At 35.1% G+C, this 57,671-nt stretch carries 66 protein-coding genes, 1 tRNA gene and 4 pseudogenes (2 of these 71 running past the window's edge); 13 read left to right on the plus strand and 58 right to left on the minus strand.

From position 1 onward, the window contains the following. The 7 genes in view from OM961_RS03675 to rpsB are tightly spaced (at most 16 nt apart) and all read right to left on the minus strand, a layout consistent with a single transcriptional unit that may run on beyond the window. Positions 1-13: the start of a phosphatidate cytidylyltransferase gene (locus OM961_RS03675; RefSeq protein ID WP_015589049.1), read on the minus strand. It extends 614 nt beyond the left edge of the window; 13 of the gene's 627 nt are visible here — the first part of the coding sequence; the start codon lies at positions 11-13; the stop codon falls past the left edge of the window. Further along, positions 3-698, minus strand: a complete 696-nt coding sequence (gene uppS / locus OM961_RS03680; protein WP_182309382.1) for a polyprenyl diphosphate synthase — start codon at positions 696-698, stop codon at positions 3-5. The genes OM961_RS03675 and uppS overlap by 11 nt, the downstream gene beginning before the upstream one ends. 6 nt (positions 699-704) lie before the next feature. Then, positions 705-968, minus strand: a complete 264-nt coding sequence (locus tag OM961_RS07455) for a hypothetical protein (protein ID WP_039964055.1) — start codon at positions 966-968, stop codon at positions 705-707. Positions 969-973: 5 nt separating this feature from the next. Further along, positions 974-1,531: a ribosome recycling factor gene (gene frr / locus OM961_RS03690; protein WP_155968563.1), complete on the minus strand. Its 558-nt coding sequence runs from the start codon at positions 1,529-1,531 to the stop codon at positions 974-976. A 7-nt stretch (positions 1,532-1,538) separates the two neighbouring features. Then, positions 1,539-2,276 carry a UMP kinase gene (gene pyrH, locus OM961_RS03695; protein ID WP_405196809.1) on the minus strand — a complete coding sequence of 246 codons (738 nt, stop codon included), beginning with the start codon at positions 2,274-2,276 and terminating at the stop codon, positions 1,539-1,541. Positions 2,277-2,292: 16 nt separating this feature from the next. Further along, positions 2,293-3,153: a translation elongation factor Ts gene (gene tsf, locus OM961_RS03700; RefSeq protein WP_264339432.1), complete on the minus strand. Its 861-nt coding sequence runs from the start codon at positions 3,151-3,153 to the stop codon at positions 2,293-2,295. Then, positions 3,134-3,982, minus strand: coding sequence for a 30S ribosomal protein S2 (gene rpsB, locus OM961_RS03705; protein WP_264339433.1), 849 nt, complete (start codon positions 3,980-3,982; stop codon positions 3,134-3,136). Before rpsB ends, tsf begins: the two co-directional genes overlap by 20 nt. 191 nt (positions 3,983-4,173) lie before the next feature. Here rpsB and OM961_RS03710 point away from each other — a divergent pair. From OM961_RS03710 to OM961_RS03725, 4 genes are all read left to right on the plus strand, one after another. Next, a tRNA-Asp gene (locus OM961_RS03710) sits at positions 4,174-4,250 on the plus strand. A 137-nt stretch (positions 4,251-4,387) separates the two neighbouring features. Continuing rightward, entirely contained in the window at positions 4,388-4,759 is a 372-nt protein-coding gene (gene yajC, locus OM961_RS03715; protein WP_015589055.1) for a preprotein translocase subunit YajC, read from the plus strand. A gap of 80 nt (positions 4,760-4,839) precedes the next feature. Then, positions 4,840-6,651 (plus strand): glutamine--fructose-6-phosphate transaminase (isomerizing), encoded by a 1,812-nt coding sequence (gene glmS, locus OM961_RS03720; RefSeq protein ID WP_182309421.1) that lies wholly within the window; start codon positions 4,840-4,842, stop codon positions 6,649-6,651. Between the two features lie 306 nt (positions 6,652-6,957). Beyond that, complete coding sequence (locus OM961_RS03725; protein WP_264339434.1) at positions 6,958-7,902, plus strand: Rpn family recombination-promoting nuclease/putative transposase; 945 nt, start codon at positions 6,958-6,960, stop codon at positions 7,900-7,902. A gap of 114 nt (positions 7,903-8,016) precedes the next feature. Here OM961_RS03725 and OM961_RS03730 read toward each other — a convergent pair whose 3' ends face one another. From OM961_RS03730 to hemC, 3 genes are all read right to left on the minus strand, one after another. Further along, complete coding sequence (locus tag OM961_RS03730) at positions 8,017-8,208, minus strand: hypothetical protein (RefSeq protein ID WP_070356842.1); 192 nt, start codon at positions 8,206-8,208, stop codon at positions 8,017-8,019. A gap of 96 nt (positions 8,209-8,304) precedes the next feature. Beyond that, the gene (gene murB / locus OM961_RS03735; protein WP_174516061.1) at positions 8,305-9,192 is read right to left on the minus strand and encodes a UDP-N-acetylmuramate dehydrogenase; all 888 of its coding nucleotides are present in this window, start codon (positions 9,190-9,192) and stop codon (positions 8,305-8,307) included. Continuing rightward, a complete protein-coding gene (gene hemC / locus OM961_RS03740) occupies positions 9,183-10,061 on the minus strand; it encodes a hydroxymethylbilane synthase (RefSeq protein WP_264339435.1) in 879 nt (292 codons plus the stop codon). Before hemC ends, murB begins: the two co-directional genes overlap by 10 nt. Positions 10,062-11,466: 1,405 nt before the next feature. On the opposite strand from hemC, the gene odhB reads away from it, so the two are divergent. Continuing rightward, a complete protein-coding gene (gene odhB / locus OM961_RS03745) occupies positions 11,467-12,639 on the plus strand; it encodes a 2-oxoglutarate dehydrogenase complex dihydrolipoyllysine-residue succinyltransferase (protein WP_264339436.1) in 1,173 nt (390 codons plus the stop codon). A 40-nt stretch (positions 12,640-12,679) separates the two neighbouring features. Here odhB and OM961_RS03750 read toward each other — a convergent pair whose 3' ends face one another. Together OM961_RS03750 and OM961_RS03755 are read right to left on the minus strand one after the other, a co-directional pair. After that, positions 12,680-15,781 carry a tetratricopeptide repeat protein gene (locus OM961_RS03750; RefSeq protein ID WP_264339437.1) on the minus strand — a complete coding sequence of 1,034 codons (3,102 nt, stop codon included), beginning with the start codon at positions 15,779-15,781 and terminating at the stop codon, positions 12,680-12,682. After that, positions 15,730-16,077 carry a hypothetical protein gene (locus OM961_RS03755; protein WP_264339438.1) on the minus strand — a complete coding sequence of 116 codons (348 nt, stop codon included), beginning with the start codon at positions 16,075-16,077 and terminating at the stop codon, positions 15,730-15,732. Before OM961_RS03755 ends, OM961_RS03750 begins: the two co-directional genes overlap by 52 nt. Positions 16,078-16,314: 237 nt before the next feature. Here OM961_RS03755 and secA point away from each other — a divergent pair, with 237 nt between their 5' ends. Then, positions 16,315-18,975 carry a preprotein translocase subunit SecA gene (gene secA / locus OM961_RS03760; RefSeq protein WP_155968456.1) on the plus strand — a complete coding sequence of 887 codons (2,661 nt, stop codon included), beginning with the start codon at positions 16,315-16,317 and terminating at the stop codon, positions 18,973-18,975. Between the two features lie 3 nt (positions 18,976-18,978). Here the strand turns inward: secA and OM961_RS03765 are convergent, their stop codons facing one another. The 3 genes from OM961_RS03765 to OM961_RS03775 form a co-directional block, all read right to left on the minus strand. Then, positions 18,979-19,908 carry an ankyrin repeat domain-containing protein gene (locus OM961_RS03765; protein ID WP_174516903.1) on the minus strand — a complete coding sequence of 310 codons (930 nt, stop codon included), beginning with the start codon at positions 19,906-19,908 and terminating at the stop codon, positions 18,979-18,981. 336 nt (positions 19,909-20,244) lie between these two features. Next, positions 20,245-20,886: a fructose-6-phosphate aldolase gene (gene fsa, locus OM961_RS03770; protein WP_007552982.1), complete on the minus strand. Its 642-nt coding sequence runs from the start codon at positions 20,884-20,886 to the stop codon at positions 20,245-20,247. A gap of 39 nt (positions 20,887-20,925) precedes the next feature. Beyond that, complete coding sequence (locus OM961_RS03775) at positions 20,926-21,267, minus strand: hypothetical protein (protein WP_041573517.1); 342 nt, start codon at positions 21,265-21,267, stop codon at positions 20,926-20,928. Between the two features lie 270 nt (positions 21,268-21,537). Here OM961_RS03775 and OM961_RS07645 point away from each other — a divergent pair. After that, positions 21,538-22,624 (plus strand): annotated as a pseudogene (locus OM961_RS07645) (IS3 family transposase). 480 nt (positions 22,625-23,104) lie between these two features. Here the strand turns inward: OM961_RS07645 and folD are convergent. From folD to OM961_RS03810, 5 genes are all read right to left on the minus strand, one after another. Then, a complete protein-coding gene (folD, locus tag OM961_RS03790) occupies positions 23,105-23,983 on the minus strand; it encodes a bifunctional methylenetetrahydrofolate dehydrogenase/methenyltetrahydrofolate cyclohydrolase FolD (RefSeq protein WP_155968464.1) in 879 nt (292 codons plus the stop codon). Then, a complete protein-coding gene (locus OM961_RS03795; RefSeq protein ID WP_006280027.1) occupies positions 23,967-24,542 on the minus strand; it encodes a UbiX family flavin prenyltransferase in 576 nt (191 codons plus the stop codon). Before OM961_RS03795 ends, folD begins: the two co-directional genes overlap by 17 nt. Next, entirely contained in the window at positions 24,535-24,801 is a 267-nt protein-coding gene (locus tag OM961_RS03800) for a DUF2312 domain-containing protein (protein WP_010082293.1), read from the minus strand. The genes OM961_RS03795 and OM961_RS03800 overlap by 8 nt, the downstream gene beginning before the upstream one ends. A 13-nt stretch (positions 24,802-24,814) precedes the next feature. After that, positions 24,815-26,098 carry an HlyC/CorC family transporter gene (locus tag OM961_RS03805; protein WP_264339439.1) on the minus strand — a complete coding sequence of 428 codons (1,284 nt, stop codon included), beginning with the start codon at positions 26,096-26,098 and terminating at the stop codon, positions 24,815-24,817. Between the two features lie 88 nt (positions 26,099-26,186). Further along, on the minus strand, positions 26,187-27,365 hold the full coding sequence (locus OM961_RS03810; RefSeq protein WP_264339440.1) for an aspartate aminotransferase family protein: 1,179 nt from the start codon (positions 27,363-27,365) through the stop codon (positions 26,187-26,189). A 275-nt stretch (positions 27,366-27,640) separates the two neighbouring features. Between OM961_RS03810 and OM961_RS03815 the strand changes: the two genes are divergently transcribed. Further along, positions 27,641-28,813, plus strand: coding sequence for an NADH-quinone oxidoreductase subunit D (locus tag OM961_RS03815; protein WP_264339441.1), 1,173 nt, complete (start codon positions 27,641-27,643; stop codon positions 28,811-28,813). A gap of 27 nt (positions 28,814-28,840) precedes the next feature. On the opposite strand, the gene OM961_RS03820 is transcribed toward OM961_RS03815, so the two are convergent. Continuing rightward, the gene (locus OM961_RS03820) at positions 28,841-28,984 is read right to left on the minus strand and encodes a hypothetical protein (RefSeq protein WP_153296793.1); all 144 of its coding nucleotides are present in this window, start codon (positions 28,982-28,984) and stop codon (positions 28,841-28,843) included. Between the two features lie 589 nt (positions 28,985-29,573). Further along, positions 29,574-29,768: pseudogene (locus OM961_RS03825) on the minus strand (IS256 family transposase); the annotation flags it as partial. 167 nt (positions 29,769-29,935) lie between these two features. Between OM961_RS03825 and OM961_RS03830 the strand changes: the two are divergent. Both OM961_RS03830 and OM961_RS03835 read left to right on the plus strand, forming a co-directional pair. Then, on the plus strand, positions 29,936-31,264 hold the full coding sequence (locus tag OM961_RS03830) for an IS4-like element ISWosp9 family transposase (protein WP_155969615.1): 1,329 nt from the start codon (positions 29,936-29,938) through the stop codon (positions 31,262-31,264). A gap of 402 nt (positions 31,265-31,666) precedes the next feature. Then, positions 31,667-32,224, plus strand: coding sequence for a hypothetical protein (locus OM961_RS03835; protein ID WP_405196805.1), 558 nt, complete (start codon positions 31,667-31,669; stop codon positions 32,222-32,224). 298 nt (positions 32,225-32,522) lie between these two features. Here the strand turns inward: OM961_RS03835 and OM961_RS07650 are convergent. Continuing rightward, positions 32,523-32,884 (minus strand): annotated as a pseudogene (locus tag OM961_RS07650) (transposase); the annotation flags it as partial. A gap of 105 nt (positions 32,885-32,989) precedes the next feature. Here OM961_RS07650 and OM961_RS03850 point away from each other — a divergent pair. Continuing rightward, positions 32,990-34,456, plus strand: coding sequence for an IS4 family transposase (locus OM961_RS03850; protein WP_264339584.1), 1,467 nt, complete (start codon positions 32,990-32,992; stop codon positions 34,454-34,456). 17 nt (positions 34,457-34,473) lie between these two features. Here the strand turns inward: OM961_RS03850 and OM961_RS07655 are convergent. Continuing rightward, positions 34,474-35,190, minus strand: a pseudogene (locus OM961_RS07655) (IS3 family transposase); the annotation flags it as partial. Positions 35,191-35,332: 142 nt separating this feature from the next. Then, a complete protein-coding gene (locus OM961_RS03865; protein ID WP_174516815.1) occupies positions 35,333-36,853 on the minus strand; it encodes an HlyD family type I secretion periplasmic adaptor subunit in 1,521 nt (506 codons plus the stop codon). Positions 36,854-37,119: 266 nt separating this feature from the next. Between OM961_RS03865 and fabG the strand changes: the two genes are divergently transcribed. Both fabG and OM961_RS03875 read left to right on the plus strand, forming a co-directional pair. Next, positions 37,120-37,854 (plus strand): 3-oxoacyl-[acyl-carrier-protein] reductase, encoded by a 735-nt coding sequence (gene fabG / locus OM961_RS03870; protein WP_264339443.1) that lies wholly within the window; start codon positions 37,120-37,122, stop codon positions 37,852-37,854. Between the two features lie 94 nt (positions 37,855-37,948). Further along, positions 37,949-38,278: a TrbC/VirB2 family protein gene (locus OM961_RS03875; RefSeq protein ID WP_264339444.1), complete on the plus strand. Its 330-nt coding sequence runs from the start codon at positions 37,949-37,951 to the stop codon at positions 38,276-38,278. Between the two features lie 27 nt (positions 38,279-38,305). Here OM961_RS03875 and OM961_RS03880 read toward each other — a convergent pair whose 3' ends face one another. From OM961_RS03880 to tuf, 33 genes are all read right to left on the minus strand, one after another. Next, positions 38,306-39,586: a M48 family metalloprotease gene (locus tag OM961_RS03880; protein WP_264339445.1), complete on the minus strand. Its 1,281-nt coding sequence runs from the start codon at positions 39,584-39,586 to the stop codon at positions 38,306-38,308. A gap of 71 nt (positions 39,587-39,657) precedes the next feature. Then, on the minus strand, positions 39,658-40,302 hold the full coding sequence (gene ribB, locus OM961_RS03885) for a 3,4-dihydroxy-2-butanone-4-phosphate synthase (protein ID WP_007549343.1): 645 nt from the start codon (positions 40,300-40,302) through the stop codon (positions 39,658-39,660). Between the two features lie 6 nt (positions 40,303-40,308). Continuing rightward, on the minus strand, positions 40,309-40,803 hold the full coding sequence (gene greA, locus OM961_RS03890; RefSeq protein WP_007549342.1) for a transcription elongation factor GreA: 495 nt from the start codon (positions 40,801-40,803) through the stop codon (positions 40,309-40,311). A 9-nt stretch (positions 40,804-40,812) separates the two neighbouring features. Next, positions 40,813-42,354, minus strand: a complete 1,542-nt coding sequence (gene atpA / locus OM961_RS03895; RefSeq protein WP_012673176.1) for a F0F1 ATP synthase subunit alpha — start codon at positions 42,352-42,354, stop codon at positions 40,813-40,815. Beyond that, entirely contained in the window at positions 42,351-42,911 is a 561-nt protein-coding gene (gene atpH / locus OM961_RS03900; RefSeq protein ID WP_010962742.1) for an ATP synthase F1 subunit delta, read from the minus strand. The genes atpA and atpH overlap by 4 nt, the downstream gene beginning before the upstream one ends. Before the next feature lie 41 nt (positions 42,912-42,952). Next, entirely contained in the window at positions 42,953-43,303 is a 351-nt protein-coding gene (locus OM961_RS03905) for a YraN family protein (protein ID WP_264339446.1), read from the minus strand. Positions 43,304-43,326: 23 nt separating this feature from the next. Then, complete coding sequence (gene rplQ, locus OM961_RS03910; protein WP_264339447.1) at positions 43,327-43,755, minus strand: 50S ribosomal protein L17; 429 nt, start codon at positions 43,753-43,755, stop codon at positions 43,327-43,329. 7 nt (positions 43,756-43,762) lie between these two features. Continuing rightward, entirely contained in the window at positions 43,763-44,830 is a 1,068-nt protein-coding gene (locus OM961_RS03915) for a DNA-directed RNA polymerase subunit alpha (RefSeq protein WP_077188176.1), read from the minus strand. A 21-nt stretch (positions 44,831-44,851) separates the two neighbouring features. Next, the gene (gene rpsK / locus OM961_RS03920; RefSeq protein WP_264339448.1) at positions 44,852-45,238 is read right to left on the minus strand and encodes a 30S ribosomal protein S11; all 387 of its coding nucleotides are present in this window, start codon (positions 45,236-45,238) and stop codon (positions 44,852-44,854) included. A 24-nt stretch (positions 45,239-45,262) separates the two neighbouring features. Continuing rightward, positions 45,263-45,631 carry a 30S ribosomal protein S13 gene (rpsM, locus tag OM961_RS03925; RefSeq protein ID WP_007550179.1) on the minus strand — a complete coding sequence of 123 codons (369 nt, stop codon included), beginning with the start codon at positions 45,629-45,631 and terminating at the stop codon, positions 45,263-45,265. Between the two features lie 59 nt (positions 45,632-45,690). Further along, a complete protein-coding gene (locus tag OM961_RS03930; RefSeq protein ID WP_264339449.1) occupies positions 45,691-46,332 on the minus strand; it encodes an adenylate kinase family protein in 642 nt (213 codons plus the stop codon). Further along, positions 46,329-47,657: a preprotein translocase subunit SecY gene (secY, locus tag OM961_RS03935; RefSeq protein WP_264339450.1), complete on the minus strand. Its 1,329-nt coding sequence runs from the start codon at positions 47,655-47,657 to the stop codon at positions 46,329-46,331. Before secY ends, OM961_RS03930 begins: the two co-directional genes overlap by 4 nt. Positions 47,658-47,660: 3 nt before the next feature. After that, positions 47,661-48,131: a 50S ribosomal protein L15 gene (rplO, locus tag OM961_RS03940; RefSeq protein ID WP_006279863.1), complete on the minus strand. Its 471-nt coding sequence runs from the start codon at positions 48,129-48,131 to the stop codon at positions 47,661-47,663. A gap of 3 nt (positions 48,132-48,134) precedes the next feature. After that, positions 48,135-48,647, minus strand: a complete 513-nt coding sequence (gene rpsE, locus OM961_RS03945) for a 30S ribosomal protein S5 (RefSeq protein ID WP_010962748.1) — start codon at positions 48,645-48,647, stop codon at positions 48,135-48,137. Positions 48,648-48,659: 12 nt separating this feature from the next. After that, positions 48,660-49,031, minus strand: a complete 372-nt coding sequence (rplR, locus tag OM961_RS03950; protein ID WP_006279867.1) for a 50S ribosomal protein L18 — start codon at positions 49,029-49,031, stop codon at positions 48,660-48,662. A gap of 5 nt (positions 49,032-49,036) precedes the next feature. After that, a complete protein-coding gene (gene rplF / locus OM961_RS03955; protein WP_007551152.1) occupies positions 49,037-49,582 on the minus strand; it encodes a 50S ribosomal protein L6 in 546 nt (181 codons plus the stop codon). Between the two features lie 16 nt (positions 49,583-49,598). Next, entirely contained in the window at positions 49,599-49,994 is a 396-nt protein-coding gene (gene rpsH, locus OM961_RS03960) for a 30S ribosomal protein S8 (RefSeq protein ID WP_155968326.1), read from the minus strand. Between the two features lie 21 nt (positions 49,995-50,015). Then, on the minus strand, positions 50,016-50,324 hold the full coding sequence (gene rpsN / locus OM961_RS03965; protein ID WP_064124653.1) for a 30S ribosomal protein S14: 309 nt from the start codon (positions 50,322-50,324) through the stop codon (positions 50,016-50,018). Between the two features lie 16 nt (positions 50,325-50,340). After that, positions 50,341-50,874: a 50S ribosomal protein L5 gene (gene rplE / locus OM961_RS03970; protein ID WP_264339451.1), complete on the minus strand. Its 534-nt coding sequence runs from the start codon at positions 50,872-50,874 to the stop codon at positions 50,341-50,343. A 6-nt stretch (positions 50,875-50,880) separates the two neighbouring features. Next, positions 50,881-51,198, minus strand: coding sequence for a 50S ribosomal protein L24 (gene rplX, locus OM961_RS03975; RefSeq protein WP_006279347.1), 318 nt, complete (start codon positions 51,196-51,198; stop codon positions 50,881-50,883). Beyond that, a complete protein-coding gene (gene rplN / locus OM961_RS03980) occupies positions 51,198-51,557 on the minus strand; it encodes a 50S ribosomal protein L14 (protein ID WP_006279348.1) in 360 nt (119 codons plus the stop codon). Before rplN ends, rplX begins: the two co-directional genes overlap by 1 nt. Positions 51,558-51,570: 13 nt before the next feature. Beyond that, positions 51,571-51,807, minus strand: a complete 237-nt coding sequence (gene rpsQ / locus OM961_RS03985; protein ID WP_007549925.1) for a 30S ribosomal protein S17 — start codon at positions 51,805-51,807, stop codon at positions 51,571-51,573. Continuing rightward, on the minus strand, positions 51,800-52,003 hold the full coding sequence (gene rpmC / locus OM961_RS03990) for a 50S ribosomal protein L29 (protein ID WP_006279350.1): 204 nt from the start codon (positions 52,001-52,003) through the stop codon (positions 51,800-51,802). Before rpmC ends, rpsQ begins: the two co-directional genes overlap by 8 nt. An 11-nt stretch (positions 52,004-52,014) precedes the next feature. Then, positions 52,015-52,428, minus strand: a complete 414-nt coding sequence (gene rplP / locus OM961_RS03995) for a 50S ribosomal protein L16 (protein ID WP_264339452.1) — start codon at positions 52,426-52,428, stop codon at positions 52,015-52,017. A gap of 14 nt (positions 52,429-52,442) precedes the next feature. Next, positions 52,443-53,057 (minus strand): 30S ribosomal protein S3, encoded by a 615-nt coding sequence (gene rpsC, locus OM961_RS04000; RefSeq protein ID WP_010962753.1) that lies wholly within the window; start codon positions 53,055-53,057, stop codon positions 52,443-52,445. A gap of 39 nt (positions 53,058-53,096) precedes the next feature. Continuing rightward, positions 53,097-53,444 carry a 50S ribosomal protein L22 gene (gene rplV / locus OM961_RS04005; RefSeq protein WP_007549821.1) on the minus strand — a complete coding sequence of 116 codons (348 nt, stop codon included), beginning with the start codon at positions 53,442-53,444 and terminating at the stop codon, positions 53,097-53,099. 5 nt (positions 53,445-53,449) lie between these two features. Continuing rightward, positions 53,450-53,734, minus strand: a complete 285-nt coding sequence (gene rpsS / locus OM961_RS04010) for a 30S ribosomal protein S19 (protein WP_264339453.1) — start codon at positions 53,732-53,734, stop codon at positions 53,450-53,452. Between the two features lie 3 nt (positions 53,735-53,737). After that, positions 53,738-54,562, minus strand: coding sequence for a 50S ribosomal protein L2 (gene rplB, locus OM961_RS04015; RefSeq protein ID WP_155968324.1), 825 nt, complete (start codon positions 54,560-54,562; stop codon positions 53,738-53,740). 1 nt (position 54,563) lies between these two features. After that, on the minus strand, positions 54,564-54,851 hold the full coding sequence (locus OM961_RS04020; RefSeq protein ID WP_264339454.1) for a 50S ribosomal protein L23: 288 nt from the start codon (positions 54,849-54,851) through the stop codon (positions 54,564-54,566). Further along, positions 54,848-55,462 (minus strand): 50S ribosomal protein L4, encoded by a 615-nt coding sequence (rplD, locus tag OM961_RS04025; RefSeq protein ID WP_012673183.1) that lies wholly within the window; start codon positions 55,460-55,462, stop codon positions 54,848-54,850. The genes OM961_RS04020 and rplD overlap by 4 nt, the downstream gene beginning before the upstream one ends. Before the next feature lie 2 nt (positions 55,463-55,464). Beyond that, positions 55,465-56,187, minus strand: coding sequence for a 50S ribosomal protein L3 (gene rplC, locus OM961_RS04030; protein WP_006279218.1), 723 nt, complete (start codon positions 56,185-56,187; stop codon positions 55,465-55,467). A gap of 9 nt (positions 56,188-56,196) precedes the next feature. Beyond that, positions 56,197-56,517: a 30S ribosomal protein S10 gene (gene rpsJ / locus OM961_RS04035; RefSeq protein ID WP_012673184.1), complete on the minus strand. Its 321-nt coding sequence runs from the start codon at positions 56,515-56,517 to the stop codon at positions 56,197-56,199. A gap of 14 nt (positions 56,518-56,531) precedes the next feature. Then, positions 56,532-57,671 carry the 3' portion of an elongation factor Tu gene (gene tuf, locus OM961_RS04040; RefSeq protein ID WP_010962759.1) on the minus strand. It continues 33 nt past the right edge of the window, so the window shows 1,140 of its 1,173 coding nt (coding positions 34-1,173); the start codon falls outside the window, past its right edge; its stop codon occupies positions 56,532-56,534.

A 57,671-nucleotide genomic window follows, 5' to 3' on the forward strand; every position in this document is an offset into this window, starting at 1 on the left:
TATTATCTACCATATTTTTTCTCTCTTTTTATATAATCTTCTAATGCTTTACTCAAATCTTGACAAGAAAAATCAGGCCATAAAGTATCACAAAAATACAATTCAGCATAAGCTGCTTGCCATAATAAAAAGTTGCTTAACCTTTTTTCGCCGCCAGTGCGAATTAATAAATCCAATTTTGGCAAATCTTTAGTATACAGAAATTTTTCAAATTCCTCTTCTGATACATAAGCAATATTTTCTTTTATAATATTGCTTATAGCTTGTGTAATTTCTTGCTTTGCTCCGTAACTGACTGCCACAGTGAGTAATAAACCATCGTTCTTATGTGTCATTTCTTCTGCTTTTTTAATTTGATCCAATATTTTACTGGATAACAGACTTAAATTGCCAATAAAATTCAACTTAATGTTACAGTTGCAAATGAAATTGACTTTATCTTCATTAGTTAAAACGGAGTAAAATAAATCAAATAGACAGTCAGTTTCGTTTTTGGGTCTAAGCCAATTCTCCATAGAGAATGCATACAAAGTTAAGTAGGGTATGGTTAGGTCCGTACAATACTTGGCAATATCGTATGCAACTTCACTGCCCTTTTTATAACCATCAATTTTTACTCTTCCTTGATTGTTTGCCCATCTACCATTACCATCCATAATAATTGCTAAATGTTTCGGTAAAGATTCTTGATTCAACATTTAAATTTAACCTAATTTTGACTTGAGTGAAATTTTTTGGATTTCAATGGACACCTGGAAGGTGTCAGCTACTTGCATGACAGGAAGAGAGTTACTGTAGTGACACCAATAGTTGATACTTGAATGCAAAATTGGTGTCATCCCAGTGCTCCGACACTGGGATCCAGGAAATTTGATTTCAAACAAGTGCATCAGATAGTTGTATAGTAAAGACTGGATTCCAGTGTCAAGCACTGGAATGACATCATTTGCTATGTAAGCTTTCTCCATATCATTTAGTGATTCAGTATATCCTTTTCTTTGATGGACAATTCACCATCAATTTTTTTTATATTATTATCAGTAATATTTTGTATTTCCTTTTTAGCACCATGAAAATCATCTTCTGAGATTTCTTTATTTTCCTTCATTTTTTCTGTTTCTTCCATAATATCTCTACGTATATTTCTAATGGCAATCCGTGCATTTTCAGCAAACTGATGCAATAATTTCACTAATTTTTCACGGGTTTCTTGTGTCAAGTCCGGAAGAGCTATACGTATGGTGCTACCCTCGACAACAGGATTTAAATTCAGGTTAGCATTTAATATAGCGTTTTTCACTTCACCTACAACACTAATGTCCCAAACTTTAATTGATAGGGTTTTGTTATCTATAACCGAAACACCTGCAACCTGATTTAACTTTTGATGTCCACCATAGATATTTACAACTATACCATCAAGCAACGATGCGCTAGCTCTACCAGTGCGTACGCCTTTAATATCATCATGAAAGGACTGAATAGTTTTTAGCATTCTTTCTTTTGTTTTAGCTTTTATTTCATTTAACATAAATTACCTAATGTTTACAATCTGAAACTATAGTATAAGTACCTTGACCCTTAATAATATTGACTATTTTTTCTCCCTTCAAAGAAAAAACTATAATTGGAATAGAATTCTCACGAGCAAGTGAAATTGCTGATGCATCCATAACTTTTAAATCACGAGTCAATAAATCCGTGTAAGAAAGCCTATCATACATTACAGCATCCTCATTTTTTTTCGGATCAGCGGAGTATACACCATTTACTTGCGTACCCTTTAGAATAACATCACAATTCATTTCAACAGCACGTAAGGCTGCAGCTGTATCTGTAGTAAAAAATGGGTTGCCTGTGCCTGCTGCAAAAATTACCACTCTACCTTTTTCTAAATGACGAATAGCTTTCCTTCTGATGTAAGGTTCGCATACAGTGGCCATGGGTATTGCAGATAATACCCTAGAAGCTACTAAATTTTTTTCTAAAAAGTTTTGTAAAATTAAAGCATTGATTATAGTTGCAAGCATTCCAATATAATCACTGCTTGCTCTTTCACAACCACTTAAAGACGCAGATGTGCCACGAAAGATATTACCACCACCAACAACAATACATACCTGAACTCCAAGATTACAAACTTCAACTATGCCTTTAGATAACTCACCTATAGTCTCCATATCGTGACCAAATTGCTTTGATCCCATCAAAGCCTCACCAGAGATTTTAAATAACACCCTGGAATATTTTATTTCGCTTTTTTCATTTGTTGAAATAAACATTTTTTGCTATTTAATCTGCATCACCCAAAACAAGTAACTTGTAATTAGAGAGTTTAACAGCACTCAACTCGCTTGATTTTATAAAATCAGAAATCTTCATCTTATCATCCTTTATAAATTTTTGCTCCAGTAAAACAACTTCTTCATAGTACTTAGCCATTCGTCCATCTACTATTTTTTTTGCTACTTCTTCAGGTTTATTTAAGCTCCTCACTTGCTCTTCAATTATAGAACGTTCGTTGTTCAACTTCATTTGATCTAAATCATCTATAGACAAGGCTTCAGGCTTCATAGCAACTACATGCATAGCTATTTGTTTCCCAATCTCTTGTAGCTTCGCCTTATCACCAGATGATTGCAATGCAATTAAAGCACCAATCTTACCTAAGCCATGCGCATCACCATGTACGTAGCCAGCAATAACTCCATCCTTAGCTTCTAAGTAACAAAGCTTGCTTAACTCTAGCTTCTCACCAAGAACTGACGTACCATTCATAATAGCTTCCTGCACTGTGCCAATGCTTTCATACTTGGCATTTTTTAACTCATCAACGCTAGTACAGCGTTCTTGATGAGCAATTGATGCTAAATTTAAAACTAACTCTATAAATTTCTCATTCCTTGCGACAAAATCGGTTTCGCAATTGAGTTCAATCAATACACCACAATTTTCAGTCAAACACATAGCAACGAGCCCATCTGAAGCTACTCTATCAGATTTTTTGTCAGCTTTAGCAAGACCTATTGTACGTAACTTATCAACGGCTTTCTTAATGTCACCATTACATTCTTCTAATGCTTTTTTACAGTCACTTAAGCCAAGCCCTGTTCTATCACGTAATTCTCTTATATCATCTGGATTCATCTTCATTTGTTACTACCTCCCTTTCTTCTTCTTTGTAAACTTTACTACGTCTCCTTTTAGTTTGCACAATACCATCTTCTTTTTCTTGAATAAACTCATCACCCCTTATATCATCAACCTTAACTCCAGATTTTGCTAGACTAGACTCTATTCCAGCTAATATAGAGTCGGTAGCTAATTTACAATAGAGCTCTATTGATTTTCTTGAGTCATCATTTCCAGGTATTAGATAAGTAATACCATCTGGATCAGAATTAGTATCAAGTATTGCAACTATTGGAATTCCTAACTTCTTAGCCTCCTTAACCGCTATATGCTCTTTATTAGTATCAATGATGAATAAGATATCAGGAATTGCTCCCATTTCTCTAATACCGCCAAGCGCCTTATCAAGCTTTTGCTTTTTCTTTTCAATGTTTCCCAATTCTTTCTTTGTTAAAATGCTATCCTCGTCATTTAATATTTTCTCATATTGCATCAAGGTTTTTATCGAAGAAGAAACAGTGCCCCAATTAGTAAGCATACCACCAAGCCAACGATGATTCACATAATATTGACCACAACGAATCGCTTCACTTGCAATAATATCAAAAGCTTGAAACTTTGTACCAACAAATAGAATGCGACCACCTTGAAATGCAACGTCATATAAAGCCTTCATGGCCACCTGTAGCAATGGTAGTGTTTTTCGCAAATCAATTATATGTATACGATTTTCTTGATGCACTCCATATATGTATGGAGCCATTTTTGCGTTCCAGCGACTAATTTTGTGACCAAAATGTACACCCGATTCAGCTAAATCACGCACAGTGACTTTAGGCAAATTTGTCATATATCATTCCTCCAAATAGTTTATCTTCCATGGCATAACCCTAATGGGACTACTTGTACAAGCCATGTGTGAAATTAAATTATTTACATAGTAATAGAAAAGACAGCAAAGCGCAAACAAAAAATATTGACAAAGGGCAACATGTTTATTAGCTTTAAAGTTGAAGCCCGAAAACGCTAAAAAGAAATTAGGGGGGTGTAGCTCAGTTGGTTAGAGCGCATGCCTGTCACGCATGAGGTCGTGAGTTCAAGTCTCATCACTCCCGCCATATTAGTTTTAGCATAACTTAGAATTCGCAGTATTATTGCCGGTATTGAGAAACGCCTTCACCAAACTTGACATGGCATGGTATTGTAATTAATACTTAAATAGGTTTGTTTTTATCATTAACAATTAGGATTAAATATGCTCATTTCTGAAGTTTTTGCAGCAGATGCAACTAGCAATACATCAAGTATCGGCGCATCTTTTGCTAGTTTTACTCCATTGATTTTAATATTTGTGGTATTTTATTTTCTCATTATTCGCCCGCAACAAAAAAAACTAAAAGAACATAGAAAGATGATAGATCAAATAAAACGTGGTGATACAGTCATTACTTCTGGTGGAATAATAGGTGAAGTTAATAAAGTTGATGAGGCAAATGCACAATTTATAATAGAAATAGCACCAAAAGTTGAGATAAAAGTTCTAAAGTCCGCTATATCTGAGGTTTTAAGCAAAGAAACTCAAAAAGTAGCAGCTAAACCAATTAAAAAGGTAAAATCGAAAGAATGATAAAAAGAATATAAATCAACCAGTAATAAAGGCAAAAATGCTTAACATGTTTAGAAAAAAGTTTGTTTGGTGATCCATTTGTGTGCGGAATATTTGGTGTAGTAAGTAGCGGTGATTCAGTAATACCAACTTTACTAACTGGGTTGCAAAAATTGGAATATAGGGGATATGACTCTTCAGGTATAGCAATCATAAATAATGAAGGCGAGATAGAAGTCAAAAAATCAGAAGGTAAAGTCAAAAGGTTATGTGAAGTTGTTGATGACAGCAAGATGTCTCACAGTACAGTTGGTATAGCACATACTCGCTGGGCTACACATGGAGTCCCAGGCCTTAAAAATGCTCACCCCATTCGTACAAATAACGTTGTTGTTGCTCATAACGGCATAATTGAGAATTACAATCTGCTAAAAAAGGGCCTAGAAGAAAGGGGCATGTCATTCCATACTGACACTGACACAGAGATCATACCAAACATGCTAACCTTATATCTTGATGAAGGATTGTCGCCAGTTGATTCTCTATTTAAGTGTTTAAACAACCTACACGGCTCATTTGCCTTGGTCTTATTATTTGCAGAATATCCAGACGCCTTATTTGTTGCGAAGAGAAATTTGCCTTTAGCAATAGGCTATAACTGTAACACAGTGTTTGCTGCATCTGACTCTAATGCTTTAAGTGCATTTGTGGAAAGAATATCGCATTTGGAAGATGATGACATTGCAGTGATAAAATCTAGTGGAGTTAGTATATACAACAATGGTACACAAGTTAAACGCAGTATAGAAAATAGTAGTCCAAGTGATTTTCTAATTAGCAAAAATGGTTACCCTAGCTTCATGTTAAAAGAGATTTTTGAGCAACCTTGTGCATTAAACAAAACAATAAACCAATTTTACAAGCAATATAAAGAGGTCAACAAAAAATTATTCTCTGAACTGAATCACATTACTATAGTTGGATGCGGATCATCTTATTTTGCTGGGCTAATAGCGAAGTATTGGCTGGAAAGTGTCGCTCAAGTTCGAGTATATCTAGAAATCTCGTCAGAATTTAGGTATAGCAACGTCAAGCTAGAAGAAGGCAGCATTGGGTTATTCATCTCTCAATCTGGCGAAACTGCAGATACCATAGAAGCGCTGCGTTATGCGAAATCACAGAAGCAAACAATCATTAGTATAACTAATACATTTAGCAGCAGCATTGAAAAGATCTCAGATATTGTGTTACATACTCTTGCTGGGCCAGAAATTGGTGTTGCTTCAACAAAAACCTTTTCTGCGCAACTTGCAACTTTAGCATGCTTTGCCGTGGAGCTTGGAAAAATAAAAGGTATACTGGGTGGAGAGAGAATAAAACAGCTAAGCAACGCTATTAACTCTATTCCCGAGTATGTTGAGCACGTTTTGAATGTGATGAAAATACAACATATATCGGGCAGTATATTAGAACACAATAACGTTATTTTAATCGGCAGAGGAAGTTCATACGGAGTTGCAATGGAAGGCGCATTGAAAATAAAAGAGCTTTCATATATCAATACAACTGGTATTGCAGCGGGAGAAATGAAGCATGGTTCTATTGCTTTAATAGACTCTACTGTGCTTGTTATAGCAATTATCCCTTATGATGATTTATTCTTTAAAACGCTATCTAATATACAAGAGATTATTGCAAGAAAAGGCAAAGTAATTGCCTTCAGTGATAAACAAGGAGCGCCATTCCTAAGGGGAGTTTGCGCAGATGTGGTGCAACTTCCAGACACTGATAATTTTATCTCTCCAATCATCTACAGTGTTGCTATGCAATTCCTTGCTTACTTTACTGCAGCAAAAAAAGGGTTAGATGCAGATTGTCCAAGAAATTTAGCTAAGTCTGTCACGGTTGAGTAGTCCATTTAAAGTTAAAGCTAAACTTCTAATAAGGTAACCAGACTGCATTCTGTGATTTTTAGCAAAACACGATACACAATCGTCATTCCGCTACTAATTAGCGGAATCTATGCCGAGATACCGCGGCGGTATGACGGTTCGCGGTGGTATGACGGTTAAGTAATTCGTCATCCCGCTGCTTGTTAGCGGGATCTAGAGATACCGCGGCGGTATGACGGTTCGCGGCGGCATAGCTATCTTCAAAAATATGGTTGAATAATTGTTAATAATAGTGTATAATTATTAATATTTTTAAGCACTTTGGCTATGGCTTTATCTAAGTTTCTCGACCCTAAGCTGGATTTAACCTTTAAAAGAATCTTTGGCACTGAAAAAAATAAGAATATTCTCATACATTTTTTGAATGATATTTTAGGGTTTACCGAGATAAATACTATACAAGAAGTGGAATTCCTCAGTACTATAATGGATCCTGAAATTGCCTCTGATAAGCAAAGTATAGTTGATGTTCTTTGCAGGGACTCTAGTGGGGCTAGGTATGTGATTGAAATGCAGCTCACTCGCGATAAAGGATTCGAAAAACGAGCTCAACTATATGCTGCTAAGGCTTACTCAAGGCAAGCTGATAAATCTGGTAAGTACATTGATTTAAAGAAGGTTTTCTTTATTGCTATCTCTAATTGTAATTTATTTCCTGATAAGCTTGATTATATATCCAGCCACACTATAAGAGATGAGAAAACCAATGAGCATGACTTAAAAGATTTTCAATTTGTATTTATTGAACTACCTAAATTTCCTAAGAATAAGGAAGAACAGCTAGAAAGCATAGTGGATCGTTGGTTATTTTTCTTCAAATATGCAGATGAAACTACGGAAGAAGACTTAAGGAAAATAGCAGAAAAAGCACCAATAATAAAGTTAGCCTACGATGAATTAGACAGGTTTAGCTGGAATGAAAAAGATTTAGTAGCTTATGAAGAAAGAATAATGGATCTACGGAAAGAAGAAGCCATTCTTGAATACAGACTTGACCTTGCTACTGAAAAAGGCATCCAAATTGGCGAAGAAAGAGGCATCAAAATCGGTAAAGAGGAAGGGAAAATTGAAGGAAAAATCGAAGGAAAAATCGAAGGAAAAATCGAAGTCGCAAAAGCAATGCTGGCTAACAATGTTGATGTCAACACTATTGTCAAATTTACTGGCCTTTCTATTAGTGAGATTGAAGAATTAAGTGTGAACGGTTACTAATTAAGAACTTTAATTATCAATCATAAATCACTGAATTTCGCTAGTAAATTTGTTGCCATTGTCCATATTGCACAATTGTATATAAGATATAGTATAACAATAGTGTCCGTTCAGCTAATACCAATTCCCACTGCACAATAAACGGATAGATAACAATGGAAAAAAAGCCATACTATTGCCTTTCTTTCTCACTCCACAATTAAATAACTCTACAATATCGCTTATTTGATTCACTAATAATGAGAATTGGTATAACTTTGCTATTTTTCTCTCTAGATTCTTGCAAAGTTCTACAAGATTAACCACATTACCTCACGGTTTCTCTATGATTATTTTTTTAGATTACTTGTTTACCTTATTTGCCGTTCTCCTGAACGAATATACATAAGCTATAAAAACTATCTAATAGCTACCCAAAACCCTTATTTCCCACTCAAGTTCAACATTAAATTTATCCTTTACTGCATCTTTTACTTTGTTGCCAAGGTTTTCCAAGTCAGATGCAGTTGCATTATCGTAATTGAGCAAGAAGTTACAATGTTTCTGAGAGATTCTAGCTCCACCAATATTTAACCCTAGGCAGCCAGATTTATCAATTAACTCCCATGCTCGGTAGTTTTTTGGATTTTTGAATATGCACCCAGCAGTTTTTCCTCTTATTGGCTGGCTTTTATTTTTTCTCTCAATAACTTCCTTTAACCTTTGCAGTATAAGCTCATACTCTGAGTTTACTCCTTTAAACTCAGCTTCAACAAAAATCCAATTTCCTTTTAGGCTATGTCCACGGTAAAAATACCCCATTTCTTCGCTGGAGAACTCATATAGGTTTCCATCCTCTAGATTTACTGCTTTTATGGATTGTACAACACTTGCGATATCACTACCATATGCACCTGCATTCATTTCTATTCCGCCACCAACTGTTCCTGGAATTCCAACTAGAAACTCCAACCCACTAATCTGCTGATTTCCCGCAAAGTGAGCAAGGTTGCTGAGCAGCACAGCTCCCCCAGCTACAATAGAGTTGTTACCCTTACTTTTAATATATGCAAACTCCTTACCTAATTTTACTGTTATTCCTCGAATGCCACTATCTCGCACTATTATGTTGGATGTTGCACCAATAACGCTAACTGGCAGTTCAGTATTTTTAATCAAGTATGTTAAATCTTCAATATCACATGGTTTAAATAATACATCAGCTCGTCCACCAACATTTAACCACGTCGCTTTAGACATTAAGACATCATAACGATAGATTCCACGTACTTTAGGTAAGCTTATAAGCATTTTGATTTCAACTCTAATCCTGCATCCATACCCATTTTCTCCGCATCTTCTATAAATGAAGTGCGCTCAGTGAAGTATATATTTTTTCCACTTGCTAACATACAACGAAGGTGTAGCATATTTTCGCTCACATATTCAGCGAAAGCTGCAAGTGGTGTAAAACATGAACCATTCACTGTCTTCATAAAACTGCGCTCTGATTTCACTCCTATAAAAGACATATTATTATTAATTTTCTCTAAAAGATCGATAATTTTTACATCATTCCTTCTACATTGAATACAAACCGCCCCCTGCCCCACTGCACTTAACATAACTTTTGGTGGCAATACCTCTGTAATCAAGTGATGTTTTTCTAATCTTATGAGTCCTGCTTCAGCTAGAATTATTCCATCAAAACTTTGATTTTGCAATCTGGTTGTTACATTTCCACGTAGCGGTACTATATTTAAATCTGGTCTAACATTTAACAACTGAACTTTTCTTCTTATTGAAGAAGTGGCAATAGTAGCCTGCTGTGGCAAAGACTCAAGGCTATTGTGTTTATGAGAAATAAACGCATCGCATGAACTTAGCCTTTCTAAAACACAAGGAATTGTTAAACCCCCTGAGAAAAACGCAGGCATATCTTTTAGCGAATGAACTGCCATGTCTATATTATTTTCGAGCAATTCAGTCTCAATTTCTTTAATGAATAATCCTTTGCCTCCTATTTCAGCAAGATTTGCGTTTGCATACTTATCTCCAGAAGTTTTTATTTTAACAATTTCAATAGATAAGTTAGGAAAAGAATCCAGCAACTTTTGTTTTGCTTCCAAAGCCTGGGCAACTGCAAGCTTGCTTCCTCTGGTACCTATTTTGACTAGCATGTGTATGATTGTTTGTCTGATGTCATTCAAGTAGCTGACTACTTGGATCCAGTTTATATAAACCTTTGCATTTATTGTACTTTAACTTAAAACCAAAAGCAACTTTGACTTTACAAAATAATAACCTTTTATATGCATAAATAAGCTTACTGGATTCTAGTACTTGCATGACAAGGTATAAACCTTATCGTCATACCACCGCGAACCGTCATACCGTCACGGTGTCTCTAGATCCCGCTAACACCTTACTATTACCCACAAATATAAATGTTTGTTGCATAGCTCTTAATGGCATAACTTTTGCTTGAAATAACTGTTTATATGGTGCAATTTACAGCTTTTAGTTGCTAAAATTATAACTCTTAGTTTAATAATTTTAATCTAATAAGCTTTCAGGTTAATAAAATTAAATTATTTGAGTAAATACAATATTATGTTTTTATTTGTGGGTAATAGTAAGCGCTAACACGTAGCGGGATGACGAATTATTTAACCGTCATACCGCGATTCATTCGCGGTATCTCTAGATCCCGCTAACAACTTACTATTACCCACAAATATAAATGTTTGTTGCATAGCTCTTAATGGCATAACTTTTGCTTGAAATAACTGTTTATATGGTGCAATTTACAGCTTTTAGTTGCTAAAATTATAACTCTTAGTTTAATAATTTTAATCTAATAAGCTTTCAGGTTAATAAAATTAAATTATTTGAGTAAATACAATACTATGTTTTTATTTGTGGGTAATAGTAAGCGCTAACAAGCAGCGGGATGACGGTTGTCGTTTAGCTATAAATATTAAAAAATTTACCAAGCGAAAAAAAAGGCAAAAGAAGCCCCGTGGTGGTTGGCTATTTACTATGTACTAAAATATCGGCGTTTTTTTTATTCTAAAACGCTTGATTAAGAGCGATTTAGCTGCTTTTAACTTGCAACTAACCTACACCGCAAGTGTTTAAGAAATTTACTAAGCAGGAAAAAAGGCAAAGAAACCCCGTAGTAGCTAGCATTCAAATTCTCCCTTGTCAATTTGACGTTTTTTGCTGTCTTAAACGCTTTGTAAGCGCGTTTCGGCTTATATAGGTAAAAACCTAAAAATTTTTAAAGACATGCGATGCACGTAGTGCGAAAAATTAAACATGAGACGCCAAATACCCTAAGTTTTTTGTCATTAACCTGCACAGATTGCGAAGATAAATAAATAGCTTCAGTACCATGATAGGGGGGCTGACAAAGCTTGTCAAGGAATTTTTATGGCCTAGCGTCACGTGCTGGAATGACATTTGGGAATATGTTATCCGTTTGTCACTTCTAAATGATAAGAGCCTCAATGAATTTATTAGTTTATTACATGTCTCTTTTCATGTATAAATCTATAGAAAGTTTTATACGGAAGTTGTTTTATGAGCAAAATTATAGAAATCAGAGCACCAAAAACTCTTGGTGGTGAATCAGTTACAGAAGGTATAGTAAAAATAAAGAAGGGTATTGGAGAAGCAGTAAAAGTAGATGACTTGATCTTTGAAATTGAAACTGACAAAACAGCACTCGAATTAACTGCAGAAGCTTCAGGGCAAATAACTGAATTTCTTATAAAAGAAGATGATGTAATAAGTCCTGATCAATTGTTAGCGAAGCTTTCCATGGGAGAAGTAAAAGAGGAAGCGAGAAAAGAAGATAAAAGCGAAAGTGCTGCTAAAAAAGATGCTCCATCAGCTCGTAAAATTATGGAAGAAAATGCAATCAGTGCAGAAAGCGTCAAAGGAACTGGCATGGGAGGCAGAATAACAAAAGCAGATGTAATAGGCCATATAAACAAAACAGAACAGCCTGCAATAAAACAATACGAATTGCCAAAAAGTGTAGTAAATGGAGAGCAAAGAGAGGAACGAGTAAAAATGAGCAAAATAAGGCAAGTAATTGCCGCTCGTTTGAAAGCATCGCAAAATACTGCTGCAATACTGACCACGTTCAATGAAATTGACATGAAGAATGTCATGGATCTAAGAGCAAAATATAAGGACGCCTTTGAAAAAAAATATGGAATAAAACTTGGTTTTATGTCGTTTTTTATAAAGGCAGCGGTGCAAGCATTGAAAGAAATTGCTGAAATTAACGCTGAAATCTCAGGCGATGAAATCATATATAAACATTACTATGACGTAGGTGTTGCTGTTGGCACCGATAAAGGTCTTGTTGTACCAGTTATTCGGGGTGCCGATCAGATGTCATTTGCAGAAATTGAGTTGACTTTAGTTGCTCTTGGCAAAAAAGCTCGTGAGGGTAAATTACAAGTATCAGAAATGGAAGGTGCAACATTTACCATCTCAAACGGTGGAGTATACGGTTCACTTCTTTCCACTCCGATAATAAACCCTCCGCAATCTGGAATACTTGGAATGCATTCAATACAAAACAGGCCAGTTGCTGTTGGTAATGCAGTAGAAATCAGACCTATGATGTACATTGCTCTCTCTTACGATCACAGAATAGTTGACGGCAAAGGAGCAGTAACTTTCCTCGTTAAAATAAAAAATTATATAGAAGATCCAAACAGGTTAGTTTTGGAAGTGTGATTATAAAATAAGTGATTATTAATCTAGTGTTGCTAAAAGCCTAAATATCATCTAGCTCTGCCAGCAGTTTAGCAACTTCCGGATGATCAGGGCCATAATGTTTCTTAAAGATGGATGAAGCCCGTGCAAACAACTCCTTTTGTTTCTTATGGTTACCTAGAGCACCATAGGCGTCGCTTAGGTTTATCAGTAGTGTAGCAACTTCCGGGTGATCAGGGCCATAATGTTTTTCAAGAATAGGCAAGGCCTGTTCAAACAGCTCCTTTTGTTTCTCGTGGTCACCTAAGTCCCCATGAGAGATGCCGAGGCTTATTAGTATAATAGCAATTTCTGGATGATCAGGGCCATAATGTTTCTTAAAAACAGGTAAAGCCCGTTTAAGCAACTCTTGATTTTTCTTATGTTTACCTAAAATGCCATAAGTAATGCCAAGGGTTACCAGTAGTTTAGCAACTTCCGGGTGATCAGGGCCATAGTGTTTTTCAAAAATAGGTAAAGCACGTTCAAGCAACTCTCTTGCTTTCTGAGAACTACCTAAAGCATTATGAGCAATACCAAGATTTACCAGCAGTATAGCAACTTCGAAATGGTCAGACCTGTAATGTTTCCTTTTGATTGCTAAAGCCCGTTCAAGTAACCTCTTTCTTTTCTTATGATAACCTAGACCCCCATAAATGACACCTAAGTTTGACAACAGTTTAGCAAATTCAAGATGGTCAGGACCGTAATGTTTCTCAAAAATAGGTAAAGCCCGTTCAGACAGCTCCTTTGCTTTCTGAAGATCACCCAAAGCATAACAAACAAGACCGAGGTTTGCCCGTAGTTTAGCAACTTCGAAATGATCAAGTCCATAATGTTTCTCTTGAATTGCTAAAGCTTGCTCAAACAACTTTTTTGCTCTCCGGGGATTATCTAAATTCTCATAAGCGTGGCCAAGGTTTGTCAGTATGACAGCAACTTTAGGATGATCAGAGCCATAATGTTTCTCAAAAATAGGTAAAGCCCATTCAAACAACTTTTTTGCTTTATGAGGATTACCCGAATCCTCATAAGCGTTACCAAGGTTTGTCAGTGCAACAGCAACTTTAGGACAATCAGAACCATAATATTTCTCAAGAATAGGTAAAGCCCATTCAAACAACTCTTTTGCGTTCCGAGGATTGTCTAAAGCATTATAAGCAATACCAAGACTTACCAGCAGTGTAGCAATTTCATAATCAGGGATAAAATGCCTCTGAAGAATAGGTAAAATCCATTCGATCAACTCCTTTTGTCTTTTAGGGTTACCTAAATCAGAGTATCCATCATTAATCCACATTAACAAATCTAAAAGATAATCCTTTTCTATTGTTTGCTTTTCTGAAGAATTTTTTTCTAGCAAATTATCCATGTGTGATAAAAATGCTTCTAAATGTGGTAATAATTGTCGTTTCTTAGCATAATCTTCTAGTTTATCACTGTGGTAAGGAAAACCCTTTTGTAATAGTTGAAAAACAGTCTTTATGTCTTCTTTAGTTTTTCCACTTTTCTCTGACTTTAGCCTTATAACTTCTTGAACCAAGCTGTGTATTAACATACTATGATCTTTTTTGGTAGTTAACATGGAGTAACTTATTAATATTCCAAACGCTTCATGGAAAGTTTCTAAGGAAGGATTATTTTCTTGATTATCAGCAAAGATTTCTAGTAAAGATTGAGGAATAGGACTACCATCTAAGTAAGCACAAGCAGTAAGCCAGTTAGCTGCCAATAAGGATTCTTTTTTTATTGCTTCTACTGTGATGTCCCATGTAACATACACTATTGCTGCAGTCTCTCTATTAGCGTCGGCTGGAAATGTTTCAAGCAATGTTTCATCAGATAATAAAGCTCGTTTTCTATCGTTATATAATTTCAAATAGTCTGAAATATTTATACCTGTTTTCTTTATATAAGCGCTTGCTTGGGCTAAAGCTAAAGGTAAATGACCTAATGTCTTTGCTAATGCATCCACTTGAATTATATCTAGCTTTGTTCCTTCCACTTCTAGTATCTTACAAATGTAGCTCCTTGATTCTCCAGGTTCAAAAACATCAACAGAAATAGTGTTCTGTGGTTGTGGCCAGCCAAATGTATAACGAGAAGTTAATAATATCTTTCCTCCTTCTATAGGAAGTAAATCTGCTATATCTTTGTAGTTAGGAGCGTTATCGCATATCAGTAGCCACCCAGCACGTTCAGGGTGTTCTAGCCAATACTTAACATGCTTGGCGTGATCTTCTTCACGAACGTTTTCTCTGTAACCATGAATAACGTTTAGTCCACGTCCTAACTTGATGTACTCGTTAATTAAAGTATTTCTATCTCGTGTATCAAGCCAAATTATCCATCTATATTTTTGGAGCTTACTCCAAATAAATTCTAATGCTAATTGTGTTTTACCTATTCCACCTATTCCATGACAAGCAACTAGTGTTGCTGTATCATTAGCTTTCAGGCATTCTTCTATTTTATCTAGCAGCGCTTCTCTGCCGACAAAGTTATAATTTCGAAGAGGGACTTGCCAAAATTCAGGTAGATCTTCCTTAAGTTTGAGACTATAAAGATGTTCTATGGCTTCCTTAAAATAATTGTCTTTTCTTGTTAGATAAGAAACTTCGCTACCCTGTTGTTCCCACCATTTTTCTACCTTCCCGCGTGCAAAGTCAAAAACCATGTCAATGTTTTTCTTGCCTGATATTTTGTATATACTCCCTATTTCTTTCTTAATAATATCATCTAATTTTGAATGATTAGGTTGATTAACTACAAACCTTATTCTAAGTAAAAAATCTTCTATTTCATCTTCACTGCCGCAACTGAAGTATTTTTTCAGTTCAATATGATTTTTTATTTTGTAGCAAGTTCCTCTGTGACCTTCATAAATACTTAAAATGTTATCATCTGTTAACTTTGACTCTTCCAGATACTCCTCTAATGTTTCCACTTTGCCTTGCTTTTCTGTACCTTTTTTTAAGTTCACATTAACATTAGCATGAATGACAAGTGTAATATCACTGTTCTTATACTCAGGGTTTTGCTTAATCTCAGGATGAGATTCAAAATATTTGTTTAACCAGAAATCCTCTTTCTGTCGCTTTCTATTGTTTCCATCAATAAACAAATCTTCAAAAGTAATATTCGCTGATGAACTAGGGTCGTTACGGTGTTTAGCTTGAACCAAGATAATTCTCGATTTGTTCTTCTGATCTTTATACTCAAAAAAATATCATCAAAGGCTCCAAAACCTTCTATGTTTGATGCTAACCAAAAGTCAATTTTACTACTTAACCCATAAAGTAGATACAGCATTAATAATTTTACTTCATACTTGCAACCATGATCACCTGTTGATGTGCCATCTCTCTTCTTAAATATACGATTACTAAGTATTTCAGACTGTTTATTTTCTACATTCATACCCTACTAAACCTACGAATAACTTCTTTCTATAAAAAATTAAAGTCACCAAGTGCCTAAGATAATGCAACAGATTCTTTAATATTTCAATAACAGTGCCTGCAAGAACAGGGTTGGAAGTGTTCCTTTGTTTATTACCTTAGTATATGAATAAGGATTCCCCGAATCTAATATGTAATTGCTGTAGGCTGCATTTAGTAATATAATCTCATATTAAATAAGACGTTACTTAAGTTTATGCTAGATTCTCCGCTAATTTTGACAGCCATTCTTATATTTTTCATTTTTACGTTGTCATTCTTTTTTATAAGAAAGATATTTGGTTCCACAAACAAGAAGATAATAAAATCCTTTAGGAAAATTGTTCAGCAAATAAATGCATTAGAAACAGAAATGCAGAGTTTATCTGATGAGGAGCTTGCTGGTAAAACTGAAGAATTCAAACAAGAATTGAAAAATGGGAAAACGTTAAATGATCTTCTCGTACCTGCATTTGCAGTTGTGCGTGAAGCCTCTCGAAGGTTTCTTAACATGAGGCACTTTGATGTTCAACTGATTGGTGGAATGGTGCTCCACAATGGTATGATATCAGAAATGAAAACAGGAGAGGGAAAGACACTCGTTGCAACTTTAGCAGCATATCTAAATTCCTTAGAAGGGAAAGGCGTACACGTCGTAACTGTTAATGACTACCTTGCAAAACGAGACACAGAGTGGATGAGCAAATTATATAATTCTCTTGGGGTTTCTGTTGCGTTTATTACGAATAACTTGACAGACGAAGAGAGGAAAGAGGCTTACAGTGCAGATATCGTGTATTCCACAAATAACGAGCTTGCCTTTGATTACCTGCGAGACAATATGAAATTTTCTCAAGAAGACATGGTTCAGAGAGGCTTTCACTACGGAATAGTTGATGAAGTGGACTCAATACTCATTGATGAAGCTCGCACTCCGCTTATTATTTCTGGCCCGGTTGAGGAAAACAATCAGATATATAAGCATATCAATAAAATAGTAACCAAATTAGTTGACTCTGATTATGAAGTAGATGAAAAAGGTAGAACGGTATTCTTGACTGAAGATGGTATTTCACGAGTGGAGGAACTACTAAGATCATACAATCTCATTCCTGAAAATTCCTCGCTCTATGATACTGACAGCATGATAATGACTCATTATATGGACCAAGCATTACGTGCACATAAGCTGTTCACTGCTGATAAAGATTATATAGTGAAAGATGGAAAGGTAGTGATTATTGATGAATTTACTGGGCGTATGATGGAGGGCAGGAGATATTCCGATGGTCTTCATCAGGCACTTGAAGCGAAGGAGAACCTTGAAATTCAGCATGAAAACCAAACTTTAGCATCGGTCACATTTCAGAATTACTTTCGTATGTACAATAAACTTTCCGGAATGACTGGAACAGCAGCAACAGAGGCAGAAGAGTTTCGTGATATATACAGATTAAATGTAGTAAAAATTCCAACCAATGTATCTGTAAAAAGAGTTGATATTGATGATGAAATTTACGGTACAGAAAAGGAAAAATTTAATGCTGTATTGAAGTTTATAGAAGAATGCCACAAACGCCTTCAACCGGTCCTTGTTGGCACGGTGAGCATCGAAAACTCTGAGAAGCTTTCTGCGCTTTTGCAAAGCCATTCTCTTAAGCATTCAGTATTGAATGCTCGTTATCATGAACAAGAGGCGTACATAATAGCGCAAGCTGGGGTGCCAGGTAGTGTCACTATAGCAACTAACATGGCAGGACGTGGAACTGATATTCAGCTTGGTGGAAATGCTGAAATGATCGCAAAGGTGGAGCTAAAGAAGATAAAAAATGCTGATGAAAGAGAAAAAAAATATCAAGAAATAGTTGAAAGAGTAAAAAAAGATAAGGAAATTGCTATAAAAGCTGGTGGTTTATGTGTGGTTGGAACCGAAAGACATGAAAGCAGGAGAATAGATGATCAATTACGTGGCCGTTCTGGCCGTCAGGGTGATCCTGGACTTTCTAAGTTCTTTTTATCGCTCGAAGATGACCTAATGAGAATATTTGGTTCTGATAGAATGAGAAGCTTTTTACAAAAAGTAGGGTTAAAGAATAACGAAGCTATTCATCATCCATGGATCAATAAGGCACTTGAGAAAGCGCAAAAGAAAGTTGAAGCTAGAAACTATGACGTGCGGAAATCTCTACTTAAGTTTGATGACGTAATCAATAACCAACGTAAAGTTATTTTTAAGCAGAGAAACAATATCTTAGGCAACGAAATTAATGATTTACTTGAAGTATATAGCGAAGTAAATGAGAGCGTAATAGAAGGTATAGTCCAAAGTGGCTATTATGAGGATTATATTGAAGATATAGTCAAAGAATTCCATACAAGGTATGGAATAACGCTTGATAAAGAAGATTTAGCAAAGTTTTTAAACAAACAAGAAGCTTTGGATTATATAAATGATAAGATACAAGAATTTTTTACTGAGAAAGAAAAATATTTCAACAGTCAGCACACTACAGATTTGTGGAATACGATCGTGAAGCAAATGATGATAATGACACTTGATCATTTATGGAGGGAACACCTTTCAGTTCTAGAGAGCCTAAGACAAAGCATAAGCCTACGTGCCATGGGGCAGAAAGATCCACTGAATGAATTTAAACGCGAAGCTTTCTTGATGTTTGAGTCAATGCTTGAAAAATGGAAGGAACTCACCATTCACCGCCTAGCGCACTTTAAGTTGGCAGATAACCAAGAGATAGGCAATAGGTTACATTCTGCTAGAAATAGCAGACTTCCCAAAGTCTCAAGAAACGACAAGTGCCCTTGTAATTCTGGAAAGAAGTACAAACACTGCCACGGCGCGGTTACTGTGGTGAATTAATAATTATGGTTGTACAGTTTGTTTATTTCCATCAACATTACTGCAGCTAACCTCACTTAGCTTACTGTTTAATGAATGCTCTGATGACTTATATGCAACCCCATAGGAAATTCCACCAACGATCAGTGCAGATGCCACAGTAATTACAACTATTGCTAGTGCAGGTAATGCAGTAGCATAAATGAGTGCTAATGGAGCAACAATGGCAGCTAATATACCTACAGTAATTCCTGCTGTTATAGCTTTAGGTCTATGAATAAATGATGGATCTGCACCATAATTTAGCAGAAGTTTCGCTACTTTTGGATGTTGATAATTTAGTCTTGGATGTTCACCATGAGTGTAATAAACAGCATAATATAAAGGAGTTCTTCCGTCTTTATCTTGTGCATTAACGTCTGCTCCCTCTTCTAGCAAAACTTCTACTACTTGTGTGTATCCATTCTCAGCAGCATAATGTAAAGGACTTCTTCCATATCTGTCCACTACATTAACATCTGCCTCTTTTTTTATAAGATGTTTTACTACTTCTATATGACCACTATAAGCAGCATAATGCAAAGGAGTCCCTTTATCTTCATTTTGTGCATTAACGTCTGCTCCTTCTTCTAGCAAAACTTCTACTACTTGTGCATGCCCATGCTGAGCAGAATAATGTAAGGAGGTTTTTTCCCATTCATCTTGTACATTAACATTAGCTCCGTTTTTTGTTAAGTATCTTACTACTTTTTCATAGCCATTTTCAGCTGCTATAAGTAATAAATTGCACTTGAGCACTATAAACGTGTAATTTATATCAAATTCGTTTTTTTTCCACTCATCATATATAAGTTGATTTTCCTGCTGCAGCTTATCTTTAATTCTATCAATTAAATTTTCCTTACTCAGATCTGGACTACTGTTGACTTCTTGTAGTATTAACCTTAATGTCATTTCCTTCTCCAAGATATAAAATTTTATTATGGCATATGGAGTGGATTATGTCAATGAAAAACTAAGAAACTGGTTCTTCTTTTTTTCTATAGCTTTAGGTTTACCTACAATTTGAAAAACAACAAATTCGTCATTCCGCTACTCGTTAGCGCCTCGGCGGTATGATGTAGGGAAACCTTTCTTGGGTTAGCTATAAAGTTAAAATTCGACCAGGGTAGCCGCAATAAGGTAGCAAACGCCATCATGTCTTTAGGAGAGTTTGCTAATGAAGGCTCTTAAGTTGACGCCATTGCCTGAACGGATACGCCAATTTTTATGTTCATTTGTAACCGTTTATTATTTTACACCCCAGTCTTTTTCAAATATTGCTAGTCCTTGGTCAGTAAGTGGGTGATTAATTAATTGTCTAAGTACTTTTGCTGGCACAGTAATTGAATCAGCACCAAGCCTTGCAGCTTCTATTACATGCGCTGGGCTTCTCACTGATGCAACAAGAACTTTAGTATCAAAACCGTAATTAGAATATATAGTACATATATCTTCTATTAGCGATAAGCCATCATAGCTTATATCATCAAGGCGACCAACAAAGGGGGAAATAAAACAAGCACCGACCTTAGCGGCAAGCAGTGCTTGTCCAGGAGAAAAACATAATGTGATGTTAACAGGTATTTTATGCTCTGTCCATAACTTTTTACAAGAAATTAATCCTTCATGTGTAAGAGGTAATTTGATCACAACATTATCAGCAATTTTTGCTAAATTCAGACCTTCTGTGATCATCTCTTCATGGCTATCTGCAACAACTTCAACACTAACAGGCCCTTTTATAATAGAGCATATTTCACGCACTAAATCCTCGTATTTATCTTTACGCCCGGACTTTGCTATTAAAGAAGGATTAGTTGTTATGCCGTCAATGAACTCCTTTAGTCCTTTAATTTCATTTAAATCAACGCTATCAAGAAAAATTTCCATATTAATCTCCTATAAAAAAAATACCCTTGCAAAATCTTGTCATCCTACCGCTTGACTTACAACCGTATGAACTTCCTGCGTTGTAAACATCAAACAGCCGATAACACAACTGTACAAATATTGAGACATAAGAGTAATTTGTACCAAGAAAAAAGATGTCATCCCAGTGCCCAGACCCCTTAGACAATGTACCATCTTTTGATTTTGTCCATTCTGGGCGGGGTTTTCAAGTTCTTTGATCTTAAATACTACATCTACTTTATCAAGATCAATGTTGACTTCTTTTACTAATGTTCTAATAAGACTACGTTTGGCTTGCCAATCTAGGTCCGATTTAACACTAGAATAAAAGCCCTTTATGCTATTTGTAATAAGATTCATTTTCTGCCGTATTCCCTTTTACCTTTTTCTTCTCTCCTTCAATCTCTTTTAAACGTTACTTCATTTTTTTTATTGCCTGCTTAAAGTCTTCCTTACTTATAGTTAGTGCATACTTTGTTGCCGTAAAAACTTCTGGTACCCAAACAATTGTAATAAGTATACACAATCTTTGTCAACTATTTTCGGCACTGGTATATTGACCTTACCCAGAAAAAGTGGAGAGAAAGAAAGGAGTTTTTTCGGGTAAAATAAAATTTTGGAGGATTAGAAATGGTAAGAGAATATACGGCAGAATTCAAATTGGAAGCTGTTAAGCTGGCAAATGAACAAAGAAAGGTAGGTCAACCAGTTGCAAAAGTAGCAAGAGATCTAGGAATAAGGGATAGTGTATTAGGAAAATGGATGAAGAAATATAACGAAAAAAAGTCAGCGGCAAATGCATTTCCAGGTAGAGGTAACATGGCTCCTTACGACAAAGAGAGGTTTGATTTACAAAGCAAGAGTAACAAGGGAAAGAGACATTTAAAAAAAAGCCCTGGCCAGTCAAAAAGAGTAAAATATTTTTTTATATAGTAACTGCTATAAAGTACAGGAATTATGTAGGATTTTCTGCTAGTGGCTACTATAAGTGGACCACAAGAAAAATAAGCAGTAGAGAATCAGCAAATAAAGAGCTACTCGCAGCTATTCAAAAAATATATCAAGTTTCTAAATGTAGATATGGAACTCCTAAAATTCATGCTGAATTGAAGGCTTTGGGTAAAAGTTGCAACTTAAAAACAGTGCAAAGTATTATGCAGAAAAATGGTATTCAGGCTATATTGAGAAGAAAATTTAAAATTAAGAAACAACAAACGGACAGTAGCTCCCAATATATTAGACCAAAACTTTATTGTCGATCAACCAAATAAAGTATGGGATTACTTATATAAAAACCAAAGAAGGATGGCTATATTTGGCAACAATAATCGATCTATATTCACGCATGGTAGTTAATGAGCAGTTCAATAAATAAACAATTGGTTATGGACTCTTTATTAATGGCCGTTAACAAGCGTAAACCTGCCAAAAATCTACTATTACATAGTGATCAAGGTTCACAATATACTTCGCAAGGTTATCAATATCTCTTATCCATAAAAAACATAGATGAGTTATAAAGGTTGTTGTTACGACAATTCTGTTGTGGAAAGCTTCTTCAGTTCTCTAAAAAGGGAGTTACCAATAGACACCTCTCGGCACTCTAAACAGCATATCAAAACTGCTATATTTGAATATATAGAAATTTTTTATAACAAACAACGTCACTATTAACTATTGCATTCCTGAGCATTTTGATTCATCATTCTCTTTGTGAAAAACATTCCAAACTTTCTCTCCACTTTTTCTGGGTAAGGTCAGATACTATAAACTATAAAAAAATTTCTCCGATAGTTCATATAGCAAGTAAATTCACAAAATGAAGACTATTATTTTTATTACAGGTGTATCTACGGTTGGAAAATCAAGTTTGGCTCATATATTAGGTTCAAAGCTTTTTATGCCTAGAAACTTTGCAATTCCACTAACTATAGCTAACCCAAGAAAGGTTTCCCTACGTCATATCGCCGCGGTATCTCAGCATAGATTCCGCTAACGAGTAGCGGAATGACGAATTTGTTGTTTTTCAAATTGTAGGTAAACCTAAGCCACTTTAGCTATACTTGTAGAGAAAAAAGAATAGATGATGATCCTAAATATTTAATAAATTTGACTACTGAGGAATTTCAAAAATCTCAATTTTTTATTAATTGTGATATGGTACATTCTATCTTCATATAGCTTTCCTCTTCATACCTCAACTAATGAAATCAGAAGCATCAACTCCCTTTTGCAAGCAAGCAGCAATAACAGTGTTCATCATTAGAAATGCAATGGTCATTGGGCCAACGCCCCCGGGTACTGGGGTCATAGCTTTGGCTTTCCCTTTTATTCCTTCAAAGTCAACATCACCTACAAGCTTTCCTACGTTAACGCTATTTATGCCAACATCGATCACTATTGCACCTTTCTTTATCCAGTCTGCTTGAACAAAATTTGGCTTTCCGACTGCTGCAACTACTATATCCGCTTTAGAGCAATATTCAGCTAAATCCTTGCTTTGTGAATGCAAGATGGTGACAGTGCAGTTTTCTTGCAATAGCAGGTAAAACATTGGCTTGCCCACGATATTTGACCTACCAATTACCACTGCGTTTTTACCGGAAAGGTTCTCTTCAATTGACTTAATTAAATGCAAAGAACCTTTAGGAGTGCAAGGTATAAGGCAGTTTTTTTCACCTTTAACTAATTTGCCAACGTTTTCATCATGAAAGCCATCTACATCTTTTTCAACACTTACTGTGTTAATTACTCTGCTTGCACTAATATGATTTGGTAAAGGCAATTGCACTAAAATGCCATGCACAGATGGATCTTCATTTAATTCATTGATTTTTTCAATTAATTCATCTTCTGAAATATTATCAGGCAAAACAATGGTCTCAGAACTTATGCCTATTGATTCTGCTTTTTTCTGTTTGTTGCGAACATAAACCTGACTTGCTGGATTGCTGCCCACGAGAATTACTTTCAGGCAAGGAAAAATGTTATACTCTCTCTTTAAAATATCAATTTTTTGTGATAGCCTCTCACATAGGTCGTTTGCTATTTTTTTACCATCAATAATAATTGTCACTTCCTTGCCACTCCTTAAAGTCGGGTAATTTGATATCAAATAAATCCAATACTTTGCCAACAGAATGATTAATAATATCATCCAACGATTTCGGTTTAATATAAAAAGCAGGCACTGGTGGAGCAATAATTGCTCCCATCTCCGTTAATTTTAACATATTTTGTAAATGCCCAAGATGCAGTGGTGACTCTCGCACCATAAGAACTAACTTTCTTCTTTCTTTTAGCGTTACATCTGCAGCCCTTGTCAATAGATTGGAAGTAACACCTGATGCGATTTCAGACATTGTCTTCATAGAGCATGGTGCTACAATCATCCCTGAGGTTTTAAATGAGCCGCTTGCTATTTTTTCTCCAATCTTTTCTTCAGAATAGTAAAAATCTGCAAGTGATGTAATATCTTCAAGTTTTTCTTTAATCTCGTGAGCTAAAGTTATTTTCCCAGCACGACTTATCACTAAATGAGTTTCATAATCGACGTCTTTCAACGCTTCTAAAATACGCACACCGTAAATAGAACCAGATGCTCCACTTATTCCAATTACAATTCTGCTATTCACTTAACTCTTCTTCGTAGCTCATTCCCAATGCACGTTTATAGGTATCAAGCAATATTTCTTGTTCCTCTCTGTCATCATCATCCATCTTCCTCAGCCTAATAATTTGTTTCATCACTTTTATATCCCAACCTTCATCTGCGGCTTTTGCATATACATCACGAATGTGATCTTGCACATCCCTCTTTTCTTGTTCAAGTTTTTCGATTCTCTCTATGTAACCCTTCAACTCTTCAGCCGTTATTTTTACTGTATCTTCCATGAAACTCCACTAATTAATTGCTGCCACTAATATTACCAGTTTTTACTTGCACTTCAACAACAGTAATAATATTTTTATCTTTTTTTAAAATCTTAAAGCGAAAACCATACATGGAAAACTCCTCGCCTTCGTCAGGAATGCGCTCTATTTCATTCACAATCATACCTGCTAGAGTTGTAGCTTCTTCATCAGGGAGATTCCAGTATAACTGCCTGTTAATGTCCCTAATAGTAGATTTTCCTTCTATGTGATACATATTATCAGATATTTTCTTTATAAAATTCTCCGTAATCAAATCATGTTCATCCGAAATTTCTCCAACTATTTCTTCCAGTATATCCTCAAGAGTTACAATTCCCTGCAGTGCTCCATACTCATCAATAACAAATGCAAGGTGTTTCCTGTTCTTACGGAAGTTGTGAAGTTGCACGCTGAGCGGTGTACTTTCTGGTATGAACCAAGACCTTGACATAACTTGGGTAATGTCAACTTCTTCCGCTTTATTATTCTTTTCACGCAAAGCATTTATTAGAGCTTTCACGTGAATTACACCTACAATGTTATCTGGTTCCTTCTGCCATAAAGGTACTCTACTGTGACTGCTGGTTAAAATCTCTCTTATTAACTCTTCTTTATTCCGATCTATATCAAGAGAAAATAGGTTTCTTCTATGGGTCATAATTTGTGATATCTCTGTCTCAGCCAAATCAAGTATGCTGCTTAGCATATCTAAATCCTGTTGCAACATAGTTCCTTCACTGCGGTGAAGAGTAATCATATTACGCATTGCATCCGCTGCAGATATCACTTCCTTATCTTTATGCAGCCCACATAATTTTAGGATGAGGTTAACAATAAATTGAATACCTAGTGTCAATGGAGAAAAAATCTTTACAAAAAACAATACAAAATAAGCAGAAAATGATGCAAATTTTTCAGGATTTTGGATAGCATAAGTTTTTGGTAGAACTTCGCAGAACAATAAAATACAAAATGTCATTATAATTGTTGATAGGAGAATGCCCTCATTTCCAAAAAGATTGATAAATATTGCTGTAAATAAAGCAGAGCAAGTAATATTAATAATTGTATTGCCGAGCAATACCGTTCCTATTGTCAATTCTTTCCTATTTAATAAGCGATCTATTACCCTGGCTTTTTTGTTACCGTCTAGCTTTAGCTTATTAACTCGAGAACGGCTAATTGAGGTTAAGCCTATTTCTGCTCCTGAGAACAAAAACGATAAAACTAACAAAACAAAAATTGCTGATGATACTAAGACCAATAACCAATCCATTAAAGTACGATGTTATTGTGATAAAAAATAAAATTAATTTTACATGTTATGAGAGGCATTTGCAAGCCTGAATTTATATTGCCGAATTTTATATACCTTTAATCTTAAAAAACAAATCATAAAGCATATTACACGCTGCGTTCACATGCTCATCCTCAATGATAAGTGGTGGGGTTACCCTTACTACTTTGTTGTTTAAAACCCTAGTTATTATTAAACCTTTATCAAGAGATCGACTAATAATTTTATCAGCTACAAGAGTTGCTAGTTCTATTCCCATTAGTAACCCTTCTCCACGAACTTCTAAAATCATCTCAGGAAATTCTTTAGCTAAAAGCAACAGCTTTTCTTTTAAATATTTACTAATTCTTTTAACATGATCAAAAAAGTCTTCTTTTAGCATTATATCGAGCACTGCATTACCAACAGTCATGGCAAGTGGATTGCCACCATAGGTTGATCCATGAGTTCCTGGAGTAATTGCTTCTGCTATATAATTTTTCACTAAACATGCAGCTACAGGAAAACCGTTACCCATAGCCTTCGCACAGGTTAGCATATCAGGTTCAATGCCGACATTTTGATAATGAAATAAAGAACCGATGCGTCCATATCCGCACTGCACTTCATCAAAGCACAAAATTATTCCTTGAGCTTTTGTTATTTCCCTTACTTTTTGAAGATATTCTACGTCTAGTGGATATACTCCACCTTCGCTTTGTATGGGCTCTAAAAATACAGCAGCTATTTCATTGTTGATTTTTTCTTCTAATGCTTTAATGTCATTTCTTGGCACTTTATCAAAACCAGAAAGGAGCGGAGCAAAACCTTCGCGTGATTTTTCATTGCCTCCAGCAGAAATTGCAGCAATACTGCGGCCATGAAAGCCTCCTTCAATTGTAATAATACGATTACGTTTTGCTTGCCCTTTTGAATAAAAGTAACGACGAATAAACTTAATTGCAGCTTCTGTTGCTTCAAGCCCACTTGAGCAGAAAAAAACTTTATCTGCAAAAGTCAGGGTTGTTAAACGCTCGGCAAGCCTTTCTTGCTCGGGAATAGTGAAAATGTTAGAGCAGTGCCATAATGAGCTCGATTGCTCTTTCAGCTTATCTGTAATGTATGGATGACAATGCCCTAAAGAAGTTGTAGAAATACCTGCAGCAAAATCTAAATATTTTTTACCATCTTTATCAAAAAGATATGCCCCTTCTCCCCTGACTATAGGAGTGTCAAGTCTATTATACGCATTAACAACATGATCCATTTTATAAGTATTGTGGTATTATCTATACTATACCTGAAATGAATCCATTAACACAAAGCTTTTCCTTTAACCTCTTATGCTACTTCAACTAAAAATTTGGCTAATGCAAACCTTTTTTGTCATTCTATAGCTAAAGTGACTTGGTTTTACCAACACTTATTAGCCATTGTAAAAGTTTTTGTTTCTATTGAATGATAGTTGTAGCCTATGCAAGAAGTTTATTGACTTTGAGCGCACTTTAGCCTATACAATTTTAATATCTTAAACTACTGGACATGCCCGATCTAAAGACAATGATGTTAAATTTTGGACCTCAGCACCCAGCTGCACATGGAGTGTTGCGTCTTGTTTTAGAGATGGATGGTGAAGTGATCGAGAGGGCAGATCCCCATATTGGGCTTTTGCACCGCGGTACTGAAAAATTAATAGAACATAAAACGTATCTTCAAGCTTTGCCTTATTTTGATCGCCTTGATTACGTATCACCAATGTCACAAGAGCATGCATATTCACTTTGTGTGGAGAAATTGTTGCAATGTGAAGTGCCAATTAGGGCAAAGTATTTACGTGTCTTGTTTTGTGAACTGACGAGAATACTAAATCATTTACTGAACGTTTCTTCTCAAGCACTTGATGTTGGAGCAATGACCCCTCTTTTATGGCTCTTTGAAGAAAGAGAAAAAATACTGGAATTTTACGAAAGAGCTTCAGGTGCAAGGTTTCACGCAGCTTACATCAGGCCAGGTGGAATTGCAGCAGATGTTCCAGAAGATTTGATTGAGGATATTGCAAAGTTTATAGAGCAATTTCCAAAATATATAGACGATGTTGATGAACTTTTAACAGAAAATAGGATATGGAAGCAACGCACTGTAGGAATTAGTGAAATATCAATTAAACAGGCACTTGATTGGGGCTTTAGTGGCCCAATGTTGCGCGCTGCTGGGCTTGCTTGGGATTTGCGAAAAAGCCAGCCATATGAGATATATGATCAACTAGATTTTGATATACCGATCGGCCAAAATGGCGACTGTTATGACCGTTATCTAGTTAGAATGGCAGAGATTAGGCAATCTATCAGTTTGGTGAAGCAGTGCATAGAGAAAATGCCTGAAGGGCAAATAAAAACTGAAGATAGAAAAATTTCTCCACCGTCAAGAGTAGAGATGAAAAAATCTATGGAAGCTCTGATTCACCATTTTAAGCTCTATTCAGAAGGATATCACGTACCAGAAGGTGAGGCTTACGCAGTTGTTGAGGCACCAAAAGGTGAGTTTGGAGTGTATATAGTTTCAGATGGTACCAATAGACCTTATAGGTGCCGAATAAGAGCACCTGGCTTTGCGCATTTACAAGCCTTAGACTTTATGGCAAAAGGACACATGCTTGCTGACGTTGCAGCAATTATTGGCTCACTCGATATAGTTTTTGGTGAGATTGATAGGTAATCATTGGTACCCGTTCAGGCAATGGCGTCATGCAAGTAGCTGACACATAACTGTACGAACATTTGTTTGCAAAGGCAGTATGTTAAGTGTTATAGCCGATTTTGCCTCAAACACAAAGGCAGTGCCTTGACTACTTGGATCCAGAAAAATTGATTGTGTACTATATAACATTTTTGATCAAAAGCGTAACCGTTCACTGTTAGACTGCATTCTGTGATTTTTAGCAAAACATGATCTTTCATTTGAGCTTCCTTCAATTTAAAATAAATACAGAAAATTGCTGCCTATAGCTAAACTGACTTAGATTTACCAACAATCGTCATCCCGCTACTTGTTAGCGGCTAAGAGATACCGCGGCGGCATAGCTATCTTCAAAAATATGGTTGAATAATTGTGTGTATAATTATTAATATTTTTAAACACTTTGGCTATGGCTTTATCTAAGTTTCTCGACCCTAAGCTGGATTTAACCTTCAAAAAAATATGTAGGGTCAAGAACTGGCGCGCCTACTTTAGGGTTTGGTGGCTGATCCATTGTTTTCACAATAGGCCTCAATCCAAATTCCCATGTTAACGTTTCCAGCTCCCGCCTCGTCAAACGCAGCATCCGCACTACGCTTTCCTAGCAGATTCTTTACCAAAGTTTATAACATATTGTGCTGGTGATGCTTTCGGTTTGTAATACCTTATTCTGTAGTCTGAATATAGACCCAGCGTTTTGTATATCCATTCGCTACTCCACTTCTTCCAACCAAACCCTCTCTTCACTTTCAGCTAATAAGTGATTTTCTATTTCACCTTCCAAACTTGCCTCCAGCAGCTTTTTTATAAATGGTGTAAATGCTCCATCCCTTCCTGTTAATGGTCTGCCTTCCCTTATTGATGACAGTATATTTGCTTCCAGTTCTTTGTAATCTACCAAACCGGTAGTTCTGTTTACTACTTTCTGACTCATTGTCAAACCTCCATTTTTTTTATATCAATTTATTACTTTTTTTTTGGTTTGACACACTTTTTTGAACCATACGCGTCAAGTTAAGGAAAAGTGTAAGTAAAGTTGATAGAGTGAAGGAAAATAATAAGGTATAAATTCTCTTGGATATATGAATGAGAGAACTTACAATGGACAGAATAGCTTGCTTATCAAAAGACCTCAATGAATTCTTTAATGAAAAAGCAGACGAAATATCAATTGCAGTAGGTTTTATAAAAAGAAAGAGAAAACTTAATGGCTCATCATTCATAAAAGCTATGGTTTTTGGTAACATAGGAGTTGATGATTGCAGCATAGAAACAATGTGCCAATTGCTAAATGAAGACTCGATAGAAATTACAAAACAGGGTTTAGATTTTAGGTTTAGTGAAGAAGCAGTTGAGTTCATGAAAAAAATGTATAACGAAGCTTTGTGTTTATTTAAAAAAAGTCTACAGATTGATTGCAAAATTTTACAGCAATTTGGAAGCGTTAAATTATTGGATAGCAGCTACATTAGCCTGCCCAGTAGCATGGAAGATATGTACAAAGGATATGGCAGTAGCTATAGAGATTGTGAGAATAATACTAAATCAGGAATAAAGCTACAGTTAGTCTTTGATTACCTGAATCAAGCGCTAGATAAGTTAAATTTTATGGAAGGAATAAGGTCGGATCAAGGTTATAGGGATTATCTGAACGGTTTATCAGCCAATGATTTGCTAATATTTGACTTGGGCTACTTTGTGCCTAGTTCTTTTAAACAGATTGATGAAGCAGGTGCATATTTTGTTAGTCGTTATAAGTCTGATACCAATATATATGATATAGAAACAAATCAAAAAATAGAGCTATTGGAGTATTTAGAAGGTCAATTATCTTCAGAAAAAGAAGTATTATTAGGAAAGGAAGTAAAAATTAAGGTAAGAATTATATGTCAAAAGCTAACTGAAGAACAGTCTATGGCTAGAAGAAGAAAGGCTAATAAATTAGCAAAGTCACATGGATATACATCTTCTCAAAAGAATCAAAAGTTATTAGATTGGTCAATATTTATAACTAATGTTCCAGAGAGTAAAATTAATGCTGAACAAATATTGACGGTTTATAGAGTAAGATGGCAAATCGAATTACTATTTAAACTATATAAAAGTCATATCAATCTTGATAAACTAAAAGGAAAGACAAATCCATTTAGAGTATTGTGCGAGCTATACGCAAAATTATGTGCTATTCTCGTATTTCACGAAATGGTTGGCTGTGTAAAACTAAAAAAGAACACGGAGCTCAGTTTAACAAAGGCATTTATTGAATTGAAAAGGCGGGTTAGAGAGCTCTTTTTGATATTAAACAATATTGTCAATAATTTAAAAATTTTTCTAAAAAAGCTTACTATAATCTGGTCAAAGTTTTCTTTGAAAGACAGATATAGGAAGACCAGGGTATCTACTTTAAGCTCTCTACATTCCTTAACTTGACGCGTATGGTTTATTTAACACTCCCCCACTGGACATTAGGTTTGGGACAAAAGGCTGAATAATGGGAGCTGTGTGAGTCGAGAGGGTGCGCCGTGGTACGCATTAAGAAATACTTAGCGGAGCTAAGCGGGGTTCAGAATAAATGGCCTCGAGGTGAACAACTAACTTTAACCCGAAAGGGAAGGAGGACAAGAGCATGTATGTAAAGCGAGAGTTATCTGAAGATGTGTAAGGTAACGGCTTGCAACACCTGATCAATATGGTTAAAGCTAAACTGCTTGAATTCTAATCTTCAGGGGTGGGATTTCACATCCATGGGTATCACATTTAAAACCCCATGTCTACAGTAAGCACAAATTAAACTTTCGTTTGTGTGACATTCTGGCTGTAGAACGATAAGTAGTGAACTTATTTAAGAGCATAATAGATGTCGCAAAGATAACAGATGGGGCAAGGAGCTTAGGGTTAACTCAAGGAAAAATAGAATACGGAAGAGATATAGTAAAGATCGGTAAAAGTGAGGTAGAAATTATAACGGAAAATGGCATAAGGCATTACACTAATCTTGCAGACAATAGTAATATAGTGTTAACTTTCTCTACTAGTTTAGGAGAATTAGAAGTTAATTTGTACCCTGACAAGCAAGATAAAATAATAGTAGAAGTTAGTAACAAAAAGGAAATACTGGAAAAGTTCAAAAATTGTAAAGAAGAATTAGGTGAGAATTGCTCGCTTGGTGGATATTGGGTCTACGATGCTATTAAACAGGGATATTTTGAAAGGTCTGGAAAACTTTGTCAATCTTTTGAAACAATTAGTCTATCTAAAAAAGTCTCAGAAGGAGTCAAAGCAGCGGTAAAAGGTTTAAAGTGTGGTGATATAGTGAGTTCTTCATCCAGTAATATATTTCCTCCAAAAGCGATTATGCAGGAAGGTAAAGCAAGAGTACCAGGAGCATGAACTCAAAGTTGCTTAGGGTCAAGTTTTGAGTATTTTACTAAAATAGCTTTAACATTTTTTGGGGAATGTTTTAAATCCTATGGTGATGTTAAGTTAATAGCTTAAGAGATATTCTAAAGGAGTTATCTTATTTAAAAAATTACTTGGACGCTTATAGTTTTTTGAGCATAGCCTTTCATGTTAGATTCAAAGAAGACTGAATAGGCTGCTCCACACTTTCTACTTTCTCGAGCTTGGTGTTGGGCTTAAAGGTATTGACCTTACCCAGAAAAAGTGGAGAGAAAGTTTGGAATGTTTTTTACAAAAAGAATGATGCATCAAATTGTTCTGGAATGCAATAGTTAATAGTGACGTTGTTTGTTATAAAAAATTTCTATGTATTCAAATATTGCAGTTCTAGTTTGTTGAGCAGAGTGTTGTGAAGTATCAATAAGTATTTCTCTTTTCAATGAGCTAAAGAAGCTTTCTGCAACAGAATTGTCGTAACAACAGCCTTTATTACTCATCTATATTCTTTACAGCTAAGAGATATTGATACCCTTGCGCAGTATATTGTGAACCTTGATCACTATGTAATAGTAGATTTTTAACAGGTTTACGCCTATTAATGGCCATTAATAAAGAGTTCATAACCAATTGTTTATTTATTGCACTACTCATTAACTACCTTACTATTACCCATAAGTATATAAATAGTAAAAAAGCTGATATTTTACTAATTCAACTTTCTATTATAAATGGATCTATGGTCTAAAAATGGAATATATGATGAAAAGAACTATAAATACTTCAACTGGCGAATGGGCAGAAAGTGAATTTGGAATTGTTAATTTTGGTGATATAAGATTAAGTAAAAGGCTTCTAAAAATAGTTAATAGTTTTGCTGAATCGCCTGAGCGTTCAATAAATCAAGCTTGTGAAGATTGGCATCAAAGTAAAGCAGCTTATAGATTTTTCCAAAACGATGCCATTTCTGAGAGAAAGATATTAGAAAGTCATATAATTAAAACTGTTGAAAGAGCTAAAGAATACTCAACTATCTTAGCTATCCAAGACACGAGTTATATCTCATATAAAAATCATAAAAAGACCGAAGGATTAGGGATTATAGCAGCAAGATTAACATCTAAAACAACTAATTTTAAAACACATGGATTAGTGATGCATACAACGTTTGCAGTTACAACAGAAGGACTGCCTATAGGATTATTGGATCAAAAAATTAGTACTAGACCCTCCTTAGCTGAAGACCTAAAAGAGTTGAAAAGAAGAAGCCATAATACTGCTGTTCCCATAGAAGAGAAAGAAAGCATACGGTGGATAGAATCACTTAAATATTCTACTAATCATCCTGGATTAAAGGATATCAAGGTAGTTACCGTCTGTGACAGAGAAGCAGATATGTATGATTTATTTGAAGTTGCTTCCACTAATCAATCTCTTTTTGTAGTAAGAGGAAATCAAAACAGAACAATAAATAAGAAGTCGACTTATTCTGAAAAAGGTGGTGAAAGGTTGTGGGATCTGATGAATCGCATGTCTTGTCAAGGAGAAATACAAGTGAATATTCCTGCTCGCAATGATAAACCTCAAAGAACAACAGTTTTAGAAGTAAAGTTTAGCAACTTTGTGATGAATGCATCAAAAAATAACGCTAGACGTAAAACCCAAAAACTTCCTAATTTAAGTTTAAATGCTGTCTATGCTATAGAAAAATACCCCCCATTTGGCGAAGAGCCTGTGAACTGGATTTTGTTGACAAATATAAATATTAATAATTTTGAAGAAGCAGTAGAAAAAATACAATGGTATTGCTTAAGATGGAGAATAGAGGTTTTTCATAAAATTTTGAAATCTGGTCTTAAAGTTGAAGAATGTAGGCTCCAAGCAGCAGATAGATTAATCCGCTTTCTTACAATAATGAGTATAATTGCATGGAGAATATTTTTTATCACACTAGTAGCTAGAACAAATCCAAATCTTTCTTGCACTTTCATACTGACTGACGACGAATGGAAGGTTTTATATACCAAAATGCTTAAGACAAAAAACTATCCTGAGACACCACCACCTATAAGAGAAATTGTGAGGTGGGTGGCCAAGTTAGGAGGGTTTTTAGCTCGCAAAAATGACTTAGAACCAGGCCCTATAGCTTTGTGGAAGGGATGGAAACGTCTCTTTGATTTAGCAGAAGGATGGAAACTTGCTCATGAATTTTATACTTGTGGGTAATAGTAAGATTAACTACCATACGTGAGAATTATTGCTGCCAAATATAGCCATCCCTCCTTGGTTTTGATGTAAGTAATCCCATACTTTATTTGGTTGATCAACAATAAAGTTTTGGTCTAATATATTGGGAGCTACAGCTCTATTATCTGTTTGTTGTTTTTTAATTTTAAACTTTCTTCTCAGTATAGCCCTGATGTCATTTTTCTGCATAATACTTTGCACCGTTTTCAAATTGCAACTTTTACCCAAAGCCTTCAATTCAGCATGAATTTTAGGAGCTCCATATCTACATTTAGAAACTTGATATATTTTTTGAATAGCTTCGAGTAGCTCTTTATTTGCTGATTCTCTACTGCTTATTTTTCTTGTGGTCCACTTATAGTAGCCACTAGCAGAAAATCCTACATAATTCCTGTACTTTATAGCAGTTACTATATAAAAAAATATTTTACTCTTTTTGACTGGCCAGGGCTTTTTTTAAAATGTCTCTTTCCCTTGTTACTCTTGCTTTGTAAATCAAACCTCTCTTTGTCGTAAGGAGCCATGTTACCTCTACCTGGAAATGCATCTGCTGCCGACTTTTTTTCGTTGTGTTTCTTTATCCATTTTCCTAATAAACCACCCTTTATTCCTAAATCCTTTGCTATTTTTGTAATTGTTTGACCTGCCTTTCTTTGTTCATTTGCCAGCTTAACAGCTTCCAATTTGAATTCTGCCGTATATTCTCTTGCCATTTCTAATCCTCCAAAATTTTATTTTACCCGAAAAAACTCCTTTCTTTCTCTCCACTTTTTCTGGGTAAGGTCAAGAAGCCTATTGTCTAATTATGTACCTAAATTTTATTACGGCACTTTCACTACTACTTTAACGAGTGAGCTACCTTTCTATAAAAGACCTATCGACTGTTGCAATTATAGGCGTAAACAAGAATGATAAAAGAGTACGAGATTGAGTAACTATGTACACTTCTGCTGGCATACCAGGGTATAGGTATACGTTTTTAAACTGAGCAAGCTCTGGTTTTGGTATCACTACACGTACTGAATAATAACGCCCTAGCCTTGGATCATCAAGGGCATCGGGAGAAATATTGCTTACTATACCATTAATTAAACTTAAACGACGTGCACTGTAAGCACTTAAACGAACTTTAACCTTTAGCCCTTCTAGCCCATCAATAGAGACTATGTTGCTATCTTTCTTTTGTGCTGACAGTATCTCTTCTATGTTTCTGGTCTGAATTTTAGCATCTATTATTAGGTCATCATCCGATGGCACTACGCTCATGATCGGAACTCCAGATTGTATAACACCACCTTCAGTATGGTATCTTATATCTGTGACTATCCCATCTTGAGGCGATTTAATTATTGTACGTGCTAATGAATCTTCAGCAACCATCAGTCTCTCTTTCAAGTCTGCAATAGACGTACTAACTTCCTTAAGTTCAGCGTTTGCTCTTTCTTGAGAATCATTTCTCACGTTTATAATTTCTAATTCGTTCTCTCCAATTTTTTGCTGCACTTGAGATATTGCAGAACGGTAATGTCCAACTCTGCCTTCAATTTCAGCAAACTGCTTTTCTAAAGCTAAAATGTGTGGTTTGCTTATATGGCCACTATCAAGTAATTGTCTTTTTGTTTCCAACTCCTCAGTTATCAAGTCATATTGCTTATGAGCTGCATTTAGTTGAAAGTTTAGCCCCGCTAATTCATCATTTAACTGCTTTATACGTTGTTGCAGTATGTCTGTTTTTCCCAATATGCTCTTTCTCTGAGAGTTGAACAACTTTACTTGATTCTTTATCGCTTTATTTACAAGTTCATCGTGAGATAATTTTTTAACCTCATCAGGAAACTCGAGCGTGTCCAAATCTACTCTGATTGCAAGAAGCCTTGCTTCTGTTGCTAAAAATGATAAGAGCTTCTCTTTGATGATACTTAAATTCGCCTTCTCGTTAACATCACTCAACAAAACTAGAGGCTCATCTTTTTTAACTGCTTGACCCTCTTTTACTAAAATTTTGCTTATTATTCCTCCGCCCAAGTGTTGAACTATTTTTCTATTTGAAGATACAATAACTTCTCCACTTGCATGCACCGCACCGTCAATTGGAGCTATAGCCGACCAAATACCACCTATCCCAAAAAAGATGAGTATTACTACCAGACCAAAAAATAGTGGTCCCCATGTTACTTTCAGGACTTCATTTACGTTATTACTTTCGCGTTTTAAAATAAAATTTATCACTGCATCAATCAATGCAAACGTCTTATCCAAAAATTTTGGGTACTTCTTCTTTTTATTTTTTGCTCCTTGCATATTTATATTATCACCATGGCCAATCAAGCCTGTCAAAGAAAATCCAGCGCTAAGCTTTTTTAACTTACTTATCATAATACTACTGTGAATTTGTGTTAACTCAAGATAACACACAAAAACAAAGAATCTATAATTTAAGCATTCCATTTAGACTGTAGAGCACCAGAATAAACTATTTAGTAACAATTCCTGCATCAACTATGTTTTTAAAATTTTTTGACGTTTAACTTTATTATAACTTTTTCTTTATTTTGTGAATATCTGAGTTACTTATATTATGTAAGAAATCTATTGCCAACTAGTCAATATTCTGTTAGGAATTAAGATAATATAAAGTTATTATGCTTAAATTGGAAAGCAGAAAGTTCCTGATTACTGGCGCATCAGGCGGAATAGGGCAAGCAATTGTAAAAATTATCCACAAAGCCGGAGCAACTTTATGTATTTCTGGCACAAAAAAAGAAGTGCTCGAAGAAGTTGCTAAACAATATGAAAAAAACATGCATGTACTCCCTTGTGATTTATCAAATGCTGAGGAAGTAAATCAACTAATAAATAGAGCAAGTGAGCTGATGGAAGGCTTTGACGGGCTCGTATGCAATGCGGGTATTACGCGAGACAGTTTATTATTGAGAATGACAGATGAAGCATGGCAAAAAGTAATTGATATTAACTTGAGCTCTACATTTAAGCTGAGTAGAGAAGCATGCAGAAAACTAATTAAGAATAATTGGGGAAGAATTATAAATATTTCCTCAATAATAGGGCTGACAGGAAACGCCGGGCAAGCAAATTATGCGGCGTCTAAAGCTGGAATAATAGCTATGAGCAAATCCATAGCAAAAGAAGTTGCAAGTCGTAATATAACAGTAAATTGTATTGCTCCTGGGTTTATAGATACTAAAATGACTGAAGTTTTAAATGAAGGACAAAAGGGAAAAATATTAGATAATATTCCAATGAAAAGAATGGGAACAGGGGAAGAAATAGCAGCAGGGGTCTTGTTTTTAGCAAGTGATGAAGCAAAATATATAACAGGGCATGTGCTCAATATTAATGGTGGGTTATTTATGTAGCAACACTTATGTATGGACAAATTATAATTTTTACTTTAAAATAAAAAATGTGTAGGTGTAGGTTTAGGTTAATTTATTACTTAGAGGCAAAAAAATGAGCTCTATAATGGAATTTTTTAGTGTTTTTTGCGTAGTATTGCTTTTCTCTTTCTCAGGTTATGCAGCTGACCCTGATATGGATGACACAACTAAAGTAATATGCAATATTATTGGTTATGTTTGGGGGATAGGCGGTCCACTTATGACGGTAATAATAATTGGTGCAGCTTTGCTTGCAATATTTGGCAGGATGCCGTGGCCAGCCCTCTTTGCTCTTGGCATGTTCTGTGGTGTATTTTTTGGCGCTAAAACTATCATAACGAAAATTATGCCCAACGTAAGCGATGAAGCAAAAACTATGTTGGAAAAGTGTGGACAAAAATAATCCAAAAAGTGCAGAAATGCTTTTTTGTTATCCATTAAACCGCTTCATATCTTCAACTTGCAACAAATAAGGGCTATCTTTTGGTAAAGTTTTAACAGCTAGCTCAGCATATTTTGTAAATTGCTTTAAATCACCTTCAATACAAGCCTTTTTTGTCAAGGCAAAATAATGCATTGCCGTATCAGCTTCACATTTATATGCAATGCTTAAATACTTCCAGACAAAAGCGTTATCTGGTTCTACATTCAAAATCTGCTCCAGGTAAAAAATCGCCTTTTTTGCATCACCGTGTAATAATAAAGTATGAGATAATGCAAGTTTCACTAAATAACTGTTTTTCTCAGATAAATACCTAAGCGATTCCTCATACATTTTTATTGCTTCACTTAAATTTCCGGCCTTGTATAGCATTTCTGCTTTTAATTCATATAGGTATGGGTCATTGCGTGACTCTTGAATCAATGAATTAACTTTAGCAATAGCCTCTTCTATCTTTCCTTGCCTATAGCAAACTATAGCATTTACATACTCAGAATTATTTTCATATTTATTAGATAACACATGAATAGGAGCAAAGAAAGAGTCTAGCTTGGCAACCACACGCTCAAACTTTAGTAACTTATCCGCAAAAATTGGTTTTACGTTGTTTTTAACCTTATAATTTTGTACAGCAAATATACGTTTCTCACTAAGTGGGTGAGTGCGGAAATATTCCTCGGTGTTCTCATGCTCAATACTTTTAAAATAATCAAAAATCTCTTTCATACCTGAATTATCATAGCCAGATTCATCAAGATACCTTAAAGCATAGCTATCTGCTACACTTTCTTGCTCTTGAGAATAGTTAAAAAATAGCCTTGAACTAAACGCTACACCACTAAGCAAAATTGCACCACCAACCTGAGGGTTAATGATAATATTAGAAACTAATCCTACCATATAACTAATCATTGCTATCGATTGAAAATAACCCATAGCACTACTCATTTGCAATATATGACCAGCAGATATGTGAGCAATCTCATGTGCTAATACACCAAGCAGGACATAAGGTTTAGCCGAATATTGTAAAAGTCCTAAATGAATGAAAATACTGTTATTGTTAATTACAAAAGCATTAATCGAATTGTCATTAATTATAAAAACTTTTATTTGCTCATGATCAATATCCGCAGCAGAAAATAAAGGTTGCGCTAGCTCTTTCACTATTGCTTCCACTTCACTATCTCTAATAATGTTAATAGGGTAAGCATTATTACAATATGCAAAAAAGAACAATAAGGTCAAAAACTTAGCAACTCTAAACATGAAAATCCTGTGCTTGTATAATTTATAGACATTCTATATTTTAACACTTAAATTATACAAATTTATAAACGCTAGTTTAAATTTTTAACGTAACTGATAAGTTTGTCGATGGTAGTTAACTTAATTTTATGTTGTTCAGCAAATTTAAGTAACTGAGGTAAGCGCATCATAGAGCCATCATCATTCACTAATTCACAAATAACTGCTGAATGATCAAACCCTACTAACTTCGCCATTTCAACACTCGCTTCAGTATGACCAGCACGTTGTGCCACCCCACCTTTATGTGCAATTACAGGAAAAACATGACCTGGAGTTATGATGTCATCCTGAGTACCATCCTTGTTGATAGCAGCATGTATAGTTTTCGTTCTATCCTCTGCTGAAACACCGGTTGTAATGCCATAACGTGCATCAATTGATGTAGTAAATGCGGTATGATTTTCACCAATATTTTTCTTCTCCATGAAATTAAGGCCCAACCTTTTCATGTGAAATTTAGTCATTGCTAAGCAAACAACCCCTGTACCGTACCTAACCATAAAAGCCATATGTTCCGGCTTTATTTTCTCAGCTAAGACAATCAAATCGCCTTCATTTTCTCTATTTTCATCATCAACTAAAATGAATAATTTACCGGAACGAGCATCCTCTAATACATCTTCCACAGAAGAAATACCTGGTAGACTCATTGAAGCATAAGTGGCCTGTACCATAATAATTTACTTAAATTCAATCTTAACTATTTTATACAATTTCTCTCCATTTGGCACTGTCACTTCCACATATTCACCGACTTTTTTGCCGATTAAGGCACTCCCAAGTGGTGAACTAGTAGATATTAACTGCTTTGAAACATCAGCTTCATATTCGCCTACAACCTTATAAACATATTCCACTTCACCGTTATTATCACTTAACATGCTTAATGTCACAGTTGCACCAAACATTACTGAATCACCAGACAAATTTTTTACTTCTATTACTTCCGCATGTGAGAGCTTACTTTCTATCTCCATTATACGGCCTTCAATAAAACCTAACCTTTCCCGTGCTGCATGATACTCTGCGTTTTCAGACAAATCACCTTGATCACGAGCATCAGAAATAGCCTGTATCACAGAAGGTTTTTCTTCCTTTAATTTTTCAAGTTCGGCTTGCATATTCTCAAAACCTTCCCTCGTCATAGGAAATTTATTAATAATGGATGAAGCCATAATCACCACCTAAACGCAATTAAATTGAGTAACGAAATTACTCACAATGTTAAAAATATCACCTTTTATATCATCACTCATGTCATTTGACAACTTTTTTAAAACCCCAGGGTGTACAGTATGAAAATAATTAATAAGATCATGTTCAAATTTATTAATGTAACTTATTTGTATTTTACTTAACTGATTATATAGGTTAGAAAAAATATACATCAGCACTACTTGCTCTTCTATTGACATAGGTAAATGTTGTTTTTGCTTTAATAACTCGACAAGATATTTACCCTTATTCAAGGATAATTGAACACTAGCATCAAGATCAGAACCAAATTTTGCAAAATCTTCTAATTCTCTATACTGAGCTAAGCTTAGCTTTATAGAACCAGCAACTTTCTTCACAGACTTTAGTTGTGCAGCAGAACCAACCCGTGAAACTGACAAACCTATATTTACTGCAGGTCGAAATCCTTTATAAAATAATTCAGACTCAAGAAAGATCTGCCCATCGGTAATTGAAATAACATTTGTTGGCACATATGCAGATACATCACCAGCTTGAGTTTCGACAATTGGCAAAGCAGTTAAAGAACCCTGCCCTTTTTTATCAGACATTTTAGCAGCTCTTTCAAGCAAGCGAGAATGTACATAGAATATATCTCCAGGGTAAGCTTCACGACCAGGAGGACGTCTGAGCAATAAAGACATCTGCCTATATGCCACAGCATGCTTAGATAAATCATCATATATAATCAAACAATGCATTCCATTGTCACGGAAAAATTCCCCAATAGTGCAACCAGCATAAGGTGCTAAAAATTGCATAGGCGCGCAGTCAGATGCACTAGCCACAACTACAGTTGTATACTCTAATGCTCCGCTTTCTTTCAGCTTATTTACCACTTTTGCTACTGTTGAAATTTTTTGCCCAATAGCAACATAAACACAGTAAACTTTTTGATTTTCGTTTACCTCATCGTTAATCTTCTTCTGATTGATAATAGTATCAAGCGCAATAGTAGTTTTACCAATTTGTCTATCACCAATAATTAATTCACGCTGCCCTCTACCTATTGGAATTAGCAAATCTATAATTTTAATTCCTGTTTGCAGTGGCTCATGCACAGACTTACGATCAATAATGCCTGGCGCTTTAGATTCTATATCCATTCTGTTTTTGGCTCTAATTTCCCCACCGTCGTCCATAGGATGGCCCAACGCATTTACAACTCTCCCTAACAATTCATGCCCTACAGGCACCTGCACAACATCACCACTACATTTTACAACGTCCCCTTCTTTCACATCACGGTCATTACCAAGCACAACTATTCCAGCCGTATCATGATCTAAATCGAGAACTATTCCTTCTACACCACTTGCAAAAAATACCTTTTCACCGAATTTTGCTTTTTCCAGCCCATAAACCAATGCGATACCATCTGTTACTGAAATTACTTCACCTATATTTTCCCGCTTTATAGGATTATCAAACGTCTCAACCTTTTCTCTTATTATACTTGCTATCTCAGAAACATTCATACTGTTCTTCATACAAAATTCCTTACTTTTAATATTTCCATTTTACTTAAGTCAACTAACCTATCCAAGTAACTTTTTAGCGAAGCATCGATCAAATTAAAACCATACCTAACTACGAAGCCACCTAGTATAGAAGGGTCAACCACATTGCTTACTTTTATTATTTTACCAAGAAAGCTCAAAGATTCAGTAATTATTTTTATATCAGATTCCTTTAAAGTTTCTGCTGACTTTATAGTAATTTCGAATTCATTTTCATTTTCTCTTGCAAGACTTAAGAATTTTTCTAATATAAGGATCAATAAACTAGATCGTTTATTTGCAAATATAACCATAATAAATTTTACTAAATTCTCACTCAAGTGCTCATTTATAGAAAGCATCACTTCTTTTTTGTGTGCAAAAGAAATCATAGGATGAGATAGGTACACAAAAACATCACGTTGATCCTTAAAAAAAGCCAACAAAAATTCTACTTCTTTCCTTATAATACCTAACCTGCTTCCTGAGACATGAAATAGCACTCTAGCGTAAGATGAAACTAAATTATTGTATTGGGTCTTTTTCATATTAAATCCAGTAAATCTAAATTAATTCAGCTACAAATCTTTCATTCTTCAATCCAAGCATTTTTTATATAAACAGGTCTTCTCTTTAAGGAAAGAAAATATAAATCATATCTGACTGAATAATCTAAAAAACTAAGGTTTTTACTTAAGAAATACTTAGAAGAATTTATAATAGACTGACATTGAAGATGAGATATCGGTATTTCTTTTCCAAGTAAACTTGTTTTAACTTCTATAAAAATCAGCTCCTTTTTTTTAGATACAATTAAGTCAATTTCAACGAACTTACAACGGTAACGGCGTTTTATAACATTATACCATTTCAGTTTTAAATATACTAAAACTAATAACTCGCCAAAGTAACCTACAAAGTAGCGTAACCTACTTACCACAAGAAGAACAATTATGATAACAATTAACTTTGTGTAACTACTTTGCCTCCTTCTTTATTTTTACTATAAACCTTACCTCTTGCTGCAATATCCCTATCAACCAGTTCTATCACTGCCATTGAAGCGCAATCACCCTTTCGAGTGCTAAATTTTATTATTCTAGAATACCCACCTTTACGATCTTGATAACGGCTGGCTAAGACGTTTAATAACTTATCAACTGCTAACTTACTATTATGAAGGCGTGAAAGCAAAAGTCTTCTACCATGTAAAGTATTCTTATTCTTAGCAATTGTAATAAACTTTTCGACATATGGACGAAGTTCCTTAGCTTTTGGTAAAGTAGTTACAATCTGCTCATGGTTAATTAATGAGATAGATAGATTCTTTAACGTCGATAATCTATATTCAGTACAACGAGATAGTTTACGTTTTTTTATTCCATGTTTCATATATCACCTAATCTTCATCAGTATGTTGTTTAGCCAACTCATCTATATCCTTAGGTGGCCAGTTTAGCACATTCATACCCAAAGACAAGCCAAAATTAGTCAAAACTGCCTTAATCTCATTCAAAGACTTTCTGCCAAAATTAGCAGTTCTTAACATTTCACCTTCTGTCTTTTGCACAAGATCACCTATATAAGTGATGTTTTCGTTTTTCAGACAGTTATGAGACCTGACAGATAATTCCATTTCATCTACCTTACGCAATAAGACAGGGTCATAACCCAAATCTTTAGCACCACTAGACGAAGAAACCTGCGATTTTTTATAACTTACATCAGAACTAATAAAGGGCTGAAGTTGCTCCTGTAATATTCTTGCAGCAGAGTCAACAGCTTGACTCGGAGAAATTGTACCATCAGTTTCAATTGACAATATCAGCTTATCCTTATCAGTCACTTGGCCAACACGACTGTTCTCTACCCTGTACGAAACCCTGTTGACAGGGCTATACAAAGCATTAACTGGAATAAAACCAATTAAATCCTGTTCACTCATAAGCTTCAAAAGTTCGTTTTCTTTATACTTAATTACAGGAAGATAACCTTTTCCGCTAGCCACATATATGGTCATGTTAAGCTCTACATTTTGCCCCAGCGTACATATTAATAAATCCTTATTAACAATAGAGCATTGATCATCAGTTTCTATCATCCCAGCTAATACCTGGCAAGGCCCTTTAGCGTTTAAATTTAAGCATTTATTAGAAGCACCATTTAATTTACACCTCAACATGCCCATATTTAACACTATATCAGTTACATCTTCTCTCACCCCTTGAATTGAAGTAAACTCATGAGTTACACCTTCAATTTTTATTCCATAAACAGCACTACCTTTAAGAGAAGATAACATTACACGTCTTAATGCATTACCTAATGTTAAAGCAAAACCACTTTCCAACGGTTCTAGCACTATATCACTTTTTTCACTTGAATCATCTGATATTACCTTAACTGAACTAGGTTTAATCAATTTATCTAAATTGCTACAGAGAGACACATCATTATTATAATACATAAAACAACCTTTTCAAATATCCTATACTCTTCTTTTTTTTCTTAACCTGCACCCATTATGAGGAATTGCGGTTTTATCTGCAATTGAAGTCACAGTCAACCCACAGCTCTGAAGTGCTTTAACCGCAGCTTCGGTACCAAAGCCAGGACCACGAATTATTACAGAGACAACCTTCATACCAAATCTCTCTATTGCATTCTTCGCAGCAGCCTCCGCAGCCTTACCTGCAGCATAAGGTGTGGATTTTCTCGAACCTGAAAAACCACATGCACCCACAGAAGTTTGACATAGCGTATTACCATGAACATCATTTACATTTACAAAAGTATTATTAAAAGTTGCACGAATATGGACAACACCAGTAATAAACTCCTTCTTACTCTTACCAACCGTTTTGACTTTTTTCATTAAAACTCACAATAATAATAAATTTTATTTTTTCCCAGCAATAGGCAACCGAGATCTACCTTTACGAGTCTTAGCATTAGTATGAGTCCTTTGCCCTCTCACAGGTAAACCTTTTCTATGTCTCACCCCTCTATAGCATCCCATTTCCACTAAAGATTTTATGTTCATAGCCACTTCTTTTCTGAGCTCACCTTCTATAACATAATTTTGTCTAATGAAACTGCTGATCTTTTCTATATCTTCATCTCGTAATTCTGAAACACGTTTGCGCTTATCAACTTCGCAAGCGTGACAAATTACATTCGCAGTAGCAATACCTATACCATATATATAAGTTAATGCAAAAGGAACACATTTCCTCACTGGAATATTTATGCCTGCAATACGTGCCACTGGTACCTCGATACTTTATTAATAACAACTCTTAATTTATACCATAAAACAACTCAGAGTCAAACCAAATTACAAGAAATTTTACTTTCAATCTCTTGCGTTACCTCATCAACACTCAAATTAGCGTCAATTGTTAATAATTTGCCTTTATAATACTCGCGTAAACCTTTCATTTGAAGGTGATATTCACTTATTCTCTTATTAATTGCAGACATATCAGCATCATCAATTCTTTTCTCTAACCTCGTACTTTTACATTTAGCACAAGTAGTACTCTTAAAAGAAGATACACTATATATGCTTTTACAGCCCAAACACGCGAGACGATTTTTTAACCTATCGATTGCAATATTATCGTCAAGCTGCAGCTCAACTACAATGTCAACATCCCTATTATATTTTTCTTGCAAAACTTGAGTCAAAAAATGAGCCTGGTTTAAATTTCTCGGAAAACCATCTAATAAGCAATTATCATCCACTAATGCAAGCTGGTCACGTAATAATCCACATATAATTTCATCTTGAATTAAATTACCAGATTCCACGGTACCCTTTATTTTTTTACCTAACTCACTACTGCTAGATATAATATTCCTTAATAAATCCCCTACTGAAATTAATTTTAAATTATATTTTGCTATTAACAAGCTTGACTGAGTACCTTTACCAGAACCTGGAGGACCAAAAATCGTAATGATCATCTTACTTTCCTCGTTTTAGACTCATATTTCTTTATCCAGTTGTCGTACCTATTTGAAAAAATATAAGATTGTATTTGCATAATAGTATCAGTAATAACGTTCACTATAATCAGTAAGCTCGTCCCACCAAAAATAAATGGTATATCATAATAATATCTCATAACTTCAGGTACAGTACATATGACTACCAAATACGCAGAGCCAATGAATGTCAACTTAAAAACTATATCTTGAAGGTAATCAGAAGTATGTTTCCCAGGCCTTCTACCAGGTATAAAACCACCATTTTTTTTAAGAAAATCTGCGTTTTCCTCTGGATTAAATATAAAATTGGTATAGAAAAAATTAAAAAATACTATCAGCACCAAATAGGCTACAATATATACTACTTTATTTCCCATAAAGTAATTCAAAATAAAATCAGAAAAAGCGTGCCCCTTATAGAAATTTGCAATTGAAATAGGTGTCAATAAAATTGCATTAGCAAAAATGGTTGGTACTACACCAGATAAATTAATCTTCAATGGAATATAAGTAAAATCGTCATTATGTAATCTTTTAAATTGCTTTTTAGGATGTTGAACAATAACCTTTCTATAAGAAGACTCTACAAAAATGACTAAGAGTAGCAGCAAAAAAAACAATACCAAAACAAAAAGGATAATAAATAACGATACGCTACCGTTTTTATTTAACGTTAACAAAGATGACAAAGCGCTGTGTAACTCTGATATTATACCCGTGAAAATGATTAATGAGATACCATTGCCTATACCGCTAGCGCTGATTCGTTCACCAAGCCATATTAAAAGCATAGTTCCACCTAAAAGGCTGAAAACACCTATTGTACGAAACATAACACCAGGTTCGATTACAACCAATACCCCTTCCCTATTCATCCCTTCCAATCCAACCAAAATTGGAATTGATTGAAATACACAAATTACTATGGTCAGATAGCGTATATAAGAATTCATCTTTCTACGGCCTGACTCTCCATCATTCTTAACTTCCTTCATTCCTTTAATCGCAGAAGAAAGTAACTGAATAATGATAGAAGCCATTATATATGGCATAACGTTCAATGCTAGAATTGTCATTCTAGCCAATGCACCACCAGAAAATAAATTAAATACTCCAAAAACGCCTGAGCCATCTTTGGGAAATATATCATTAATTACATCAAGATTAATTCCAGGAATAGGCACATAAGTACCCAAGCGATAGCAAATTAAAGCTATTAGCGTAAAAAATATACGCTTTAATAAATCGCCTTTATATAACAACGTAGGATCCAAGCTATTAAATGCTGATTTATTGCCCATGACTTACGATAGTATTTCCACACTACCACCAACTGAAGCTACAGATTTTTTTGCAGCTTCTGACGCAAAATCAACATGAAACACAAATTTTTCGCTCAACTTACCTTTATTAAGAAGTTTAATTTTATCCTTAATAGACTTTATAAAACCTAATTTATACAGCCTCTCCTTATCTATAACAGAGTCTTTCACTATTTTTTTAGCTTCCATTAAGCGCTGTATATCGCCAACATTAATTATAGAGTATATGCTCCTACGTATAGGCTTAAAACCTCTTTTAGGCAAACGAGTATATATAGACTGTTGTCCACCCTCAAAACCATTTATAGAAACTCCACTTCTAGCCTTCTGCCCTTTATGCCCTCTACCGGATGTTTTACCTTTACCACAACCGATACCTCTACCCAGCAACTTAGGCTTCTTTTTCTTAGATAATTTAGTAAATATAGAGTTTAATTTTACAGCATTATTCATACTTTACCTGTTTCCAACTATCTCGCTAATCTTTTTGCCTCTTTTGCTTGCTACCTGACGAGGAGATAACATACTATCAAAAGCCTTAAACACCGCACATATAACGTTATGAGGATTATTTGATCTAGTGGATTTAGCTACCACATCCTTTATACCTAACACCTCAAAAACTGATCTAATCGCTCCACCAGCAATAATACCTGTTCCGGCTCTTGCGGTTCTTAAAACTATCTCACCAGAACAAAATTTAGCTTTAATATCATGATGCAAAGTTCTACCTTCACGCAAGTACACTCTAATCATTGATTTCTTTGCAGCATTTACAGCTTTGACTCTTGCTTCAGCAACTTCTGCGTGCTTACCTATTCCACACCCTACCCTACCCTTCTCATCGCCAACAACAACCAAAATTGAAAATGAAAATCTTCTACCACCTTTGGTAACCGTTGTCACTCTTCGTACCGAAACTAAAAGCTCTGATAAATCATTATTATTTTGTAAATTCTTTATAGCCATATTCAAAACCTTCTAAAATTCAAATCCAGAACTTCTTAAAGCCTCAGCAAATTGAGAAACTAATCCTGTGTATTTATACGCTCCACGATCAAACGTAAGCTGCTGCTCTAATTTCATGCCAGACAGACGCTCAACCATTAAAGAAGAAACCTGCTTTATAGTTTCAGCGTTGACTTTCCCTTTACATACATCCTTAATTTTAGCATCCAAAGTAGAAGCTGAAGTGAGAGTTATTCCTTTTACATCATTAATTAACTGGACATAAAAATGCCTATTAGATTTAAATATGGATATACGTAAACGTTCAGCGCTCTTGTCAAGCTTCGCTCTATTACGTAACTTCCTTTTTTCAGAATTACTTAAAAAATTATACGATCTTTTCATTTTTATTACTTCTTTTTACTTACAACCTTACGCAGCATAAATTTGCCTTTTATTACAACACCCTTACCTTTATAAGGATCATATTTTCTAATTTTGCATATATCAGACGCCACCATATAGACCTTCTGCTTATCCATACCACTAACTACTAAGTGAGTTGGCTTTATGCACTTAATCTCAACATCTTTAGGCACTTTATATTTAACATTATGGCTATAACCAAGATATAAAGTCAAATACTTACCATCACACTCTGCCTTATATCCCACACCGTTAATCTCAAGATTAACAGAAAAACCATCAACCATGCCGTTAATGATATTATTAATATTACTCCTATAAGTGCCCCACATAGGCTTTATTTTATCATAATTATCTTTATCTTGATCAACAGAAAGCAATAGCTGATTATCAATAATCTGACACACAACATCCCTGATCAAGCTAACTTCCTTTTCAGCCTTAGCACTCTTTATTAACATACTACCATTATTATATTCAACTGAAACACCAGCAGGAATATTGATAGGAGCAGCACCTATACGAGACATGAATTTCTCCTATTATTTAAAACACACGACACAAAACTTCTCCACCAACCTTTAACTTATGTGCATTATAATCAGTCATCACTCCTTTGGGTGTCGATATAATAAAAATACCAAGACCATTATATGCTTTAGAAATGTCCTTATACTTAGAATAACGACGACAACCAGGCTTTGACACCCTAACTATGTCACTAATTACAGGTAACTTCTCATAATACTTCAATTTTACAATGAAAGAAGGTAAATTACCTACAACTTGCTTTTCATAATCAAGGATATACCCTTCCTCTTTTAAAATCTCCAATATAGAAGAATTCATCTTAGAAAATAGTACCCTTGTTGCCCTATGCATTGCCAATTGAGCATTACGTATCCTTGTTAAAAAATCACCAATACTATCAGATAACGCCACAATATACTCCTTATATTATATTTACCAACTAGACTTTGTAACTCCTGGAACTTGCCCAAAAGAACATAAATCACGCAAAACAATTCTACATAAACCAAATTTTCTATATACTCCTCTTGGTCTCCCAGTTAAAGCACACCTATTTCTAATTTTGGTTTTAGAAGAATTTCTAGGCAATTTTTTAATTAATTTATTTTGAGCTGTAAACCTTTCTACAATAGACAAATTCTTATTATTTATTATAGATTTCAATTTTTCTCTTTTTTCTTTATATTGATCGCACAACTTTATTCTGCGAAGATTTCTTTCTATCATAGATTTTTTTGCCATATATTTCTCCTCTCAATTAATCAAAAAAAGGAAATTTAAGAGCCAGTAATAATTCCTTTGCTTCCTTATCACTAACTGCACTTGTTATAATATTAATATCCATACCTCTAATTTTACTTATTTTATCATAGTCTATTTCTAAAAACGAGATATGTTCCTTTATACCAAAGGAAAAATTACCATTACCGTCAAATTGCTTCACACTAAATCCTCTAAAATCTTTTTCCCTTGGCAAAGCAATATATATCAATCTTTCTAAAAACTCATACATTTTATCTCTACGCAAAGTTACTTTGCAACCTACTGTAGAACCTTTTCTGATCTTGAAGCCAGAAATAGATTTTTTTGCAAAAGTTGATAAAGGCTTCTGCCCAGCAATCAAATATAGGCTATCAAGTGGTTCATTTATTGCTTTACTATCTGTAGCAGCATCTCCAACGCCCATATTGATACACACCTTGACAAGTTTAGGCACTTGCATTATATTGCCGTAATTAAACTTATCCTTCAAGGACTTTACTATGCTATCTTTATACAATTCTTTAAACATATCAACCTAATCTATCACTTCTCCAGAAACTTTTGCAAAACGCACTTTTCTACCGTCTATAACCTTAAACCCCACTCTAGTTGGAGTTTTATATTTAGGGTCCAATGTTGCAACGTTGGATATATCAATAGCTAACTCTTTATTTAATATACCACCACTACTACCAGCTTTTGGTTTAGTATGTCTCTTATGCACATTCACTCCAGAAACAATTACTTTCTTTTTAGCATCACGTGCTATAACTTTGATTACCTTACCAATTTTTCCCTTATCTTTACCAGTTAAAACTATAACGTCGTCACCACTTTTTATTTTAGCACTCATTATAAAACCTCAACAGCTAATGACATTATCTTCATAAAAGAACCAGATGATAACTTTTTTACCGGACCAAACACCCGAGTGCCAAGTGGTTCACCTTGATCGTTAATCAAAACTACAGCATTGCTAGAAAAACGAATTACAGAACCATCAGATTTTCTAATAGGGCTTTTCACCCTCACCACAACTGCTCTATATACTTTTCCCTTCTCAACTTTCCCTCTTGGAGTAATAGATTTAGTAGATACAATAACTGTGTCACCTATAGATGCAGACTTTCTACCACCCAATAAACCAATACAAAGCACTGCACGCGCGCCAGAATTATCAGCTACTTCCAACAATGTATTTTTTTGAATCATATAAATATCCTATTCAATGTGAGCTATTAACAATAACCCATTTTTTAGTAGTAGAAATAGGCTTGTGTTCTTGTATTAAAACCTTGTCCCCTTCTTTACAACTATTATTCTCATCATGTGCTGTATACTTCTTGTATTTTTTTATAACCTTTTTATACAGCTCATCCTTATACACTTGTAATACCGAAACCTTTACAGTCTTATCACACTTAGCCTTAGTTACAGTACCACAAAAAACCTTTTTAGGCATTCTTTTCCTCTCTTCTTCTTTTATTTAATGTAGTTAAAATACGAGCTATGCTCTTTCTTATTAAGCTAAAACGCGAAATATTGTTGCACTGGCCCAGCTTCTTTTGAAAAACCAAATTAACAAACTCTTTTCTCAAATTCACAAGAATTTCATGCAATTCTTGCGAGGACCTCGATTCAATGTCAGCTATATCCATTGCAACTCCATTTAATTATGATTAGATACAAATTTACACTTCATAGGAAGCTTAGCAGTTGCCTTTTCAAGCGCCAATCTTGCTAAATGCATGGGAACATCACTGCTAATTTCAAACAACATTCTACCGGGCTTAGCTTTAAATACCCAAAACTCAACACTACCTTTCCCTTTACCCATACGCACATCCGCCGGCTTTTTACTAACAGGGTTATCAGGAAAAATTCTTATCCACACTTTACCAGAGCGTTTTAATGTTCTAGATATTACACGCCTTGCAGTTTCAATATGCTTAGATTGAATCCTACCTGCTTCCATAGCCTTTAGACCATAATCTCCAAAAGATAATGTGCTACCACCTTTCGTGTTACCCTTAATTCGTCCTTTAAATACTTTTTTATATTTACTTTTTTTAGGAATAAACATTTCAATATACCTAATTAGTTACCAATATAAACCCAGACCTTAACTCCTATGATGCCATATATAGTTTTTGCTTCAGCAAAAGCATAATCTATATTAGCACGTAAAGTATGCAAAGGCAAACGGCCTTCTTTATACCACTCAGTACGAGCTATCTCAGCTCCGCCAAGGCGCCCAGAACAACTTACTTTAATACCTCTAGCACCCATCCTCAAACAACTTTGAATAGCTTTTTTCATCGCTCTTCTAAATGAAACCCTTTTTTCTAACTGCTGTGCAATGCTGTTTGATATTAAAACTGCATCTATTTCAGACCTTTTAACCCCTACTACATTCACTTCCACATTATTTTTTACTTTTTCAGCTATCTTTTGCTTTATCTTCTCAATATCCGAGCCTTTCTTACCTATTATCACTCCAGGTCTAGAAGAATGTATTATTACAGATACCAAATCGATCGTACGCTCTATAATTACTTTAGAAACACCAGCATGCTTAAAAGATTCATTTATATAACTGCGAATAGATAAATCTTGATGCAACCCTTGTTTATAACCCTTCTCAGCATACCAAATAGATGACCAAGTATTAATTATTTTTAACCTAAATCCTTTAGGATTAACGTTTCCCATATTTTTGCACTTTCCTTATTAATTTTCTATTTTTATGAATCATATAATTTCCCCCAATTTTACAGTTATATTACTATAACGTTTACTAACTCTATTAGCTCTACCCATAGCTTTTGGACATACCCTACGCAAAGTAAGAGACTTACCTATTAAAATTTCTTTTATATATAAATTATCGATATCCAATCCATAATTTTGAGCATTAGCAATCGCAGAATTCAATACCTTCCTTATAAGACCTGCAGCTTTCTTTTCACAAAATCTTAATTGCACAGTGGCAAAAGAAACTTTTTTATTACGTACTAAACCAGCAACCAAATTCAATTTACGAGGAGTTGATTTTAAAACCCTAGAACCAGCTTTAACTATTACATCTCTGTTTTTCATATCAATTACCTTCTTGTCGCCTTTTTATCACCACTATGCCCAGTAAATTTACGAGTGGGTGAAAACTCACCAAACTTATGACCTATCATATTCTGATCATTAACATTCACAGGAATGTAATCCTTACCATTATAAACAGCAAACTTTAAACCTAAACAATTAGGAAGAATTACAGAAGCCCTGGAATGAACTTTTATAGCCATGTTAACAAACCCCTTGTTTAAAGCATTATTCACCGACTTTAATATAGAAGGATGACAAAAAGGAGGCTTCCATGCAGATTTACTCATAAACTAACCTTTCAATTGTTTTATATACTTATCACTAGATTTATTTCTCCTTCGAGTTTTCTTTCCTTTTGTTGCAACACCCCAAGGAGTAACAGGATGACGACCACCAGAGGTTTTTCCTTCCCCGCCTCCATGAGGATGGTCAACCGGATTCATTGCAACTCCACGTACAGTAGGTCTAATCCCAAGCCACCTACTTCTCCCAGCTTTACCCAACTTTCTATTCTTATGGTCAGGGTTAGATACTACACCAATAGTAGCCTTGCAAGAAGATAAAATCAACCTAATTTGACCAGACCTGAGTCGTAATAAAATATATTGGCCATCACGACCAACGATTTGTGCATAACAACCAGCAGCTCTAGCAATCGCAGCACCATTACCTGGCTTCAGCTCAACATTATGAACGAAAGAACCAACAGGTATATGCTTGAGTAGTAAACAATTCCCTGGCAAAATATCAGCATCATTCCCAGCTGTAACAACATCACCTGGCTTCATACCTTGAGGAGCTAATATATAAGACTTAATATCATCTTCCTTATATGATATTAACGCCAAAAACCCACTTCTATTTGGGTCATACTCTATTTTTTCAACTATACCTTGACCACTCCTATTACGCTTAAAATCTATCACTCTATACTTCTTTTTGTGACCACCACCCCTATGACGAGTTGTAATTCTACCATGATTATTTCTTCCACCACTGGACTTTTTACCGGATGTAAGAGACTTTTCTGGCTCATCTTTTGATAAACCAACTTTACTTACTAACACAGTCCCACGAGAAGACGGAGTAACAGGATTAAAAAATTTCATACCCATACTAAACGCTCATTATATCTAATTTTTGACCATCCATCAAAGAAAAATAAACTTTCTTTTTCTGTTTTTCACAACCAATCACACCCCTAAAACGCCTATATTTAGGCTTAATTCTAACAACATTTATAGAAGAAATTTTAACATCAAATAGAGACTCTATTGCCAACTTTATTTGACGCTTATTTACATTTACAAAAACATACAAAGAATATTTATTAAACTTCTCCCTCAAAAAAGAGGCCTTTTCTGTAATTATAGGAGATTTTATTATACTATTATATTTGATCATAACAATCTACCTTCAAGATGCTTTAAAGTATCCTTTGTCAACATCACGCATTCGTGATTCAATATATCAAAAACATTTAACCCAATAGGTTTGATTAAGTCTACATAGTGCAAGTTTTTAGCCGCACGCAACAAATCATCTCCATAATCACCAACTATCAAAAAGGAAGAAAATTTAAAATTTTTAATACATTTACACATTTCAGACGTTTTCTTCACATCAATATTTAAATTATCCAGAATAATTACTTGATTATTTAAATACTTTAGAGATAAAGCAATTTTTAAACCAAATTTGCGTACCTTCTTATTAAGAGAATAAGTATGACTCCTCACAACAGGGCCGAAAATAATCCCACCACCTCTAAATTGAGGAGATCGCAAGCTCCCTTGTCTTGCCCTACCGGTACGTTTTTGACCATAAGGTTTAGCTGTTGTACCAGAGACATCACTAATACCTTTTGTTTTATGAGTACCAGCTCTTCTCTTCGCTAATTGCCATCTCACTATATCATGCAAAATACTCAATTTTTGCTTAGCAGAAAATATCAAAGGATTGAGCTGAGCAGTACCTACATTATCATTAGATAGATTAACTAAATTACATTCCATAACTAACTTACCAAATTACTAGCATCATCATTTACATCTAACAGTAAACCTACCGGAAAAGGAACATCTTTATGTAAAGATTTTTTAACTGCATCTCTTACAAAAACATAGGAATTTTTAAACCCAGGAACATTATTACCCTTCACAGCAATTATACTATTTTCATGATCAATGGATAATATCTTCATATTTTGTGCAGTTATCCTGCTGTTACCTAAATGACCAGCCATTTTCTTTCCTTTGAATACTCTACCAGGATCCTGACATTGGCCAGTGGAACCTTGTGATCTGTGAGCAATAGAAACACCATGAGATGCCCTAAGCCCACTGAAATTATGCCGCTTCATCACACCAGCAAATCCTTTACCTATAGAATAACCCGTAATATCAAGATATTGACCAACCACAAAATGATTGATTCCCACTTTTTTACCACATTCTATTCCCGACAGGTCATTTAATCTACTTTCGTATAACTTACATTTATTATTTATACCCTTTTTCTTTAAATATTCCAACTGAGGTTTTGCTATATTTTTAAAATCTCCTGTGCCTAAAATGACTGAATTATAGCCACATTTATCTTGTCCTTTTATATCAATAATATAAGTTTCGCTGAGATGCAATAAAGTTACAGCCATGCGACTATTGTCAGAATACATAGCAGTATGACCAATATTCATCATTAGCAAACCAATTCTCCTCAGCGAATTTATTCTCTTCATTTCCTTCTCCTAAACCTTAACTTCCTTGACTTTTAAATCCACTTCTACGCCAGCAGAAAAAGATAAACCTGTAAGCATCTGCATCATAGTAGGAGTAAGATCATGTAAAACAATCAAACGCCTAGAAGTTCTCATTTCAAACTGTTCACGAGATTTTTTATCAACGTGAGGAGATCTATTAACAATAAATTTAGAATCTTTCCTTGGCAACGCAATCGGACCAGATAATTTTGCACTGGACCGCTTTAATTCATCAACAAATTTTCGAACACACTCCTCCAATAAAGAACAATCGAAAGCCTTAATGTTAATATATATATCTTGCTTCATCTTAGTTACTACACTCACTCCAAAATTTCAGAAACAACACCAGAACCAACAGTTCTACCGCCTTCTCTTATCGCAAAACGCAATCCCTTATCCATTGCTATCGGTACTTGCAATTCTACTTCTACACTCACATTATCTCCTGGCATTACCATCTCCTTCCCATCTAGCAATTTTATGCTCCCAGTTACATCCGTTGTCCTTAAATAAAACTGTGGCTGGTAATTCGCAAAAAATGGTGTATGCCTTCCTCCTTCCTCTTTCTTTAATATATAAACCTCCGCCTTAAACTTTCTATGCGGCGTTATCGTCCCCGGTTTTGCCAATACTTGCCCTCTCTCTACTTCTTCTCTTTTTGTTCCTCTTAACAATATTCCTACATTGAGTCCTGCACTTCCCTTATCCAGCAACTTCTTAAACATTTCTACACCTGTGCATATCGTCTTTTGCGTCGCTTTCAGACCTATTATCTCTATCTCTTCTCCCGTCTTTATCTCTCCCTTCTCTATTCTTCCTGTTACCACTGTTCCTCGCCCCGATATCGAAAATACATCTTCGATTGGCAATAAAAATGGTAAATCCACAGGCCTTGGTGGAACCGCTACATATTCATCTAACTTTTCCATCAATTTGTCTATTGATTTCTTTCCATATTCGCTGCTGTCATCCTCCAGCGCCTTGAGCGCTGAACCAACCACCACAGGCACTTCATCCCCTGGAAATCCGTATTTACTCAGTAATTCCCTCACTTCCATTTCTACTAAATCTATCATATCAGCATCAGCAACATCAGCTTTATTTATATACACCACGATATATCCAACACCTACCTGCTTCGCCAGCAATATATGCTCTCTCGTTTGTGGCATTGGCCCATCAACCCCCGACACTACCAATATCGCCGCATCCATCTGTGCTGCACCTACTATCATGTTCTTTACATAGTCAGCGTGTCCAGGACAATCAACGTGTGCATAATGCCTTTTCTCTGTCTGATACTCAACATGCGCTGTTGCTATCGTTATCCCCCTCTTCCTTTCTTCTGGCGCTTTGTCTATCTGATCGTACGCTACAAAATTTCCATAATGCTTCGTTATCGCCGCTGTTAACGTCGTCTTCCCATGATCCACATGTCCTATTGTTCCCACATTTACATG

It is taken from the genome of Wolbachia endosymbiont (group A) of Cydia splendana, from assembly GCF_947179475.1.
In the GTDB taxonomy this organism is placed as follows: Bacteria; Pseudomonadota; Alphaproteobacteria; order Rickettsiales; family Anaplasmataceae; genus Wolbachia; species Wolbachia pipientis.

Bases quoted from the DNA above. Each gene is read 5' to 3' on its own strand.
- rpsQ (WP_007549925.1), bottom strand. From the start codon at position 51,807: ATGCCTAAAAAGGTTTTTTGTGGTACTGTAACTAAGGCTAAGTGTGAT.
- OM961_RS03830 (WP_155969615.1), top strand. From the start codon at position 29,936: ATGGACAGAATAGCTTGCTTATCAAAAGACCTCAATGAATTCTTTAAT.
- odhB (WP_264339436.1), top strand. From the start codon at position 11,467: ATGAGCAAAATTATAGAAATCAGAGCACCAAAAACTCTTGGTGGTGAA.
- rplE (WP_264339451.1), bottom strand. From the start codon at position 50,874: ATGTTTAAAGAATTGTATAAAGATAGCATAGTAAAGTCCTTGAAGGAT.
- rplD (WP_012673183.1), bottom strand. From the start codon at position 55,462: ATGGAATGTAATTTAGTTAATCTATCTAATGATAATGTAGGTACTGCT.
- secY (WP_264339450.1), bottom strand. From the start codon at position 47,657: ATGGGCAATAAATCAGCATTTAATAGCTTGGATCCTACGTTGTTATAT.
- OM961_RS03755 (WP_264339438.1), bottom strand. From the start codon at position 16,077: ATGAATGTAGAAAATAAACAGTCTGAAATACTTAGTAATCGTATATTT.
- fsa (WP_007552982.1), bottom strand. From the start codon at position 20,886: ATGGAAATTTTTCTTGATAGCGTTGATTTAAATGAAATTAAAGGACTA.
- OM961_RS07455 (WP_039964055.1), bottom strand. From the start codon at position 968: ATGGAGAAAGCTTACATAGCAAATGATGTCATTCCAGTGCTTGACACT.
- ribB (WP_007549343.1), bottom strand. From the start codon at position 40,302: ATGGTACAGGCCACTTATGCTTCAATGAGTCTACCAGGTATTTCTTCT.
- frr (WP_155968563.1), bottom strand. From the start codon at position 1,531: ATGTTAAATGAAATAAAAGCTAAAACAAAAGAAAGAATGCTAAAAACT.
- rpsB (WP_264339433.1), bottom strand. From the start codon at position 3,982: ATGACAAATTTGCCTAAAGTCACTGTGCGTGATTTAGCTGAATCGGGT.
- murB (WP_174516061.1), bottom strand. From the start codon at position 9,192: ATGCTTATAAGCTTACCTAAAGTACGTGGAATCTATCGTTATGATGTC.
- rplC (WP_006279218.1), bottom strand. From the start codon at position 56,187: ATGAAGAGAATAAATTCGCTGAGGAGAATTGGTTTGCTAATGATGAAT.
- OM961_RS04020 (WP_264339454.1), bottom strand. From the start codon at position 54,851: ATGATCAAATATAATAGTATAATAAAATCTCCTATAATTACAGAAAAG.
- rplN (WP_006279348.1), bottom strand. From the start codon at position 51,557: ATGATTCAAAAAAATACATTGTTGGAAGTAGCTGATAATTCTGGCGCG.
- OM961_RS03850 (WP_264339584.1), top strand. From the start codon at position 32,990: ATGATGAAAAGAACTATAAATACTTCAACTGGCGAATGGGCAGAAAGT.
- rpsK (WP_264339448.1), bottom strand. From the start codon at position 45,238: ATGAAAAAAGTCAAAACGGTTGGTAAGAGTAAGAAGGAGTTTATTACT.
- rpsE (WP_010962748.1), bottom strand. From the start codon at position 48,647: ATGGCTATAAAGAATTTACAAAATAATAATGATTTATCAGAGCTTTTA.
- rpsC (WP_010962753.1), bottom strand. From the start codon at position 53,057: ATGGGAAACGTTAATCCTAAAGGATTTAGGTTAAAAATAATTAATACT.
- hemC (WP_264339435.1), bottom strand. From the start codon at position 10,061: ATGCTAGTCAAAATAGGTACCAGAGGAAGCAAGCTTGCAGTTGCCCAG.
- rplX (WP_006279347.1), bottom strand. From the start codon at position 51,198: ATGAGTGCTAAAATAAAAAGTGGTGACGACGTTATAGTTTTAACTGGT.
- OM961_RS03915 (WP_077188176.1), bottom strand. From the start codon at position 44,830: ATGTATTATAATAATGATGTGTCTCTCTGTAGCAATTTAGATAAATTG.
- yajC (WP_015589055.1), top strand. From the start codon at position 4,388: ATGCTCATTTCTGAAGTTTTTGCAGCAGATGCAACTAGCAATACATCA.
- rpsS (WP_264339453.1), bottom strand. From the start codon at position 53,734: ATGAGTAAATCTGCATGGAAGCCTCCTTTTTGTCATCCTTCTATATTA.
- OM961_RS03765 (WP_174516903.1), bottom strand. From the start codon at position 19,908: ATGACATTAAGGTTAATACTACAAGAAGTCAACAGTAGTCCAGATCTG.
- secA (WP_155968456.1), top strand. From the start codon at position 16,315: ATGCTAGATTCTCCGCTAATTTTGACAGCCATTCTTATATTTTTCATT.
- rplF (WP_007551152.1), bottom strand. From the start codon at position 49,582: ATGTCTCGTATAGGTGCTGCTCCTATCAATATTCCTGCTGGTGTTTCA.
- rpsN (WP_064124653.1), bottom strand. From the start codon at position 50,324: ATGGCAAAAAAATCTATGATAGAAAGAAATCTTCGCAGAATAAAGTTG.
- OM961_RS03865 (WP_174516815.1), bottom strand. From the start codon at position 36,853: ATGATAAGTAAGTTAAAAAAGCTTAGCGCTGGATTTTCTTTGACAGGC.
- OM961_RS03725 (WP_264339434.1), top strand. From the start codon at position 6,958: ATGGCTTTATCTAAGTTTCTCGACCCTAAGCTGGATTTAACCTTTAAA.
- OM961_RS03815 (WP_264339441.1), top strand. From the start codon at position 27,641: ATGCCCGATCTAAAGACAATGATGTTAAATTTTGGACCTCAGCACCCA.
- OM961_RS03775 (WP_041573517.1), bottom strand. From the start codon at position 21,267: ATGAATCTTATTACAAATAGCATAAAGGGCTTTTATTCTAGTGTTAAA.
- fabG (WP_264339443.1), top strand. From the start codon at position 37,120: ATGCTTAAATTGGAAAGCAGAAAGTTCCTGATTACTGGCGCATCAGGC.
- rplR (WP_006279867.1), bottom strand. From the start codon at position 49,031: ATGAAAAGATCGTATAATTTTTTAAGTAATTCTGAAAAAAGGAAGTTA.
- rpmC (WP_006279350.1), bottom strand. From the start codon at position 52,003: ATGGATATAGCTGACATTGAATCGAGGTCCTCGCAAGAATTGCATGAA.
- rpsJ (WP_012673184.1), bottom strand. From the start codon at position 56,517: ATGAAGCAAGATATATATATTAACATTAAGGCTTTCGATTGTTCTTTA.
- uppS (WP_182309382.1), bottom strand. From the start codon at position 698: ATGTTGAATCAAGAATCTTTACCGAAACATTTAGCAATTATTATGGAT.
- OM961_RS03820 (WP_153296793.1), bottom strand. From the start codon at position 28,984: ATGTTATATAGTACACAATCAATTTTTCTGGATCCAAGTAGTCAAGGC.
- OM961_RS03875 (WP_264339444.1), top strand. From the start codon at position 37,949: ATGAGCTCTATAATGGAATTTTTTAGTGTTTTTTGCGTAGTATTGCTT.
- rplB (WP_155968324.1), bottom strand. From the start codon at position 54,562: ATGGGTATGAAATTTTTTAATCCTGTTACTCCGTCTTCTCGTGGGACT.
- tsf (WP_264339432.1), bottom strand. From the start codon at position 3,153: ATGAAGATGAATCCAGATGATATAAGAGAATTACGTGATAGAACAGGG.
- OM961_RS03880 (WP_264339445.1), bottom strand. From the start codon at position 39,586: ATGTTTAGAGTTGCTAAGTTTTTGACCTTATTGTTCTTTTTTGCATAT.
- OM961_RS03810 (WP_264339440.1), bottom strand. From the start codon at position 27,365: ATGGATCATGTTGTTAATGCGTATAATAGACTTGACACTCCTATAGTC.
- OM961_RS03805 (WP_264339439.1), bottom strand. From the start codon at position 26,098: ATGGATTGGTTATTGGTCTTAGTATCATCAGCAATTTTTGTTTTGTTA.
- rplQ (WP_264339447.1), bottom strand. From the start codon at position 43,755: ATGAAACATGGAATAAAAAAACGTAAACTATCTCGTTGTACTGAATAT.
- atpH (WP_010962742.1), bottom strand. From the start codon at position 42,911: ATGAAAAAGACCCAATACAATAATTTAGTTTCATCTTACGCTAGAGTG.
- rplP (WP_264339452.1), bottom strand. From the start codon at position 52,428: ATGTTTATTCCTAAAAAAAGTAAATATAAAAAAGTATTTAAAGGACGA.
- rplV (WP_007549821.1), bottom strand. From the start codon at position 53,444: ATGAAAAACAGAGATGTAATAGTTAAAGCTGGTTCTAGGGTTTTAAAA.
- atpA (WP_012673176.1), bottom strand. From the start codon at position 42,354: ATGAAGAACAGTATGAATGTTTCTGAGATAGCAAGTATAATAAGAGAA.
- OM961_RS03930 (WP_264339449.1), bottom strand. From the start codon at position 46,332: ATGATCATTACGATTTTTGGTCCTCCAGGTTCTGGTAAAGGTACTCAG.
- greA (WP_007549342.1), bottom strand. From the start codon at position 40,803: ATGGCTTCATCCATTATTAATAAATTTCCTATGACGAGGGAAGGTTTT.
- OM961_RS03800 (WP_010082293.1), bottom strand. From the start codon at position 24,801: ATGGAAGATACAGTAAAAATAACGGCTGAAGAGTTGAAGGGTTACATA.
- rplO (WP_006279863.1), bottom strand. From the start codon at position 48,131: ATGAATAATGCTGTAAAATTAAACTCTATATTTACTAAATTATCTAAG.